The sequence below is a fragment of the Pseudomonas sp. HY2-MNA-CIBAN-0224 genome, assembly GCF_040310285.1.
GTDB classification, from domain to species: domain Bacteria; phylum Pseudomonadota; class Gammaproteobacteria; order Pseudomonadales; family Pseudomonadaceae; genus Aquipseudomonas; species Aquipseudomonas helleri.
On record NZ_JBEOPQ010000023.1, the window covers coordinates 1 to 57,671 of the forward strand.

46 protein-coding genes (1 of these 46 running past the window's edge) are annotated in these 57,671 nt (G+C 59.3%); 18 read left to right on the forward strand and 28 right to left on the reverse strand.

Features of this window, described 5'->3' with window-relative positions; translation table 11 throughout:
• Nucleotides 1-70: 70 nt before the first annotated feature.
• The 11 genes from AAEZ03_RS12665 to cbiE form a co-directional block, all read right to left on the reverse strand.
• A complete protein-coding gene (locus AAEZ03_RS12665) occupies nt 71-2,194 on the reverse strand; it encodes a TonB-dependent receptor (RefSeq protein WP_350579081.1) in 2,124 nt (707 codons plus the stop codon).
• Nucleotides 2,195-2,359: 165 nt separating this feature from the next.
• On the reverse strand, nt 2,360-3,736 hold the full coding sequence (locus AAEZ03_RS12670) for a PepSY-associated TM helix domain-containing protein (RefSeq protein WP_350579084.1): 1,377 nt from the start codon (nt 3,734-3,736) through the stop codon (nt 2,360-2,362).
• 155 nt (nt 3,737-3,891) lie between these two features.
• Nucleotides 3,892-5,982, reverse strand: a complete 2,091-nt coding sequence (locus AAEZ03_RS12675) for a TonB-dependent copper receptor (protein ID WP_350579087.1) — start codon at nt 5,980-5,982, stop codon at nt 3,892-3,894.
• A gap of 100 nt (nt 5,983-6,082) precedes the next feature.
• Nucleotides 6,083-6,490, reverse strand: a complete 408-nt coding sequence (locus tag AAEZ03_RS12680; RefSeq protein ID WP_350579090.1) for a DUF2946 domain-containing protein — start codon at nt 6,488-6,490, stop codon at nt 6,083-6,085.
• 21 nt (nt 6,491-6,511) lie between these two features.
• On the reverse strand, nt 6,512-7,006 hold the full coding sequence (locus AAEZ03_RS12685) for a copper chaperone PCu(A)C (RefSeq protein ID WP_350579092.1): 495 nt from the start codon (nt 7,004-7,006) through the stop codon (nt 6,512-6,514).
• 47 nt (nt 7,007-7,053) lie between these two features.
• Nucleotides 7,054-7,452, reverse strand: coding sequence for a DUF2946 domain-containing protein (locus AAEZ03_RS12690; protein WP_048366527.1), 399 nt, complete (start codon nt 7,450-7,452; stop codon nt 7,054-7,056).
• 110 nt (nt 7,453-7,562) lie between these two features.
• Entirely contained in the window at nt 7,563-7,853 is a 291-nt protein-coding gene (locus AAEZ03_RS12695) for an addiction module antidote protein (RefSeq protein ID WP_123751203.1), read from the reverse strand.
• Nucleotides 7,854-7,856: 3 nt separating this feature from the next.
• The gene (locus AAEZ03_RS12700) at nt 7,857-8,159 is read right to left on the reverse strand and encodes a type II toxin-antitoxin system RelE/ParE family toxin (RefSeq protein WP_262126350.1); all 303 of its coding nucleotides are present in this window, start codon (nt 8,157-8,159) and stop codon (nt 7,857-7,859) included.
• A gap of 48 nt (nt 8,160-8,207) precedes the next feature.
• Nucleotides 8,208-8,936 (reverse strand): cobalt-precorrin-6A reductase, encoded by a 729-nt coding sequence (locus AAEZ03_RS12705; RefSeq protein WP_350579097.1) that lies wholly within the window; start codon nt 8,934-8,936, stop codon nt 8,208-8,210.
• Complete coding sequence (locus tag AAEZ03_RS12710) at nt 8,933-10,030, reverse strand: cobalt-precorrin-5B (C(1))-methyltransferase (RefSeq protein ID WP_153338188.1); 1,098 nt, start codon at nt 10,028-10,030, stop codon at nt 8,933-8,935. The genes AAEZ03_RS12705 and AAEZ03_RS12710 overlap by 4 nt, the downstream gene beginning before the upstream one ends.
• Nucleotides 10,023-11,234 (reverse strand): precorrin-6y C5,15-methyltransferase (decarboxylating) subunit CbiE, encoded by a 1,212-nt coding sequence (gene cbiE, locus AAEZ03_RS12715; protein WP_350579100.1) that lies wholly within the window; start codon nt 11,232-11,234, stop codon nt 10,023-10,025. The genes AAEZ03_RS12710 and cbiE overlap by 8 nt, the downstream gene beginning before the upstream one ends.
• 168 nt (nt 11,235-11,402) lie before the next feature.
• On the opposite strand from cbiE, the gene AAEZ03_RS12720 reads away from it, so the two are divergent.
• The 8 genes from AAEZ03_RS12720 to AAEZ03_RS12755 all read left to right on the forward strand — a co-directional run bounded on the left by AAEZ03_RS12720 (nt 11,403) and on the right by AAEZ03_RS12755 (nt 23,810).
• Nucleotides 11,403-16,658, forward strand: coding sequence for a dermonecrotic toxin domain-containing protein (locus AAEZ03_RS12720; protein ID WP_350579102.1), 5,256 nt, complete (start codon nt 11,403-11,405; stop codon nt 16,656-16,658).
• A 171-nt stretch (nt 16,659-16,829) separates the two neighbouring features.
• A complete protein-coding gene (gene cobG / locus AAEZ03_RS12725; protein ID WP_502947926.1) occupies nt 16,830-18,080 on the forward strand; it encodes a precorrin-3B synthase in 1,251 nt (416 codons plus the stop codon).
• Nucleotides 18,073-18,699 (forward strand): precorrin-8X methylmutase, encoded by a 627-nt coding sequence (locus AAEZ03_RS12730; protein ID WP_123751209.1) that lies wholly within the window; start codon nt 18,073-18,075, stop codon nt 18,697-18,699. Before cobG ends, AAEZ03_RS12730 begins: the two co-directional genes overlap by 8 nt.
• On the forward strand, nt 18,699-19,430 hold the full coding sequence (locus AAEZ03_RS12735) for a precorrin-2 C(20)-methyltransferase (protein ID WP_153336804.1): 732 nt from the start codon (nt 18,699-18,701) through the stop codon (nt 19,428-19,430). Before AAEZ03_RS12730 ends, AAEZ03_RS12735 begins: the two co-directional genes overlap by 1 nt.
• Nucleotides 19,427-21,094, forward strand: a complete 1,668-nt coding sequence (cobJ, locus tag AAEZ03_RS12740; RefSeq protein WP_350579106.1) for a precorrin-3B C(17)-methyltransferase — start codon at nt 19,427-19,429, stop codon at nt 21,092-21,094. The genes AAEZ03_RS12735 and cobJ overlap by 4 nt, the downstream gene beginning before the upstream one ends.
• 318 nt (nt 21,095-21,412) lie before the next feature.
• Nucleotides 21,413-22,198 carry a hypothetical protein gene (locus AAEZ03_RS12745; protein WP_123751212.1) on the forward strand — a complete coding sequence of 262 codons (786 nt, stop codon included), beginning with the start codon at nt 21,413-21,415 and terminating at the stop codon, nt 22,196-22,198.
• A gap of 118 nt (nt 22,199-22,316) precedes the next feature.
• Nucleotides 22,317-23,036, forward strand: coding sequence for a hypothetical protein (locus AAEZ03_RS12750; RefSeq protein WP_350579109.1), 720 nt, complete (start codon nt 22,317-22,319; stop codon nt 23,034-23,036).
• A 120-nt stretch (nt 23,037-23,156) separates the two neighbouring features.
• Complete coding sequence (locus AAEZ03_RS12755) at nt 23,157-23,810, forward strand: hypothetical protein (protein WP_123751214.1); 654 nt, start codon at nt 23,157-23,159, stop codon at nt 23,808-23,810.
• A 28-nt stretch (nt 23,811-23,838) separates the two neighbouring features.
• On the opposite strand, the gene tspR is transcribed toward AAEZ03_RS12755, so the two are convergent.
• The 8 genes from tspR to prmA all read right to left on the reverse strand — a co-directional run bounded on the left by tspR (nt 23,839) and on the right by prmA (nt 34,381).
• Nucleotides 23,839-24,435, reverse strand: a complete 597-nt coding sequence (gene tspR, locus AAEZ03_RS12760) for a type III secretion system genes modulator TspR (protein ID WP_123751215.1) — start codon at nt 24,433-24,435, stop codon at nt 23,839-23,841.
• 177 nt (nt 24,436-24,612) lie between these two features.
• Nucleotides 24,613-27,390, reverse strand: a complete 2,778-nt coding sequence (locus tag AAEZ03_RS12765) for a hybrid sensor histidine kinase/response regulator (protein WP_350579113.1) — start codon at nt 27,388-27,390, stop codon at nt 24,613-24,615.
• Nucleotides 27,391-27,493: 103 nt separating this feature from the next.
• Entirely contained in the window at nt 27,494-28,789 is a 1,296-nt protein-coding gene (gene purD, locus AAEZ03_RS12770) for a phosphoribosylamine--glycine ligase (protein WP_278941701.1), read from the reverse strand.
• A 189-nt stretch (nt 28,790-28,978) separates the two neighbouring features.
• Nucleotides 28,979-30,586, reverse strand: coding sequence for a bifunctional phosphoribosylaminoimidazolecarboxamide formyltransferase/IMP cyclohydrolase (gene purH, locus AAEZ03_RS12775; protein WP_048366513.1), 1,608 nt, complete (start codon nt 30,584-30,586; stop codon nt 28,979-28,981).
• An 81-nt stretch (nt 30,587-30,667) separates the two neighbouring features.
• A complete protein-coding gene (gene fis, locus AAEZ03_RS12780; RefSeq protein WP_019408796.1) occupies nt 30,668-30,988 on the reverse strand; it encodes a DNA-binding transcriptional regulator Fis in 321 nt (106 codons plus the stop codon).
• Entirely contained in the window at nt 30,985-31,998 is a 1,014-nt protein-coding gene (gene dusB / locus AAEZ03_RS12785) for a tRNA dihydrouridine synthase DusB (RefSeq protein ID WP_048366512.1), read from the reverse strand. The genes fis and dusB overlap by 4 nt, the downstream gene beginning before the upstream one ends.
• Before the next feature lie 217 nt (nt 31,999-32,215).
• On the reverse strand, nt 32,216-33,472 hold the full coding sequence (locus AAEZ03_RS12790; protein WP_350579118.1) for a DUF3426 domain-containing protein: 1,257 nt from the start codon (nt 33,470-33,472) through the stop codon (nt 32,216-32,218).
• A 30-nt stretch (nt 33,473-33,502) separates the two neighbouring features.
• On the reverse strand, nt 33,503-34,381 hold the full coding sequence (gene prmA, locus AAEZ03_RS12795) for a 50S ribosomal protein L11 methyltransferase (protein WP_350579121.1): 879 nt from the start codon (nt 34,379-34,381) through the stop codon (nt 33,503-33,505).
• A gap of 295 nt (nt 34,382-34,676) precedes the next feature.
• Between prmA and AAEZ03_RS12800 the strand changes: the two genes are divergently transcribed.
• From AAEZ03_RS12800 to AAEZ03_RS12815, 4 genes are read left to right on the forward strand one after another with little or no spacing between them, the layout of a single operon-like run.
• Nucleotides 34,677-35,216: a PAAR domain-containing protein gene (locus AAEZ03_RS12800; protein WP_278942089.1), complete on the forward strand. Its 540-nt coding sequence runs from the start codon at nt 34,677-34,679 to the stop codon at nt 35,214-35,216.
• A gap of 5 nt (nt 35,217-35,221) precedes the next feature.
• Nucleotides 35,222-36,148 carry a DUF6402 family protein gene (locus AAEZ03_RS12805; RefSeq protein WP_350579123.1) on the forward strand — a complete coding sequence of 309 codons (927 nt, stop codon included), beginning with the start codon at nt 35,222-35,224 and terminating at the stop codon, nt 36,146-36,148.
• Complete coding sequence (locus AAEZ03_RS12810; RefSeq protein ID WP_350579126.1) at nt 36,145-36,588, forward strand: hypothetical protein; 444 nt, start codon at nt 36,145-36,147, stop codon at nt 36,586-36,588. Before AAEZ03_RS12805 ends, AAEZ03_RS12810 begins: the two co-directional genes overlap by 4 nt.
• On the forward strand, nt 36,585-37,028 hold the full coding sequence (locus AAEZ03_RS12815) for a hypothetical protein (RefSeq protein ID WP_350579129.1): 444 nt from the start codon (nt 36,585-36,587) through the stop codon (nt 37,026-37,028). The genes AAEZ03_RS12810 and AAEZ03_RS12815 overlap by 4 nt, the downstream gene beginning before the upstream one ends.
• Nucleotides 37,029-37,153: 125 nt before the next feature.
• On the opposite strand, the gene accC is transcribed toward AAEZ03_RS12815, so the two are convergent.
• From accC to AAEZ03_RS12850, 7 genes are all read right to left on the reverse strand, one after another.
• Nucleotides 37,154-38,512, reverse strand: a complete 1,359-nt coding sequence (accC, locus tag AAEZ03_RS12820) for an acetyl-CoA carboxylase biotin carboxylase subunit (protein WP_048390888.1) — start codon at nt 38,510-38,512, stop codon at nt 37,154-37,156.
• A gap of 17 nt (nt 38,513-38,529) precedes the next feature.
• Nucleotides 38,530-38,991, reverse strand: a complete 462-nt coding sequence (gene accB / locus AAEZ03_RS12825) for an acetyl-CoA carboxylase biotin carboxyl carrier protein (protein WP_048366506.1) — start codon at nt 38,989-38,991, stop codon at nt 38,530-38,532.
• Between the two features lie 25 nt (nt 38,992-39,016).
• Complete coding sequence (gene aroQ / locus AAEZ03_RS12830) at nt 39,017-39,472, reverse strand: type II 3-dehydroquinate dehydratase (protein WP_003439222.1); 456 nt, start codon at nt 39,470-39,472, stop codon at nt 39,017-39,019.
• Between the two features lie 130 nt (nt 39,473-39,602).
• Nucleotides 39,603-41,381, reverse strand: a complete 1,779-nt coding sequence (locus AAEZ03_RS12835; RefSeq protein WP_350579132.1) for a protein-disulfide reductase DsbD — start codon at nt 41,379-41,381, stop codon at nt 39,603-39,605.
• Between the two features lie 211 nt (nt 41,382-41,592).
• Nucleotides 41,593-42,114, reverse strand: a complete 522-nt coding sequence (locus AAEZ03_RS12840) for a hypothetical protein (RefSeq protein WP_350579135.1) — start codon at nt 42,112-42,114, stop codon at nt 41,593-41,595.
• A 129-nt stretch (nt 42,115-42,243) separates the two neighbouring features.
• Entirely contained in the window at nt 42,244-44,205 is a 1,962-nt protein-coding gene (locus tag AAEZ03_RS12845) for a methyl-accepting chemotaxis protein (protein WP_350579137.1), read from the reverse strand.
• Between the two features lie 107 nt (nt 44,206-44,312).
• Nucleotides 44,313-45,929 (reverse strand): GGDEF domain-containing response regulator, encoded by a 1,617-nt coding sequence (locus tag AAEZ03_RS12850; protein WP_350579140.1) that lies wholly within the window; start codon nt 45,927-45,929, stop codon nt 44,313-44,315.
• Nucleotides 45,930-46,326: 397 nt separating this feature from the next.
• Between AAEZ03_RS12850 and AAEZ03_RS12855 the strand changes: the two genes are divergently transcribed.
• From AAEZ03_RS12855 to speA, 4 genes are all read left to right on the forward strand, one after another.
• Nucleotides 46,327-47,286, forward strand: coding sequence for a DUF2333 family protein (locus tag AAEZ03_RS12855; RefSeq protein WP_502947927.1), 960 nt, complete (start codon nt 46,327-46,329; stop codon nt 47,284-47,286).
• Nucleotides 47,287-47,289: 3 nt separating this feature from the next.
• Nucleotides 47,290-47,832: an NUDIX hydrolase gene (locus tag AAEZ03_RS12860; protein ID WP_123751229.1), complete on the forward strand. Its 543-nt coding sequence runs from the start codon at nt 47,290-47,292 to the stop codon at nt 47,830-47,832.
• 298 nt (nt 47,833-48,130) lie between these two features.
• Nucleotides 48,131-48,502 carry a translation initiation factor Sui1 gene (locus AAEZ03_RS12865; RefSeq protein WP_123751230.1) on the forward strand — a complete coding sequence of 124 codons (372 nt, stop codon included), beginning with the start codon at nt 48,131-48,133 and terminating at the stop codon, nt 48,500-48,502.
• 217 nt (nt 48,503-48,719) lie between these two features.
• Nucleotides 48,720-50,633, forward strand: coding sequence for an arginine decarboxylase (gene speA / locus AAEZ03_RS12870; RefSeq protein WP_153336580.1), 1,914 nt, complete (start codon nt 48,720-48,722; stop codon nt 50,631-50,633).
• A gap of 87 nt (nt 50,634-50,720) precedes the next feature.
• Here the strand turns inward: speA and AAEZ03_RS12875 are convergent, their stop codons facing one another.
• Nucleotides 50,721-52,049 (reverse strand): MATE family efflux transporter, encoded by a 1,329-nt coding sequence (locus AAEZ03_RS12875; RefSeq protein WP_350579146.1) that lies wholly within the window; start codon nt 52,047-52,049, stop codon nt 50,721-50,723.
• Between the two features lie 268 nt (nt 52,050-52,317).
• Here AAEZ03_RS12875 and AAEZ03_RS12880 point away from each other — a divergent pair, with 268 nt between their 5' ends.
• The gene (locus AAEZ03_RS12880; protein ID WP_350579148.1) at nt 52,318-57,210 is read left to right on the forward strand and encodes an alpha-2-macroglobulin family protein; all 4,893 of its coding nucleotides are present in this window, start codon (nt 52,318-52,320) and stop codon (nt 57,208-57,210) included.
• Nucleotides 57,211-57,279: 69 nt separating this feature from the next.
• On the opposite strand, the gene AAEZ03_RS12885 is transcribed toward AAEZ03_RS12880, so the two are convergent.
• Nucleotides 57,280-57,573, reverse strand: coding sequence for a hypothetical protein (locus AAEZ03_RS12885; RefSeq protein ID WP_048366495.1), 294 nt, complete (start codon nt 57,571-57,573; stop codon nt 57,280-57,282).
• Nucleotides 57,574-57,658: 85 nt separating this feature from the next.
• On the opposite strand from AAEZ03_RS12885, the gene pbpC reads away from it, so the two are divergent.
• A protein-coding gene (gene pbpC / locus AAEZ03_RS12890; RefSeq protein WP_350579151.1) for a peptidoglycan glycosyltransferase PbpC crosses the window boundary here: on the forward strand, nt 57,659-57,671 show its beginning. It continues 2,315 nt past the right edge of the window; only the first 13 of its 2,328 coding nucleotides appear in the window; it begins with the start codon at nt 57,659-57,661; the stop codon falls past the right edge of the window.

A 57,671-nucleotide genomic window follows, 5' to 3' on the forward strand; every position in this document is an offset into this window, starting at 1 on the left:
AGCTTGCTCGCGATCTTTTGATCTTTAAAAGATCGCGAGCAAGCTCGCTCCTACAGGTCATGTGTTGTGCTTAGAAGGTGTAATCCGCCGTCACGAAGACCGAACGCGGTTCACCCATGATCCATTGTTGGCCGTCATTGTATTGGCTTAAGGCGTATTGGCGGTTGAACAAATTGTTTACGCGCAGCCCCAGGGTGGTTTTTGGCAGGGCTTTCCAGCTCACGGTGGCATCCACCACGGTGTAGCTCGGCAGCACGGCGGTGTTGGCCAGGTCTGCGTAACGCGCGTCGACATAGCGCACACCGGCGCCCGCGTTCACGTCGTCGGTCACGGCTTTGCTCAACCACAGGTTGGCGGTACGGCGCGGTACTTCGGCGGGGCGGTTGCCTTTGAACGACACGCCGCCCTGATCGAATTTGTCGTATTGCGCACGGACGATGGCGGCGTTGGCCTGGAGCTGCCAGCGGTGTGGCAGTTGCAGATCAAGGCTGGCTTCCAGGCCTTTGGAAGACTGTTCGCCGATTTGTCGAGTCAACTTAGTAACCGAGTCACGGCTCAGCAAATCCTTTTTAACGATGTGATACGCCGCCAGTGTCCACTCGCCGCGCTGGTCCCAGAACAGTTGCTTGAAGCCGACTTCAGTCTGGCGCGCATGGGCCAGGCCAAAGTTTTGCTGGTTCTGGTCCAGGCTGATCAAACCGCCCACACCATCGACGCTGGTGGCTTGTTGCGCGTAAACCGAGGTGTCCGGGGTCAGTTCGTACACCAGCCCGACTTTCCAGCTATTGGCCGACAGGCTGCGGTCCGAGCGGGTGGTGAGGTTGTCCACCGAGAAATCATCGCGGTCCAGGTGCACCATGTCGCGGCGCACACCGGTCACCAGCGACAGCTGATCGGTCAGCTCGGTGCGGTTTTCGGCAAACAGCGAAAACTGCTGCGTGGTGGTGGTGAACTGGTCGCGGTAAGGCGAAGCACTTTGCCATTGGCCGCGGTCCGGGTGGTACAGGTCGATCGGCTGGCCGTCTGCGTCCACGTCGTGATACGGCGAGTTGCTGTGCAAATTGAAGTGGATACGGTTGTAGTCCATGCCCACCAGGGTTTTGCTGTTGAGGCCGAACAGGTCATGGCTGAGCGCGAAGGTCTGGCGGTCGCCGACCTGTTCCTGCTCATGCTTGATGCTGAAATAGCCGCCGCGCAGCAGGGTTTGGCTGGCCTCGTCCCAAGCGTGGTTTTCGGCGTTCTGCCAACGGCGCTGGGCCTTGAGGTAATACAGTTCGTTGGTGGCGGTCAGGTTGTCGTTGATCCGCCATTCGCTGTTCAGGCGCGTCCACTGATCGTTGTAGTGCAACTTGGCGTCACTGACGTTGTAGTTCTTGTCGCGCAGGCCCTTGTGATAACGGCCATTGATCAACGGCACGCCAAAGTCGTTTTGCGGCTCCTGGTCGCCGTAGTCGTGGCTCAGGGTAAACGCCAGATCATCCGTGGCCTGCCAGCGCAGGGCCGCGCTGATAAAGGTGTTTTCAGAATCGCCGTGGTCGATCCAGCCATTGCTCTGGGTGTGGTTGATGTTCAACCGGTAGCTCAGGGTGTCGGTCAGCGAGCCGCCGCTGTCCAGTGCCTGCTGTTGGCGATCGTAAGAGCCGTAACCGACGCGGATGTGGTTTTCGATCTCACCGCTGAACGGTTTTTTCGGAATCACGTTGATTACCGCGCCGGTCGCGCCTTCGCCATACAACACCGACGCCGGGCCGCGCAGCACGTCGATGCGCTCAACCGACCAGTCATCCACCGGGAAGGTCACGGTGCCCGCGCCGCTGTACATGCGAGTGCCGTCGTACAGTTGCATGACCGAGCCTTCGCCGACAAAACCGCGCGCCGAGTACGCCGAACCGCCATTGCCCGGCGAGCCGGTGAAGCTGATGCCGGTGGTGCGGGTCACGGCGTCCTGCACGCTGCTGTCGCCACGGGCGCGGATCTGCGCGCCGGTCAGGCTTTCGACGCTGGCCGGGGTTTCGAGGCTGCTGAGGTTCAGGCGCGAACCGGCGGTGGTGGCGGTCTTGAGGTCGACGCTCTCGGCATCGATTTGCGGGGCGGTGATGGTGGCGGCAGGCAGCATCAGGGACGGCGCGGTGTCATCCGCGTGGGCGCTGTTAACCACCAGCAGGCAAAGGCTGGAAAGCAGGTACTTGTTCATTAGGGCAGTGAGTCGCTTTTTTCTGGAGGTGTGCCCGCTGCCTCCTGGCGGCGGGTGATCGAGCTTAAATTGTTTTGTTACACAGTAACAACAATTTCTCGCGTGATACTGGCGTGCCAGTATCCACATATCTCTGGATCGCGCATCTCGGATGTTTCATGCCCGCTATGAGGCACGCTCATGTTGAGGTTTTGAGCGCACGAGCAGGAGTAAGCGGTCCAGCAACCAGACGCCAATCAACGAGACACCGACCAAGGGGAACGCCACCGCCAGGGCGAGGATGATCACCACCCCGGTTTTCCAGGTCGGCAGGTCATGGCGCAGCGGTGGTACGCCCAGACCGCCTTTGGGGCGGCGTTTCCACCAGATCACCAGGCCGCTGGTCGAACTCAGCAGGATCATCAGGCAGATCAGCAGAATCGCGATCTGGTTCAGCGAACCGAACAATTTGCCTTCGTGCAGCATCACGCCCATTTCCGTGGCGCGGGCGACGTTGCTGTAATGCTGCCAACGCACATCGGCCAGGACCTCGCCGGTGTACTGATCTACATGCAGGGTGGCGTCGTTGCGCGGGTCGTCGGCGAACACGGCAATGGTAAACACGCCTTGCGCCGTGGTGGGCAAGGTGATGCTGTAGCCGGGTTCGACCTTGCGCGTGCTGGCGGTGTCGACCACCTCTTGCAAGGTGATGCCGGGCGCCGCCGGGCCAGACGTGTGGGCGCCGTGGGCCATGTGCTCGGCGTGCGCGCCGGACACCGGCATCGGTGTATTTTCCATGGCCCAGGGCACGGTCTGGCGGGCAGCGCTGTTGAGGGTGCGGGCCTCAACGTCTGATTGGGGCACGTTGTTCCACATGGCGGCGGGGAACTGGTTCCACAGGTCGGCGTATTGCTTGCCCCAAAAACCGGTCCAGGTCATACCGCTGATCAGCATGAACAACAGCAAGGCTGCGCCCCAGAACCCGGTGACGGCATGCAGGTCGCGCCACAAGACCCGGCCGCGACGGCTCAAGCGCGGCCACAAGATACCCGCCGCAGATTGCCCGCGCGGCCACCACAGGTACAAGCCGGACACCACCAGCACCACGCCCCAGCCAGCGGCGAGTTCCACCAGCCGGTCGCCGAGGGTGCCGATCATCAATTCGCCGTGCAGGGCACGGGCCACGGCTTGCAGGTTGAGCTTGGCGTCTTGCTCGCCCAGCACTTCGCCGCTGTACGGGTTGATAAACACATTGAGCTGGCGCCCGGCATTACTGAGCACAAATTGCGCGCTGCGCTCCGGGTTGATCGGCGGCAGGTACTGGCTGATATGACCCTGTGGATAAGTGGCTTGCACGCGCTGGAGCTGATCGTCGGCACTGAGTCGGTGGTGGCCGGGGCTGACGTTGATCAGGTGGTCGTAGAGCAATGGGTCGAGCTGGGGTTTGAACAGGTAAATAATCCCGGTCAGGGCCAGCAGAATCATGAACGGCGCGACAAACAGCCCGGCATAGAAATGCCAGCGCCAGGCCAGGTTGTAAAACGACGGTGTGGGTTGGCTCATCAGGAGCGGCTCCGCAAAGTTAACGATTTATTGTCGAATGCAAATCCCGTGGGAGCGGGCTTGCTCGCGATGCAGGCGACGCGGTGTTCAGTTGCCCCGCAGTGCTGCCATCGCGAGCAAGCCCGCTCCCACAAAGAGTTACAGCGCTCTGATTGTTAGAAGCTCACATCAACCTTGGTCCAGAGTGTGCGGCCTGGTTCGTTGATCGCGGTCGGGTCGTTTGACGGGTAGCCAAACCCGGCGTTGCCCGCCATGTTCAGGTGCTCGCTGTAGGTTTTATCCAGCAGGTTGTCGACCCCGGCGCTGACCTTGAGGTTTTTGTTGATGCGGTACGCACCGTTCAACGAGAACACGCCAAAGCCGGCGCTCTTGCCGTAGTCCTTGCCGACCACGTTGCCCGCGTTGCGGTCGATGCGGTCCTGGCGTGCAACCACACGCCACAGGGCGCCAGCGCTCCAGTCGTCTTCGCTGTAGGTCAGGCCGAGGCGGGTGTCCAGCGGCGGCATCTGCGGCAGGGCTTTACCGTCCGTGGTGTTTTTGCCCCAGGCGTAGGCCAGGGTCGCGTCGGCCTTCCAGTGTTCGGTCAGTTGATACGCGGCGCCTAGTTCGCCGCCCATGATGCGGGCGTTGATGTTTTGCGCCTGGGAGCTGGTTTGTGTGTAGTCGAACAGGATGTAGTCGTGAATCACCCCGGCATAGGCCGACACCCAGGCTTCGAGGTCCTGGGTTTTGTATTGCAGGCCAACGTCGAGCTGGGTGGTTTTCTCAGGCTTGATGGCGTCGAAGGCGTTCACTGAACCGGCCGGGCCGGAGTTGGGCGAAAACAGTTCCCAGTAGTCCGGGAAGCGCTGCACATGGCCCAAGCCTGCGTACACCGTGGTCGGGCTGTTGGCCATGTCATGTTCATAACGTACGAAGCCGCTGGGCAGCGTGTCGGCGCGGGTTTTGTCCTGGGTCGGGTTGGGTTTGCTCCTCATCCCCGAGCCCAGCCGGGCCCGGAAATCCTTGGCCGAGGCGCGGTCCAGACGGGCGCCGGTGATCACGCGATCACGCTCGGCGGCGTACCAGGTCAACTCGGCAAAGGCGCCGTAGTTGTGGAAGTCGGCGTCCTTGGTCCAGTTCTGCGCCTTGTAGGTGTCGATGCCCATGCCGGAGCGAGTGCGGTGTTCGTTGGTTTGCGCGTCGATGCCGCTGATCAACTGCACATCGGCCCAGCGCCAGGTGGCCTTGATGCGTGCGCCGAGGGTGCGCCGGTCAACGTTAACGCCCATGGGCCCGGCCATCATGCCGGTGCCGGACGGGGTGCGCAGGGTGTAGTTGTCCATCACGTGGTCGGCGTAGTTGTAGTAGACCTGCGCTTCGAGTTTGTCGAGCACGTCGCCGATGTTGGACTTTTCAAAGCGCAGGCCGAGGCTTTCGCGCTTGTACTGGCTGCCGTCCATGCCGCGTCCGGCCGAGCGGGCTTCGCCATCGCCCTTGCCAGCGGTGAGTTCGAGCAGGGTGTCGGCGTCCGGGGTCCAGCCAAGGGCGACGTCACCGTTCCATTTGTCGTAGCGCGACGGCACGGTATGGCCGTCACCGTCTTTGTAGTCGTCGGAGTGGGCGGTGTTACCGACGACCCGCAGGTAGCCCTGCGTGCCCCCGACGGCGGCATCGAGGGTCTTGTCGAAACGCCCGTTGGAACCTGCCAGTACGCTGGCGTTGATGCGCGACCCCAGCTCGCCAAAATGCTCGGGCTCGCGCTCAAACAGCACCGTACCTGCTGACGAACCCGGCCCCCACTGCACGCTTTGCGGGCCTTTGATGACGGTGAGTTTGTCGTAGGTTTCGGGGGCGATGTAGGAGGTTGGCGTGTCCATACGGCCGGGGCAGGCGCCGATCATCTGGCCGCCGTTGGTGAGGATGTTGAGCCGAGAACCGAACATGCCGCGCAAGATCGGCTCGCCGTTGGTGCCGCCATTACGGATCAGGGCAAAGCCCGGGATGGTCTTCAAATAATCCCCGCCATCGCTGGCGGGCACTGGCTGGCGCGGGTCTTTGGGGTTGGTGACGATGGTCAGCGGCGAGCTGGGGGCGATGGCGGTAATCACCAGCGGGCTGATTTCATTGGCGTGTGTGGCGTGCTCGTCAGGTGTCTCGGCGGCCAGGGCGGCGGGTGCCAGCAACGCGCAGCACAGTGTGCTCAAGGCAAAGGGCAGCACCGTGTGGGCGTGAGGCAAACGGGAGGCAGCAGTAAAGCGGGACATAGGCATTCCAGTATTCAAGCGAAAACAACACGGCCGACGTCCTGCGGCTGTCTAGAGCAGCGCCTGCAGGTCGGCCAGGTAGAGGATGTTGTGAACGTGCTTAAACGAATGCCGGAGGCGCCCGCGCGCGGGCGCCGGGGAAGATCGGTTGTTGCGCATGCCCCAGCCGTGTGGGCTGTGACAGATAACTTTTGGGGCGCAGCGAGTCGAACAGGGTGATGTCAGCGGTGTGCGGCAGGGCCGGGCAACTGAACAACAGCGTGCAGTAACCGCATTTTTCCCACAGTGCATGGTGCTCGGCAGACGGCGCGTGATGCCCGGCGTGTTCGCCGTGCGCCGACATGCCCATGCCCATCTCCATGGACATTGGCATCGACATGGAGCCGTGATGATTCATCGGCACCGCTTGGGAAATCAGCGGGCCGATAAAAATCATCAGCATGGCAAACAGGCTCAGCCAACTGCCGCGAATCTGCGACATGGAGTGCCTGGCGCGAGGGGCGCGCATGGAGCTCAAAACCCGGGGTCGTTAGTGAGCGTGCATGTGTTCCATGTTGTCTTCAGGGGGCTGTTTTTGCACCGAGACTTCAACCGGTATGTCACCGGCTTTCTCGAAATGCAGGGTCAGCGGGAAGCGTTTGCCGTCTTGCAGCAGGCTGCGATCTTTAATGTCGACCAGCATCACGTGGTACGCCATCGGCCCGAAGGTCACCGTGTCACCGGGGGCAACGACGACGTCCGTCACCGGTTGCATGCGCATCAGGTCGCCTTGCATCACGTGCTGGTGCAGCTCGGCGCCCACGGCAATCGGGGTGTCGGCGCTGAGCAGGCGGTCGGCGGTGCTGCCGGTGTTATGGATCACAAAGTACGCGGCCACGGTGGGCGCGTTGGGTGGCAGTTCTTGCGACCACGGATGAGTGATTTGCAGATCACCACTTTTGTATTCGTGGGCGTTGGCAAAACAGGCAGGCAACAACAAAGCCGCCGCAATAACGGCGTGCTTGAACAGTGACAGGTTCAACATGGTCATTCTCCGAAATGATTCAGGCGCAAAAAGGTTGCGAGGACGAATCAGACCAGAGGGGAAGCGCGGGGGTTAAGGCTCGGCCATTGCTGGCGCGGGGTGGGCCGTTTGAGGTGGTCGGGGACTTGGCTATGACCCCGTTCAATCGCGGCGAAATACAGCGTGGGGATATGCGCGGGCAGCGCCACCAGCGGCGCCGAGCCAGAGCAGCACCAGCAATGCTGCATGTTTGAGTGATCGTCTTTGTGGCTGTCGGCTGTGTCAAACTTGCCCAGCGACACGGCCACCATCTTGGTGCCCGTGGAGGTGCAGAAACTGCTCCACATCACCTGCTCGGCCGGCTCGCTACCAGTGGATGCCATGGCCCCGCCCATCGACATGGCGAGCATGTTGAACAGCACTGCGAAGCAGGCGATCCAGGCAAATGCAAACCGTTGTCGGGACATGACACATTCCATGAGTGAAGCGATCAAGGCGGCTATTTAGCCTGAATGGCCTGCGTAAGTAAAAAGGCCGTGTGTGTGACGAAATGTCGCGTTAATCAGCAGTGTTGGCATTACGCAGCAGTGGCGTGGAGTTTTAGCCCCAATGCTTTCATGACTTTGATGATAGTTGTGAACTCGGGGTTACCTGTGCTGCCCAGTGCTTTGTACAAGCTCTCTCGTCCAAGCCCTGAGTCGCGGGCAATCTGGCTCATGCCTTGGGCGCGGGCAATATCGTTGAGCGCTGCGCGTATCAAGCTACCGTCACCGGGATCTTCTTCAAAACAAGCATCCAGATAGGCTGCCATCTCTTCAGGGGTTTTAAGGTAGTCAGCAGTATCAAAGCGGGTATGTTGTTCGGTCATGGTTTAGTCCTCACTACCCAATGTATGCACTATTTGTTTTGCGCGCTTAATGTCTCGCGCTTGTGTCGTTTTATCGCCACCAATGAGTAACAGATAGATCACTTTACCTTTGCGAGTGTAGTAGACCCTATAGCCGGGCCCGCAATGTATGCGCATTTCGTAAATGCGATCACCCACGGGTTCACAGTCTGAAAAGTGCCCCAATTCGGCAGCCCTGAGACGTGCAAGGATGCGCGCTTGGCCAATTTTGTCTTTCAGTGAGCTTAACCACTGAGCGAACTCATGTGTTTTTTCGAAAGTAATCATGCTGTGAAACGTATCTCGAAGGATACATTACTGCCAGCGATTACACATTCACAAATATCTTTCTCTCTTTAGGGCCTCCAAAGCCTCATTAGCTGCCCAAAAAGCTCGATCAACTTCAGGCAGCACCGGCCGCTTGAGAATCAACACCGGCACCCCGCGTTCGCGGGCGACTTCGAGCTTGGGTTCGGTGGCGCTGCTGCCGCTGTTTTTGCTGATCAGGACGTCGATGCGCCGTTGCTCAAACAGTGCGCGTTCTTCTTCGATCCGGAAGGGGCCGCGGGCGCCGATGACGTCACAGCGCTCATTGCCGGGGTATTCGTCGAGGGCGCGTAAGGTCCAGAACTGCTGTTGCGGGATTTCGTCCAGATGTTCCAGTGGCTCGCGGCCCAGTGTGAACAGCGGGCGCTGGAAGGGTGTGAGGGCCTGAACCAGTTCGGCCCAATCCGCCACTTCGCGCCAGTCATCGCCTGCTTGTGGCGCCCACGCCGGGCGACGCAGCGCCCAGCACGGGACGCCGCTGAGGGCGGCTGCGCGGGCAGCGTTCTGGCTGATTTGCGCGGCGTAAGGGTGGGTGGCGTCCAGCAGCAGGTCGATGCCGTGCTCGCCCATGTAGTGGGCCAGCCCCTCAGCGCCGCCGTAGCCGCCCACCCGCACTTCGCAGCTCAGATCGGTAGGCACGCGGCCGACACCGGCCAGGCTGTAAACGTGTTGCGGGCCCAGGGTGCGGGCAATGGCCAGTGCTTCGGTGACGCCGCCGAGCAATAAAATACGTTTCATGCAAACTCTCCGGCATGGCCGACAACGGCGCCTTGGCGGTCAATGGCAAACACTTCTACCTGCACCGACGCCGGTACCACGCTGCGGGCGAAGTCCAGCGCGTGCTGGCACACCGCATCACCCAGAGCGATGCCTTGCGCGCTGCACATCGCCAGGGCTTGCTGGCTGGTGTTGGCCTGGCGGATGGCCTCTTGCAGCGTGGGGGCAGCGCCAACGGCAGCCGCCCATTCGGCCAGTTGCGGCAAGTCGATGCTGGAATGGCGGCTGTGCAAATCCATATGGCCTGCGGCCAGTTTGCTGATTTTTCCGAAACCGCCGCACAGGCTCAACTTATCCACAGGAACTTTGCGCAGGTGCTTGAGGACCGCGCCTACGAAGTCGCCCATTTCGATCAGCGCGATCTCCGGCAGGTTATACACGCGGCGCATGGTGTCTTCGCTGGCATTGCCGGTGCAGGCGGCGATGTGCAGGTAGCCGTTGGTCTTGGCCACGTCGATGCCCTGGTGGATCGAGGCGATGTACGCGGCACAGGAAAACGGCCGGACGATGCCGCTGGTGCCCAGAATCGACAGGCCGCCGAGAATGCCCAAGCGTGGGTTCATGGTCTTGAGGGCCAGCGATTCGCCGTCCTGGACGTTGACGGTCACTTCAAAGCCACCGTGATAGTGGTGCTCGGCGGCCAGTTGCTGCAGGTGATCGGTGATCATTTTGCGCGGCACCGGGTTGATCGCCGGTTCGCCCACGGGCAGCACCAGACCGGGACGGGTGACCGTGCCAACGCCCTGGCCTGCGACGAATACGATGCCTGCGTCAGGCAGCAGGCGAACGCGTGAGTACAGCAGCGCTCCGTGGGTCACGTCCGGGTCGTCGCCTGCGTCCTTGAGGGTGCCGGCTTCGGCACCATCGGCCTGCGTGCGGCAGAACTCCAGGCGCATGGTTACCACTTTGCCTTTGGGCAGGGTGATTTCCACGGCGTCATGGCTGACGCCGCTTAGCAGCAGGCGAGCGGCGGCCAGGCTGGTGGCCGTGGCGCAACTGCCGGTGGTCAGGCCGCTGCGCAGGGGCGCGGGTTGTTCGGCGGTTTCGTCACGCATCAAAGGGTTTGGTCATCTCTAGCAAGGTAATGGGCAGCGCTTGGCGCCACGTATCAAAGTCGCCCAGCGGTTGGGCCTGGGCGACGTGAACCCGCGTCAGTTCGCCGCCATGGCGTTCGCGCCAGCTCATCAGCAATGTTTCGCTTTGCAGGGTGACGGCATTGGCCACCAGTCGCCCGCCGGGCTTGAGCTGTTGCCAGCAGGTGTCGAGCACACCCTCTCGGGTGACACCGCCGCCGATAAAAATTGCGTCCGGACGCTCCAGGCCTTCCAGTGCTTGCGGAGCTTTGCCTCGAATTAGCTGCAGGCCCGGCACGCCCAGCGCGTCACGGTTGTGTTCGATCAGTTGCTGACGGCCGCTGTCTGCCTCGATGGCCAGGGCCCGGCAGTTCGAGTAGGTACGCATCCACTCAATACCAATCGAGCCGCTGCCTGCGCCCACGTCCCACAACAGTTGCCCCGGCAAGGGCGCGAGGCGGGCGAGGGTGATGGCGCGCACATCGCGCTTGGTCAGTTGGCCATCGTGCTGGAAGGCGCTGTCCGGCAAGCCGCCCACGCGGGACAACGGCTGCGCGTTGGCCGAGGCGATGCATTCAATGCCGATCAGGTTCAGGGCCGCGACGAGCGTGTCGTTCCAGTCGTCTGCGCTGGCGTCGACGCGCCGTTCGGCCGGGCCGCCCAGGTGCTCCAGAACACTGATGCGGCTTGGGCCAAAACCACGTTCGCGCAACAGCGCCGCAACGGTGGCCGGGCTGCTGCCGTCATTGCTCAGCACCAGCAGGCGTGCGCCGCTGTGCAAGTGAGCATTGAGCGCAGCCACCGGACGGGCGACCACTGACAATGTAGTCACGTCTTGCAAGGCCCAGCCCAAACGTGCAGCCGCCAGCGAGAAAGAGGAGGGTGAGGGCAGCACGTGCATCTCGGCGTTTTCAACCACGCGTGCCAGGCTGGCGCCTACGCCGAACAGCATCGGGTCACCACTGGCCAGCACACACACTGGCTGGCCGCGCAATGCCAGCACCGGCGCCAGTGAAAACGGGCTCGGCCACGTCAGGCGCTCGGCGCGGATGCACGCGGGCAGCAAGTCGAGCTGGCGCTGGCCACCAAACACTTGAGCAGCATTTAGCAAGGCCCGGCGCGCATTTTTGCCCAGACCGCTGAAGCCGTCTTCACCGATTCCCACAACTGTTAGCCAGGGCGACATGCCAATCCTCATTTCAAACAGCAGTTCGTTCATCCGGGATCAGGGCAAAAGGCCTGCGGATACAGGCCGCATGATAGCGCGCCTTGGCGCGCTAACTAAGTAGTGCCTTGCAACACTGTGGGCAGCGTAGCGTTCAGGGATAAGCCTATCCCTATTGCGAGCTGAACCATGAGCACCCCTTCCTTGCCTTTTTATGCCCCGCAAGCGCTGCACGACACCTATCTCAAAAGCCTCGACCTCGCCCAGACCAACGGCATTATCAATGCTGACGAAAAAGAGCGACTGGGTTCGCTGCTTCAAGACGATGCTGGCGCCAAAGCGGTTTATGCGTATTACCCGGTGTTGTCCCGCGACCATTACCGCCCGGTGCACTGGGTTGCCGGGCTGATCCTCAAGCTGGACCAGGCGCCGGCCTCGGCGGTGTTTTTATTCACCGCGCTCGGCAGGTTTGAGCGCTTCGCCACTAAAAGCGCGTTGCGAGCGGCCTTGCAACTGAAGTTGGACAGCACCCAAGAAAACGACGAGCTGCTGCGATTTTGTCCCGTCGATGTACGTCCCTATTTAACCCAAGCAGGCTATTTGTCGCTGGTTACACGGCAAGTGTCGGGACCTGTCATGACCGGTGTCAGCCAGGCCATAGAGAGCTTTTTGCGCAGTTGTCAGGAGCAAACGCTGCAAGCGCTTGTGGAGCTGCCGACACTTCGTTCGGTGCTTGATGGGCGCGTGTCTTACGCGGTGATGAATGAGTTTGCGGGGCCGTTTACGGATGTCTTGAAGCTTCAGGTGCGCAGCACTCGGTTGGGGGGCAGCGCACTGACTGAGGGCGATGTGAATACCGCGAGTCTGAGTGCGATAGCGCTGGATTACTACCTGCAAGGAGGCTTTGAGGCGCACTACCGTCGTGAATACCTGGGCCTGCCAGAGGCCGTGGCTTCACTCAGTCCCAGTGATATTGAGCGGCGCTTCGAGCGAGTGCTCAGACAAGCCAGCGAGGGCTTGGCAGACAGCATGCGAGGCGCGTTACGTAACGCCTGGTGGCCAGCGTCGCTGCCGCGACGTGCGCTGTATGACTATTGCGTTGCTCGCCAGGCCGATATGTTTTATCACCAGACGGTGCAAGCCCTGCATGAGCAGAAGGTGACGGCAGCGCAATTTGCTCAGTTGCAGCACGTTCTTTCAGGCACCTATAAGGACGTGCAGGCACAGGTTGCGCGGTTGGCCGTGTTTGACCCCGACAAGGGCGAGGTAGGCTTGTCCGGTGTGTTTTGCATCTTTTTTCCAGGGCTGAATTCACCCGTTTTTTTATTTGGCGGGGCTGAAGGCCTCCAGCAGTTTGAAACACGTGCCCGGCTTAAAGACGCCATATTGTCGCTGTTGAGAGCCCCCGCCTTGTACGACTCCATTGCCCGTCATGCAGCGCTGGACCAACACGCGTTGCTCGCAGATATGCGAGAACTGAGCCTGAGTGTCGAAAACATTGATACGGATGTGTTCAGCGATTGTGTGCAAGGCATTCACAAAAAACAGGCCAGTGACGTCGTATTTCTACTCAAAGAGTTCAGGGCCAGGCGTATTGCTTTGGCGGGGGTCGATCATGCGCTGGATGTCCGCGAGCTGATTGATCAGGGGCTCTTGGCGCTGAACCCCCCGGAGCGCTGGAGCAGCCGATTCATGCCTCACACACATGAGTTGACCCTTACCCCGCGCAGCCAAGGTGGTCAGGCCGATCTGTTGAGTGTGAAGCTGCCCAGACTAGAAGCCCAGGTGGATGAGCTGTTACGTGATTGGCCCACTGCGAAGACGACTGCAACGGCTCGCCTGCAAACGCTGCTGGTTTCCCACGGGCATGCCCCCTCGGATGTGCACCGGCTTGTGGTTCAAGTATTTGATCAAGCGCCGCAGCCGAGCGTTGTACCCGTTCGCTCACTGTCGCTGGTCGAGGCGCTGTTGGAGCGGGTGACAGGGTATCAGCCGTTGCCGCAGAACCCGGATCTGATTCAAGTCTTCATGCAGCCGTTAGCTAACGGAGAGCTCAAACCGACCCGGCTATTGGCCGCAACCAAGCTGCTGACGCTGCTGGAACAAGCGTCGCCGTCATTTGTGCAACTCATGGTGCAGCGCCAATGGGCTTTTTTTCACGCCCCGTATACAGCGCAGGGTCCTGATGCGCTGGTAGACAGGCTCAGCACCTTGAGAATGGTCATGTTGCGGGCAGAGTTGCGCCTGCTGAGTCTGGAAAACCATCTTCAAACCACTGATCGGGCTGTGCTTGACGTGGTATTGGGCTACCCGATCAGTGATCAGCGCCCGGCGCTGGATCAATTTGTGCCGGATGTGTTTGCGCCAGGCGTGTCTTTTAATGGTTCCGCAAGCCTGCTGGACATCACCAATTGCTTACTGTTTACCCAGCGTGGCGGCCTGGAGTCAGACAATGCAGGGCGTGCCGTGTTCTGGGGGCCGGCCTGGGGCTTTGAAAGTTTTGAATCGGTGGACGCGTGCAAGGCCATGCTCGAAGCCCGCCTGATGGACAAGGACTTGCGTTGGGGGCTACTGGCCCATGTGAATGCCTCAGAGCAGGCGCGGGTTGTCAGTTATCTGGAGGGCACATCACTGTGGCACCCGGCCGGGCAAAACGATTGGTTTTACTTCGAGCGCTTTGAGGAGGACTTCACTCGCCAGAGCCAGAATACCGTTATCAACCAGTTGCTGGCCGATACCCGGCATGTGTGCAGCCTTGCCGTGAAGACGCCATTTTCGGGTCAGGGCTTTGAGAACAGTTTCAAGAGTGTTGTGCTGGCCGGCAGGGCGGGCGTGCAAGTGGCGCGTGTCAGCGAAATGGCACGTCTGCAACTGTTCAAGGCTTCGCTGCCTGAGTGGTTGAAGTCTGCCAGCGCCGCCGATCAGAAGGCTTATGCCGATGTCTTGCAACGGTATCAGCGCAGCACAGAGGCCGTTCAAAGTTATCTGCACAACATCCCGCTATTGTCGGTGTATTCAAATGCGGTGCTGACGGCACGTCTGAATCTGGATTTTCCGGGAGTCAACCTCAATCCCGAAGACATTGAGGTCGTCATCGATACTTACCTTGCGGCCCCTGTACCGGTCGGCAGCACGCCGTCATTTCTGCCTGCTGCGACCACACACAGTGTGCAGTCCTTCACTCGGTTCGCCTTGAGCGGCCTGCATCTTATTAACGAGGGCGTGATGTTTGTGCGGTTGCGAGAGGGTGGCGCGCTACCCATTACTTTCAATGCGCTCTATGTGCGCCGATTGGTGCGGGAACTGGACCTTGGCACACATTATCAGGACCTTATAAAAACCATGCTGGCACCTGGCCGGGAGGGTGTTGCCCTGCGTCAGCAGCAGTTTGCCGAGCAACTGGCCGTGCAGATGCTGGAGCAGGCCATGCGGCAAAAACTGCAGGACCCGGAGTTTGAAACCGCCTACCGCTATATTTGCCATGTCGTCAGCATGCCTGACGGCGCGGCGCGCGAGTCTCTGGACCGGGTGTACATCACTGTGCGGCCCTTTGAATTGATAGAAGAGCCCGGCGCCGACCCGGATCCAGTCAGGGGCGTTTATATCATTGGCCCGGTGGAGCCAAAGTCAGGCCCACAAGTTCTCTGGATCACCTACAGCGAGCGCTTTACCTTCAAGGCCTACGCCAATGACGCGGCCTTGCTCGCTGATTTGGGCGTCAATACAGAGCTTCAAGCCGACATACTGCAACGCATCGCGCCCTATACCCGCAAAGTTTATGACCATGGCGGCTTTGTCGAGCCACATCTGGCGCGTTATGGGGATTCCTCGCTGAACTGGCTGCTGCTCAAGGCACTGCCACCGACCCTGGCCAGAACCCCGATTGCCGGCAATCTCTTCAGGGTGATGTACAAAGACAACTACGAAGCGTTGCTAAAAATGGCTGCGGCGCAAACTGAAACCACGGCGCAGGCCGATTGGGAGGCGTTCAAGTACTTGATGTCACTCGTCATCACCAGCGCCCTGATGTTCCTGCCCGCCAGGCTCAATATTCCGTTAGTGGTCTGGCAGTCACTGGGCTGGTTGACCCAAGGCGTCGAAGCCGCAAAAAAAGGCGATTGGGGTGAATCCGTGGCCGAGTTCGCAACGTTGCTCTCGCTGTGTGCCAGCGTTTATGGCGTGTCACGCCCGTCATTGGTCAGCCATGCGCCAGTTGAAACAATAGTCGAACCGGTTCGCCTGACAGCACAGCAACGCGTCGGGCTGGAACCCTTTCAGGTGCATGATGTGACGCTGCTGGATTTGCGCACAGAGCCGCAGACGCAGTTGTTCAGTCACCCGCAGACAAAGCTGCTCTATGTGCATCTGGATGGTTGCCTGTTTCGGGTACAGGCCTGGCGCAATCGCTGGCGTATTGATATTGGCGAGGGGCGTGATGGCCCGCTGATTAAACTCAATGCGCGCAAGCTCTGGGAGCTGGATCCCAATGAGCCGCTGCTGGGTGGCGGGCCGGTCATGTCGACCACGGCGGCGTTGGCTGATCGCATCACCCATGAGATCCAGGCGACGGGCATGGGCAGCATCCAGCGTCAGTTCCCGGATAAAGCCTTGGCCATTCGCGACGCCCACGCCCAAGCCGTCACTTATCTGGAGCGCTGCCAGAATGCCCTGCACACACTGAACGAACCTGGTGCCGACAATGCTGCGCATCGCGAGCTGATCAAGGATTTTTTTGATGTGCCCAGCCTTGAACCGCACGTGCTGGATCGGCTGAATCGAACCATTGAACCGATGTTGACGCGGTTTCTACACCCTGACTTGTCGCCACTGACCTCCAGCCACTATGTGGTGTGTCGCTCGCGTTTCAACGACAAGGCGGTGGCCTGGGTTCATCCCTGGGACACGCACAATCGCTTGTTTCTGAGTGAACGTTTTTTCACCACGCTGTTTGACACGCCTCAAGCCTTGAGCCAGCCGTACCTCAAACCCACAGACCCGCCTTTTGCCGTCAATACGCATTACCGCGCGTCTTTTCTGCTGCACGAAGTCAGTCATGGGGTGTTAAACACCGAAGATATCAACTACCTGAATCCCGGGTTTCCTTACGACGATCTGTTGGACGACACCACCGAGTTTGGCAATCAGCTCAGATCGTTTAATCAAATTATTCAGGAGTGCCACTCACCCCACTTGCAGCCTGAGTATCTGTTTCAGCAATTTGATGTCGAGAAGCACACCTGGGCGGATATTCCGAGCAATCCGGGCAAGGCCAAAGTCAAGGCGATTACCGGGGTACAGACCTTGGCCGAAGCCCGGTCGATCTTTACCGATGACCCGGTCAAACGGGTCGAATTGATGCTGGCCAATGCCGACACGGTGGTGCTGTTGATCACTCGATTGGGGCGTGTGCAGCCGGTTGTGCCTGAAGTGAGCAAGCCGGTCTAGGCATTCCGTCCGGCAAGCTTTTCATGCGGTTGCCCAAAGCAGGCATAATGCGCGACCTGCAATAGCGCATTGCCTGCTCTGGACCGACACGTGCCCCTGCCATCTGAACTCTCAGCGACGTCTCCTGTACGCCCGACCGGGTGCCCGGGGCTGTTGCGCATCGTCCAGGCGATGGACGGCGGGATTTGCCGGGTCAAGCTGGCGGGCGGCGTGATCACCGCGCAACAGGCGCACGCCGTGGCCGACGTGGCGCAGCGCTATGCCAGTGGCGTGATTGAAGCCACCAATCGCAGCAACCTGCAAATTCGCGGGGTCGGCACTGAACATGCCGCGCTGATTGAGCCCTTGCTGGCGGCGGGGCTTGGGCCTGCCAATGCGGCCAGTGACGATGTGCGTAACCTGATGCTCAGCCCGACGGCCGGGATCGACCCGCAGCAAACCATCGACACCTGGCCTTTGGCGCGACAGATTCTGGCCAGTCTTGAGAGCACCCCGCGTTTTGCCGAGTTGTCGGCCAAGTTTGCCGTGCAACTGGATGGCGCAGAAGCCTTGGCGATGCTGGAACATCACCATGATCTGTGGCTGTCGGCGTTCGTGTGCAACGGCCAAACCCTGCTGGCGTTTGGCCTGGCGGGCTGCCCGGCGCACGATGCGCCGCTGGGGGCGGTGCCTCTTGAGCACGGGCATGAGTTGGTGATGGCTGTACTCACGCTGTTTCTGGACGTGGCGCGTCCTGAGCAGACACGCATGCGTCATCTGTTTAAAGACCTCTCAGCGGCCGACTTTGTTGAGCAACTCGCGTTGCGCATGTCGGTACCCATTGCCGCGCTAACAAACTGGCGGCGTGACCGGCCGATGGTGCAAAGCCCGATCGGTACTTATCCACAGCGTGAGCACGCGCGTGTCCACGTGGGCGCCGCGCCGGTGTTGGGGCGACTGGATGCGACGATGCTCAACGGCCTGGCGCAATTGGCCAGCGAGTATGGCAATGGCACTTTGCGCTTTACCCCTTGGCAAAGCGTGTTGCTGCCTGATGTGCGGGCCGAGGACGCGGCGTTGCTCACGCAGTGCCTGAACGCATTGGGCCTGCTCTGCGAAGCGCAAGCCCCGCTGGGCCACCTGATTGCCTGTACCGGCTCCAGTGCCTGTGCCAAGGGGCTGGCGGACACCAAAGCGGATGCGCGTCACCTCGCGTCGCTGCTGTCACAGCCGCAGACGATTCACCTGACGGGCTGCCAGCGCGCTTGTGCAGCGGCCCATGTGGCGCCGGTCACCTTATTGGCCGTGGCGCCCGGTCATTACGACCTTTATTTACGCGCACCAGAGCACGCCGGTTTCGGTGTTCTGCGCGAACGCAATCTTACTATTGAAGCGGCGGGTGCTTGGCTTGAAGCCCGCCAACGGAGCAACACCGATGATTGATTACATCCGCGACGGTCAAGAGATCTATCGCAATTCGTTCGCCATTATTCGCGCCGAGGCCAACCTTGCGCACATCCCGGCGGACCTTGAAAAACTGGCCGTTCGGGTGATTCATGCATGCGGGATGGTCGATGCCGTCGAAGACCTGTGCTTCTCGCCGGGTGCCGGCAAGGCCGGGCGTGATGCGCTGGCCGCTGGCGCGCCGATTCTGTGTGATGCACGCATGGTGCTGGAAGGGGTGACGCGCACGCGTTTGCCGGCCAATAACGCAGTGATTTGCACCCTCAAAGAAGACGGCGTTGCCGAGATGGCCCGCGAGGCGGGCAACACCCGTTCTGCTGTCGCCCTGGAACTGTGGCGCCCGTACCTGGAAGGCAGTGTGGTGGTGATTGGCAATGCGCCGACCGCGCTGTTTTACCTGCTGGAAATGATCGATGCCGGGGCGCCGAAGCCTGCGCTGATCCTTGGTTTTCCGGTGGGGTTCGTCGGTGCCGCCGAATCCAAGGCCATGCTCGCCGCAGACAGCCGTGGCATACCGTTCGTGGTGATGCAGGGCCGTCGTGGCGGCAGTGCGATGGCCGCTGCTGCCGTTAACGCCTTGGCGACGGAGATCGAATAATGGCGCAACCAGGACGTTTGATCGGTTTGGGCGTGGGCCCGGGCGATCCAGAGTTGATTACGGTTAAAGCCTTGCGCCTGCTGCGCGAATCGCCGGTGGTGGCGTACTTTGTGGCCAAAGGCAAAAAAGGCAACGCGTTCGGCATCATCGAAGCCCACCTGCAAGCGGCACAAACGCAAATGCCGCTGGTGTACCCGGTGACCACTGAAGTGCTGCCCGAGCCGCTGTCATATGAGCAGATCATCAGCGACTTCTATGACCAGGCCGCCGAAGAAGTTGCTGCGCACCTGCAGGCTGGCCGTGACGTGGCAGTGATCTGCGAAGGTGACCCGTTTTTCTACGGCTCTTACATGTACCTGCATGATCGCCTGGCGGAACGCTTTGAAGCCCAGGTTGTGCCGGGTGTGTGCTCGATGCTCGGTGGCGCGTCGGTACTGGGCGTGCCATTGGTGTACCGCAACCAGAGTTTGTCGGTGTTGTCGGGCGTGCTGCCCCACGATGATCTCAAGCGTCGCCTGGCCGATGCCGATGCGGCGGTGATCATGAAGTTGGGTCGCAACTTTCATAAAGTGCGCGAAGTGCTGGCCGAACTGGGCCTGGCTGACCGTGCGCTGTACGTCGAGCGCGCGACCATGAGCAATCAGAAAATCGTCCCGCTCAATGACGTAGACCCGATGTCTTCGCCGTACTTCTCACTGATCATCGTGCCTGGCGAACGGTGGCAAGGATGAGTCGCCCAGCCCCGGCCATTGTGATTCTGGGCAATGGCAGCCTGGCCACGGCGCGACGCATCCAGCAGCTTTATCCACAGGCCGTGATCCATGGCCTGGTGGATCGCGTTGACGGTGCGGATCGTACTTACAGCGACTTCGGCGCCAACCTGCGTCAGTTGTATCAGCAGGACACGCCGATTATTGCGCTCTGCGCGGCAGGCATTGTGATCCGCACCCTTGCACCCTTGTTGCTGGAAAAAGGTGCCGAGCCGCCGGTGCTGGCGGTTGCCGAAGACGCCAGCGCAGTGGTACCGCTGCTGGGCGGGCTGGGTGGCGTGAATGACCTGGCACGTACACTCGCGGCGGGTTTGGGGGTGGCGCCTGCCATCACCACCAGCGGTGAGTTGCGGTTTGGCACCTGCTTGCTGAACCCGCCCAGCGGCTATGCCTTGGGCGATCTGGAATTGGGCAAGCGCTTTGTCTCGGATTTGCTTGCCGGTGAGCCGGTGCGCATTGAAGGTGAGGCGCCCTGGTTGGCGCAGGCGCAATTGCCCGAAGACCAGCAAGCGCGTCTGGCGATTCACGTTGGCCATGCCGAGCGCGAGCCGTCGGCCAACGAACTGCTGATCTACCCGCGCAGCGTCCTGCTTAAAGTCGTGCAGGAAGTGTCGGCTCAGGAACTGCGCGACGCGTTGCATGAGGCGCAACTGGCCTGGCAATCCCTGGCCTGTGTGGTGGCCGATGACAGCCTTATGGCCAGTGCCGGGCTGCGCGAGGCGGCCAGCGAACTGGCGGTGCCACTGCGTTTTGTCAGTGCGTATGAGCCCGTCGTGGCAGCCGCCTGGCGTGAACTTGCCAATGGCGTGAGCGTGGGCGTGGCGGATACGCCGCTGGACCCACTGCACATCGGGCGTGCACGCGGGCGTTTGGCCGTGATCGGCCTGGGCCCAGGAGCCGCCGAGTTGATGGTGCCCGCGGTGAAGGCCGAGCTGGCGCGGGCCAATGATGTGCTGGGGTACGAGACCTACGTGCGCATGGCCGGGCCGTTCCGGGCTGACCAAGTGCTGCACTGCACCGACAACCGTGAAGAAATGCAGCGTGCGCGTCACGCCTTTGAGTTGGCGGCGCAAGGTCGCTCAGTGGTGGTCGTGTCTTCGGGAGACCCTGGCGTGTTTGCCATGGCGGCTGCCGTGCTCGAGGCCCTGCATGAGTCTACTGACCCGCAATGGCACAGTGTGGATCTGGAGATCTTGCCTGGCGTCTCGGCGTCGCTGGCCACAGCGGCCCAGGCGGGTGCACCTTTGGGCCATGACTTCTGCGTGATGTCGCTGTCGGACAACCTCAAGCCCTGGAGCATCATCGAAAAGCGCCTCGACCTGGCTTCCCAGGCGGACCTGGCTCTGGCGTTCTACAACCCGATCTCCCGCTCCCGGCCCTGGCAATTGGGCGTGGCGCTGGAAATCGTCGCGCGGCATCGTACGCCGCAGACGCCGGTGGTACTGGGACGAGACATCGGGCGCCCCGGCCAGACGTTACGTGTCACCACCCTGGGGGAACTGACCCCGGAACAGGTCGATATGCGCACCATGGTCATTGTCGGGTCGTCCACCACCTGCACGTTCACGCGAGCCGATGGCCGCGAGTGGGTATATACACCGCGTTGGTATGGCGAAAAGCCTTAACTGCGACAGTGATCGACGTTGAACACAATGGCCCTGCGGGGCCATTGTTGTTTTTGTTGCGCGGTTAATGAGGGCGTTGTGAAATATTAAAAAGTTAAGTAGGAACATTCAGTTCGGAGTGTTCGTTTGGAAGTCTGAATAAAGCGTGTTTTCTGTGCGTTATATATTTATGGAGTGGATTGTTTGGGGTGCAGGCAGTGTTTTGCTGGCTGGTAATATTTGGTATGGGCTTGTGCTTTGCAAAGTAGTAAAGGGAGGGCTAAGTTTTGTTCACCCGGCGAGGAAAGTCCGGTATGAAATTAAATGGAGAGTGTCATTATGGATTTCGTTAAAGATCAATTGCCAAGCCAAGATGAAACAGAGCAGTTTTTTAAATCTCTTCCCGTTCAAATTCAACCCAGGTTCGCACGGCTTAAATCCGCACCGACGCCGATTAACCATAGCGCTGATGAAGATGCATTTATAGGCGCCAAGTCTCCCATCGTTGTGGCTTTTGCTGATGGTGTTTCCGCCGAAAATCGTAATGCGGTGATGTACAGCGTACAGTTTGCGGAAAAGTACGCAGATATGAAGGCTTCTCGTAAAACTGAGGCCATGAAGTGGTATCAGGCCTATGGGCTAGCCATCAGTCATTGCGGCTGGTTTTCCAACAGTTTTGTATTCGTTAATCACGATACCTCCAAAATCAATGTGACGATGGACAGTCTGGTGCTGGATATCATCGCGCAGGTGGCGGGTTTTAATGCGGCGGCGATTTTACCGTTGTTGGGTCGAGTACTCGAAACGATTAAAAATGATAATGCACTGATCACGTTATTTGACAATAACAGTAAGGGCGACAGTGTTGGCAGCTTTCAAATCGTGCCGTGCCTGGAGTCCAGTCAAGGGATTCCTGTTACCGTATTTGCCGGGCTCGAGTGCGAGTTTAAATCCAGGGAAGGTGGGGCCTGGTTCTGGAAGTGGAAAAGTTCCAACTTGAAAGTGCAAAAAGCAGCCACAATGATTAACTTGAATTACGACAGTTATAAACGTGTGGAGCCAAAAATTTTAGAGTTCTTGGGTCAAGAACAGGATGATTTTTTCATGTCTCTGAAAAAGTCGTAATTAATAAAATATTAAATCTGGCGATTGTTTTGATCGCTTGGATCACGACAGTGGTCCTGCGGGCGGCGTTCTTTGAGCGTCGCTTTCTGTCGGGTAAGTTAATGTTGGAGTGCGATAAATGATAATGGACTATGAGTTTAAGATCGTTTCTGGGCAGTTGATCCTTTTGCCCAAAGCTTTATCCGATCAACTTAAGCAGGACGTTCTTAATATTCAGTTGTATGCGCAGCTATATGCCAGCGTCAGGGCAAACAAGTTTTCTGATGCGGGGGTGTGGGACAAGCGACTGACCAGCGCGAGATCAGAGTTGAAGTGGTCCACCCACTTTTCGCTGGGCAGACGCCCAGAGCTTGCAAACGAAGCAAAAATCAATGTGACGTCGTTGATCATGGATCAGTTGGCCCATGCCCCGCACTATGATCCTTCGGTAATGGAAGATGCCATCCGTCGTGGCTTGAATGCATTGTCGTACTACTCGCCTGCGCAAACAGTATTTTTTGACTCGGTACTCAGGGTGACGAAGGCAGATTCATTGCTCAAGACCCCGTTGGTTTCAGACGTTTATTTAAACGTCAGTGTGATCAGCCCTAAAGCCCACATGATCGATGTTCAAGTCGGTTTTTCTGTGCACCAACTCTTGGATGAACACTTATTCGATCAATCTTTAAAAGGTAAGGATGTTATCGGGGCCATGTCGTTGTCAGTCTCCGAGTATGAGTTGGATGCGTCGGCGTTCAGCCGTATTCGTGACAGAGTTGTGGACGGCCTTGATGGGGCTGATGCCACCCAAATTGTGAACCTCGAACTGACCCCCGAGATTGTCATCACAGCCCCCTGAGGGATGCAGCACCTGGATGGCTGGGGATAAGCACAAGGAGTGCGATGTGAGCTACGAACTACTATTGAGTAACACCCATGTCCCTATTTCCAGTGGCCTGTGCCCCAAAGGGGCATCGTCATGAGTAACCGGGCAGTTATTGCGGGCAGCAGCGTGGTGTCGTTTGTGCCCGGTGTTGAGGCCCAAGATCAAACAGACATCATGAACAGTATTGCGTTGGCGCAACTGACTGCCGACAAGCGCTTTCATCGTGTGCAGCAAATGCAGGCTTGGTTCGAAGCCTTCGTCAACACGTTGGTTGAAGTTGGTTGGGCGCCCGATGACGAGATGCTGGACGCCACCGTTCCACACAAGCAGGTTTACGACGATCTGGAAGAGGCTGCGCTGCATAACTTGCAGGGTATAAAGCATGCTTCGCTGAGAAGGTCGGTCAAGGCATCCATCGAAGTTTTACGGTTGAACACCGTGGCTCAGGATATTTTTGAGTCGCGTAGCCGAAGCGGGGCTGTTGCTTACTATCAGTTTGTACCCTGCGAGTTCCGCCAGGCCTTGGGCAACTACATCTATGTGTCCGGAATGCACATCACGTCACGGCGTGATGTAAAAAACATATTGTTCGATGGACGCACTATCCGTAAAACCGATGTGCTCGATGTGGGCTTGGGCTGGTCAGCCTTTTATCTGGTTCGCAAAGACTACGACAGATACCGGGACGATGTTTTGAAGCAATTGGCCGGCTTGCAAGATAACTTTTTCAGATTGCTGAGCCATTGATACCTTGAGCGGGGCAGGGACTGACCGCTCAAGACACCAAGTAGCCTTTTATCCCGGTAAAGATAATTTGCGCCGCAAGCGCGCACACGAATAGTCCCATCAAACGGCTGATAATCTGCAAGCCCTGCTCGCCGACAATGCGTTCGATCCTGTTGGACAAATACAGCACCAACCCGACGGTGAGGCTGGCCATGACAATACTGGTGATTGCCATCAGCTTGTCATCCCAATGGGGCTGGCTAACGCCCATCACCAGCAACGCACCAATGGTGCCGGGGCCAACGGTGATCGGAATGGTCAGCGGCACAATGGTGACGTCTTGCTGAACATTGTCGCTTTGCACGGCAGACTTGCCTTGGGCCATACCCAGCGCCGAGATGAACAAGACACTGCCGGCGCCAATGCGGAAGGCATCGACAGTGATGCCGAAAACGCTAAAAATCATGCGCCCAAACAAGTAGAGCAGCACGCTGGAAATCACGGTTGCCAGCGCTACTTTCCACGCCAGGCGGCCACGCTCCTTGTTCGAGTAACCGCGTGTCAGGCTGATAAAACACGACAGTACGAAGAACGGGCTATAGAGCACCAGCATCTTCAAGTACACACTGAACAAAACATGCAGCATGGTCTGAGCTCACATCGCAGGAAGTCGTCGAAAGTCTATCAGGGGTTTGGCGGTCTGTCGGGCGGTGTTAAAAAGACCCTGCGGCCACAGCGGCACCCTCTGTAGGAGCGAGCTTGCCTCGCGATCTTTTAAACTTGAAAAGATCGCAGCCTTCGTACCTCGGCAGCTCCAACGACCCTACGACGGCTGCGCCTGAGACTGTCGCAGCTCGCGCTGCACCACCCAATACTCAACCAGTTCGCGCAGTTGCGACAGTTCGACAGGCTTGGCCATGTGGCCGTCCATGCCGGCCTGGCGTGCGCGCTCTTTGTGCTCAGTCAGAATATGCGCGGTCAAGGCAACCACCGGGGTGCGGACGCGCTGGTGGCTGACTTCCCAGGCGCGTAATTGCTCGGTGGCTGAGAAGCCGTCCAGGACCGGCATTTCGCAATCCATAAGCACCAGGTCGTAACGCTGCGCTTTCATGGCCTGCAGCGCTTCTTCGCCGTTGGAGGCGGTGTCCGGGTGCAAGTTGAGTTTGCTCAACATGCCACGAATCACCTTGGTCGAAATGTTGTTGTCTTCGGCCACCAGAATTCGGAAGTTGCCGGGCACGCTAAGGGGCGCTGACGGGCCGCTGCCCAAGGGCGGTGTGACGCCAAGGCCATTGTTGCGTTGGGTCAACTCGTCGGCCAAGGTGGTTTTCAGGGTATAGCCCGCCACCGGTTTGGCCAGGATGCGCTTGATGCCGCAGTTGCGCGCAATGATCTTGCTCGGCGCATTGCTGATGCCCGTGAGCATCACCAGCAAAATATCGTGGTTCAGGCTTGGGTCTTCTTTGATCTTGGCGGCCAGTTGCATGCCGGTCATACCCGGCATGTTCTGGTCCAGCAAAACAATGTCGAAGTAGTCGCGCAGGTGCGCCTTGGTGCGCAGCAAGGCCAGCGCCTCTTTGCCCGAGGCGGCGGCGCTGACATTCAGGCCCCACGCCGAACATTGCTGCACCAGTACTTTGCGGCAGGTGTCGTTGTCATCCACCACCAGCACGCGGGCGCCTTTGAGCGGGCTGTCCAGGTCCGAGGTGGGGTGCTCAAGCAACTGTGGGTCCAGCGGCAGGGTGAGCCAGAAGTTGGTGCCCTTGGTTTGCCCGGTTTTGATACCGAACTCGCCACCCATCAGGGTGATCAACTGACGGGCAATGACCAGCCCCAAATGGCCGCCCAGGCGGGTGGCGGCGAGGAAGTTTTTGCTGTGCAGTTCGGCGTGCAGCAGTGCCTCGCGCTCTTGCTCATCCATCGGTTGGCCCGAGTCTTGAACGGCGATGCGTAAGCGCGGGGCATCACTGCGCTCTTCTAGAGCAACCACGATGAGGATCTCGCCTTCGTCGGTTTTTTTCAGGGCGCTTTCCAGCAGGCTCAGCAGGGTTTGACGCAAGCGCGTAGGGTCGCCATTGATCACCCGAGGCACTTGCGGCTGGATAAAGCTGATGAGTTCGACGTTTTGCTGCTCGGCCTTGGTGCGGAAAATGCTCAGGCAGTCATCGATCAATGCATTCAGGTCGAACTGCACATCGTCCAGTTCGATCTGCCCCGACTCCAGTTTGGAGATGTCGAGGATTTCGTTGATCAGCGTGAGCAGTTCGTTGCCGGCGCTGTGGATAGTTTGTACGTAGTCACGTTGTTTGACGGACAGCGGCGTGCCGAGCAGCAGTTCTGTCATGCCCAGCACGCCGTTCATTGGCGTACGGATCTCATGGCTGATCTTGGACAGAAACTCGGCCTTGGCATTGATCTCGGCGTTGCTGGCGGCGAGGTCGCAACTCAGGTTGAGCTGGTCTTCGGTGATGCTCCGCGTTCGTTCACTCAGGGCGATGCCCATCAGCAGGCCGCTGAGGCACACCACCGCCATCAGGGCCAACACCAGCTCTTGCGGTGCGATCAGGGTCAACCCCAGCAGGGCGGGCAGGATCAGCAGGGTGCCGATATTGAAAATGATCATGGCCACGACAAACAAACGCGCCGGGCGGTAGCCCTGCTGCAAGTGGTAACTGGCCACCAGCAGAATGCTCAGGCTGGTCAGGGCGACCAGCATGTAGGTGGTCAGGTTCAGTGGCAGGCTGTTGAAGAACAGCAGTAACAAGCCACACAGGCCTACGATCAGGATGTCGATCAGCAGCAGTTTATGCAGGGGGTGCGGCCCACGGCTGGAGAAAAAGCTGTAGGTAAACATCAACCCGCACGGCGCGGTGAGTATCAGTGCCAGATAGGCGCCAGGGGTTTGCCAGCTGTGCCATTGCGGGAACCACGGGCTGAGCAAGTTTAAAAAGAGCGCCGAGCTGGCCAGCAGCAAGATCTCGCACAGAGAGAGCCACAGGCAACTGATGGTGCGCGAGAAGGCAAAACGAATCAGGTTGTGCAGTACCAGCATCGCGATGCCGCCCATCAGTAGCCCATAAAGCAGGGTGGTGCCCTGATCGGCAGCGAGGACAACGGCGGTACTGAGGGTAATGTGCGGGCGCAGTTGGTGTTCAGATTCCATGCGCAGGTAAACATCCAGAGGCTGATCGCTCTGGGGCAGCGGTAACAGGTAGTCGCTGCTGGACAGTGGTTTTTCGCTTTGTGGCAGGGTGTTGCCGGTGGTCACTTCGGTGATCAGTTTGTGATCATCGAGGACATACAAATCAAGGCGTGAGAGGTCGGGGGCGAACACCCGCAGGATCTGCTCATGCTGGTCGGGCTGTAAACGGAACTTCAGCCACAGGGCTTCGCCGGGCTCGGCAGCCACCATGTTCTCAAGTTCGATGGAGGTGAACTGGCTGTTCAATCGGGCTGAGCGCACATCGCTCAGTTGCAGGTCGCCTTGCGGGTCGGACAGCATGGACCAGCTGCCACCTGATGCGGCATGAGCCGGCATCAGGCAGAGCAGGGTTGTCAGCAGGCTGACAGTTATTCCTATGGCGATCCTAAGCCAGCGCACGGTGAAATCCCTTCGTCGATTGTTGCAAGTCGGTCACTATGCGCGGCGCTGGAAGAGTTAGGCAAGGCTGATCCATCCCTGTCTATCCATATGGATAGACTTGTTACTGAGACTCACCGCGTTCGCGTGCAATGGCTCGGTAACCGATGTCATGACGGTAGAAACAGCCGTCCCACTCGATAGCTTTGGCCAGGGCGTAGGCTTGCTTTTGCGCCGCCTCAACCGTGTCGCCCATCGCCGTAGCACACAGCACGCGACCACCTGAGGTGATCACTTCGCCAGCTGCATTGAGCGCGGTGCCCGCGTGGAATACTTTACCTTCCAGTTTCGCTGCAGCGTCCAGTCCGTGGATTACAGCGCCTTTAGTGTAGTCTGCCGGATAGCCGCCTGCCGCCAGCACAATGCCCAAACTTGGACGTGGATCCCATTGTGCTTCAACTTTATCCAGCGCTTGAGCCAAAGCGGCTTCAATCAGCAGCACCAGGCTCGATTGCAGACGCAGCATGACCGGTTGAGTCTCCGGGTCGCCGAAGCGGCAGTTGAACTCGATGACTTTCGGGTTGCCAGCTTTGTCGATCATCAGGCCGGCATACAGGAAGCCGGTGTAGACGTTGCCTTCTTCAGCCATGCCGCGCACGGTCGGCCAGATCACCTGGTCCATCACGCGCTGGTGAACCTCAGCGGTGACCACTGGAGCAGGCGAGTAAGCGCCCATGCCGCCGGTGTTCGGGCCGGTGTCGCCGTCGCCGACGCGTTTGTGGTCCTGGCTGGTGGCCATAGGCAAGACGTTCTTGCCGTCGACCATCACGATGAAGCTGGCTTCTTCGCCGTCGAGGAACTCTTCGATCACCACACGCGAACCGGCTTCGCCGAAAGCGTTGCCCGCGAGCATGTCGCGCACGGCGTCTTCGGCTTCAGCCAGGGTCATGGCGACGATCACGCCTTTGCCCGCAGCCAGGCCGTCAGCCTTGATCACGATAGGCGCGCCAACCTTTTGCAGGTAAGCCAGCGCTGGCTCGATCTCGGTGAAGTTCTGGTAATCGGCGGTCGGGATCTTGTGGCGAGCCAGGAAGTCCTTGGTGAACGCTTTCGAGCCTTCCAGCTGAGCGGCGCCAGCGGTCGGGCCAAAGCAATCCAGGCCACGGGAGCGGAACAGATCAACCACACCGGCTACCAACGGGACCTCTGGACCAACGATGGTCAGGGCAACGTTCTTCTCGGCAAAATCAGCCAGTTGCTCAAGGGCCAGCACGTCGATAGCAACGTTTTCGCACTTGGCTTCAATGGCGGTGCCAGCGTTGCCGGGGGCAACGAATACTTTAGCGACACGCGGGTCCTGCGCTACTTTCCAGGCCAGTGCGTGTTCACGGCCACCGCTGCCAATGATCAAAACATTCATTTCAAAAACCTCGGATGACGCTGAATTCTGTTTAGAACCTAAAGCGTTTAACGCTTCAGGAGGTTGTAATGAAGCCGGTAGATGCAAGGCGGAGTCGACCTCGATGAGCGGAGTTGCCTTTTGGCAATGAGCATCATCGAGGTCGGCTCCAACGCAGCAGATGCCGGGTTCAGTACGACCGTCGTCTGGTTAGTGACGGAAATGGCGCATGCCGGTGAATACCATGGCAATGCCCGCTTCGTCGGCGGCGGCGATCACTTCGTTGTCGCGCATCGAGCCACCTGGCTGGATCACTGCAGTGATACCGGCTTTGGCAGCATTGTCGATGCCGTCACGGAACGGGAAGAATGCGTCCGATGCCATCACCGCACCTTGTACCTGCAAGCCTGCGTGCTCAGCCTTGATGGCGGCAATGCGGGCCGAGTTTACGCGGCTCATCTGGCCTGCGCCTACACCGATGGTCTGACGGCCTTTGGCGTAAACGATGGCGTTGGATTTAACGTACTTGGCCACTTTCCAGGCGAAGATCAGGTCGTTGATCTCTTGCTCGGTCGGTGCGCGCTTGGTCACCACTTTGAGGTCTTCGCTGCCGATCATCTGGATGTCACGGCTTTGCACCAGCAGGCCGCCGTTGACGCGTTTGAAGTCCCAGGCCGGTGCGCGCTCTGCGCTCCACTCGCCGCAGGCCAGCAGGCGCACGTTGGCTTTGGCGGCCACGATGGCGCGGGCTTCTTCGCTCACCGACGGGGCGATGATCACTTCAACGAATTGGCGCTCAACAATGGCTTTGGCCGTTTCGGCGTCCAGCTCACGGTTGAAGGCGATGATGCCGCCGAACGCCGACTCGGTGTCCGTCGCGTAAGCCAGTTCGTAGGCCTGACGGATGCCGCCTTCGTTGTCCGGGCTGACCGCCACGCCACACGGGTTGGCGTGCTTGACGATCACGCAAGCCGGTTTTACGAAGCTCTTCACGCACTCCAGCGCAGCGTCGGTGTCAGCTACGTTGTTGAACGACAGCTCTTTACCTTGCAGTTGGGTCGCGGTAGCGATGCCGACTTCGGCAGGCTTGGCCTCAACGTAGAACGCCGCGCTCTGGTGCGGGTTCTCGCCGTAACGCATTTCTTGCGCCTTGATGAACTGGCTGTTGAAGGTGCGCGGGAACTGGCTGCGGCCTTCGGTGCTGAGGGTTTCAGCCGCCTGGTTCACGGTGCCCATGTAGTTGGCGATCATGCCGTCGTAGGCGGCGGTGTGTTCGAACGCCTTGAGCATCAGGTCGAAACGCTGTGCGTAGGTCAGGCCACCAGCCTTGAGGTTTTCAAGGACATTGGCGTAGTCGCTGGCATTTACCACGATGGCCACGTCTTTGTGGTTTTTGGCTGCGGAGCGAACCATGGTCGGGCCGCCGATATCGATGTTTTCGATTGCGGTCGGCAGGTCGCAGCCTGGCTTGTTGATGGTGGCTTCGAACGGGTAGAGGTTAACGGCCACCAGGTCGATCGGCTTGATGCCGTGCTCGTTCATGATGTCGTCGTCAATGCCGCGACGACCGAGGATACCGCCGTGGATTTTCGGGTGCAGGGTCTTCACCCGACCGTCCATCATTTCCGCAAAACCTGTGTAGTCCGCCACTTCAACAGCGGCAACACCGTTGTCTTGCAGCAGCTTGAACGTACCACCGGTGGAGAGGATCTCGACGCCGAGGGCTTCCAGTTCACGGGCGAAATCAAGGATTCCGGTTTTATCGGAAACGCTGATTAGAGCGCGGCGGATCGGCAGGCGGGTAGTCTGGTCGGTCATCTCGATTTCCATCAAAAGCAAAGGAGTCAGCAAAAAAGGCGGCCTGTTTTATCAGGACGCCTTTCAGGTTTGATTGAATGCTTACAGCAGATCGTACTGTTTGAGCTTTTTGCGCAGGGTGCCGCGATTGAGTCCCAGCATCTCGGAGGCTTTGGTCTGGTTGCCCTTGACGTAGTTCATGACGCACTCGAGCAAAGGGGCTTCGACTTCGGAAAGCACCAGGTTGTACACGTCCGTGACTTCAGCGCCCTCCAGGTGGGCGAAATAATTGTGCAGCGCCTTTTCGACACTCCCGCGAAGGGTCTGACCTTCTTCGCTCGGCGTATTGAGGTGCTGTTTCAAATTGACGTTGTCGCTCACGGGCGTTGTTCCACTCACTAATGTCTCGGTCATCATCGTCATGCGGCCACCCATCCTTCGTCCCCTGTCCCCAGGCTCTTATGTCGTTCGGCGAAAAACGCCTGAACGTTGGCGCATTGAGCTTCCGTATCTTCCAAACGATTGAAGTGGGCGCGAAACTCCTTGGCGCCCGGCAAGGTTGCGAGATACCAACCGACATGCTTGCGGGCAATACGTACCCCCAATACCTCCCCATAGAAGGTGTGCAGTGCGGCCAGATGCTCTAGCAGAATACGTTCCACTTCGGCCATTTCCGGTGCCGGCAACAGCTGGCCGGTACGCAGAAAGTGGTCCACTTCGCGGAAAATCCAGGGCCGCCCTTGAGCCGCCCTGCCTATTAACAGTCCATCGGCACCGGTGGCGTGCAGCACGTGCCGGGCTTTATGGGGTGAATCGATGTCGCCATTGGCAAACACCGGTATCGACACGGCCTGCTTGATCGCGGCAATGGTGTCGTACTCGGCCTCGCCGGTGTACAGGTCTGCACGGGTTCTGCCGTGCACGGCCAGCGCTTGAATCCCGGCCTGTTCGGCGATTTTTGCCACCGTGAGGCCGTTCTTGTTGTCGCGGTCCCAGCCGGTACGGATTTTCAGGGTGACCGGCACATCAACTGCGGCCACAACGGCCTGCAGGATCTCGTTCACCAATGCTTCGTCTTTCAGTAACGCGGACCCGGCGGCCTTGTTGCAGACCTTTTTTGCCGGGCAACCCATGTTGATGTCAATAATCTGTGCGCCCAGTTCCACATTGGCCCTGGCGGCGTCTGCCAGCATTTGCGCATCACCGCCGGCGATCTGCACCGAGCGGGGCTCGGGATCACCGTCGTGAATCATGCGCAGGCGCGATTTACGACTGTTCCAGAGACTCATGTCACTGGTCACCATTTCCGACACAACCAGGCCCGCGCCCATTCGTCGACAAAGCTGACGAAAGGGTTGGTCGGTGACACCCGCCATAGGAGCGAGAATCAAACCGTTTTGCAATGTGTATGGGCCGATGCGTACCGCCGACATAGGACTTCCCTGTTGTGGGGCCGGATCTGGGGAGTTCGAAAAAGGGTTGGCATGATACCCGCTCTCGATGACTGGATAAAGACGAAATTGGATGATTTTTGAACAATGGAGGCTGAAAGCCAGCTTCAAGCCTCAAGCTACAAGCTTAAAGCCGCAGCAGATTTGCTGCTGGCTTCTAACTTGCGGCTTGCCGCTTATCGCTAAAAGCGCAGCGCGCTCATTCCGGGGAATGAAAACTCAGGCTGTAATTCACCGCTTTCGGGCCCGGATCCAGGATGTCGAGGGCAATGTGGATAGGCGTTTGCGGCGGCATTTCGGCCTTGCCAGTCAGGTCGCCGCTCAGGTATTCGCCGGGTTTGAAACGGCGGCTGGCGATCATTTTGCCGTTCAGGTCGGCAAAACGCAGCTCCAGCAGCGGGTAGGGCTGGGAAAACGGCGCGCGGTTGTAGAGGATGGCGTCTACCACCAGCGCACCGGCGAATTCAGGATGGCTGCGCACCACCAGATTGCTGCTTTTTATACGGTCTATATCGACCTTGGAAGGCACGCTGCAGCCGATTTGCGGGCACAGTTGCTGGAAGAGCGGCCGGTATTGGTCCTGGCGAGCCAGTTCATCGAAGTGATACGCGATGTATTGCCCGGCCAGTGCAGCGGCGGCCAGCAGCACCAAGAGCGTCCAGAGCAGGCGCTTGCCCCACGGCGATCGGCGCTTTTGCCAGTCCAGGTGCAACGGGTCGTCTACCAGGTCCAGCAGCACGTCGTCGCGCACACCGGGCTCGCTGCGTGTGCGTTTGTCTTTGGTCGCCGAGGCAGGGGCCAGAGGCTCATCGTCCTCGTCGTCATCCACCGCAGACAAATGCTCGCCGCGCAGCTCCGGTTCATCGTCGTCATCTTTGCTGAGCCTGAGCGGCGGCGTGTCGTCGGGCTCGTCGATGTCCAGCGACAGCGATGGCTCGGTGCGCCCGGTTTCAGCCGGTTCGAGGTCGTCTTCGACGGCCTTGACCGCCAGTGCTGAGGTTTCGGCACGTTCTGCTGCGGATTCACTGAACAAGCTGCCTGACCATTGGCTTTCGTCGGCGTCGCTGGTGTCGCGGCGAGCGCTTAGCGCACTGGTTTTGGCTTTTTGCGACTGACCAAAGCTTTTGCTGGGCTGAATCTCCCGTTCTTCAAGCTTGGCTAGCTCTTCGTCCAGGTCCAGGTGCTCAAGGTCCAGCTCGGCCACTTCCCAGTGCGCCGGGCTGATGGCCTTGGGCGCAGCAGGCGGCTCAACGGCCACAGGTTCTGCAACAAGTGGCGCCACAGTTGTAGGCAACTGCTCTGTTTCGGTGCCTTTATTCAGCAGTTGCTGTGCGGCATTGAACACTTGCAGGCAGGAACCACAGCGCACCACGCCGCGGGCCATGCTCAATTGAGCATGGCTGACACGGAAGCTGGTTTGGCAATGTGGGCACTGTGTAACGAAGCTATCGCTCATGCGGCCATCCGGGTTAAGCAGGCTTGTATTCTAGCGTCGACGACCGCTGATGCGCACCCAGCCATCGCGGTTGGCGATAGGGTCCAGATCAAAGTCTTGAGCGTAGGCCGCGGCGACGTCTTCGCCTTGCTCGGCGAGGATGCCAGACAGCGCCAGGCGGCCACCGGGCTTGACCAGGCTGGACAGTTGTGGCGCCAGGGCAACCAGCGGGCCGGCCAGAATGTTGGCGACCAGCACGTCGGCCTGCACCTGCGGCAGGTCTTCAGGTAGGTACAGCGGGAACAGCTCTGGCGCTACGTTGTTGCGCCCGGCGTTGTCGCGCGAAGCTTCCAGCGCCTGCACGTCGATGTCGGTGCCGACGGCTTGCTTGGCGCCCAGCAACAGTGCAGCGATGGCCAAAATGCCCGAGCCGCAGCCGAAGTCCAGCACGTCGCAGTCTTTGAGGTCCTGGCCGTCGAGCCATTCCAGGCACAGCGCGGTGGTCGGGTGAGTGCCGGTACCAAACGCCAGGCCCGGATCCAGCAGCAAGTTCACGGCCTCAGGCTCGGGCGCAGCGTGCCAGCTTGGAACAATCCACAGGCGCTGACCAAAACGCATGGGTTCAAAATTGTCCATCCAGCTGCGTTCCCAGTCTTGGTCTTCGATGACTTCGGCATGGTGTTCTGGCAATGGCGAGCCGGTCAGCAGCTCCAGATGGGACAGAACCAGCTCGGCTTCGGTACCGCCTTCGAAAAGGGCCAGCAAATGGGTATGCGACCACAGCGGCGTGGTGTTGAGCTCAGGTTCAAAGATCGGCTGATCTTCGGCATCCATAAACGTTACCGAAACGGCACCGACTTCGAGGAACGCGTCTTCGTAGGTTTCGGCTTGATCTGGGCTGATGGCGAGGCGTACTTGCAGCCAAGGCATGGCGGGCACCTTTGAAAAATAGGAATGTGCAGCCGGAGGGGCTGCGAGAAACGCGCCAGTTTACGCGAGCGCAGGCCTCCCTGCTATGGCAGGCCATCTGTAGGGGCGTCCTAAGGTCATTCGCGCAAGCATTTGATATTGGGATGATGGCGTTTATGGAAGCGTCCTACATACCGTGAGCACCAATCTGGGCACTCTCTTCCTGATTACTGTGTGTGAGGTTCATTCATTCTATGACTGGGCTTCATGGTTCTCAGCCGTGCTCCCTGTAGGGGCTATGCAAAAGGAGAGGCTTATGGCCCGGGGCTATTTTATTGGTCTGGACGACAAAACGACCTGCGGTGGCAAGGTGCTGGAGTCAGACCCTGGCATTACGTGGAATGGCATTCAGCATGCCCTTGAAGGCCACTTGGTCAGCTGCGGGCAGGACGGTAAGGCCTACCCGATCTGTGGCGGTGTGGATGGTTTTATCAGCAATGGCCGGCGGGTGGCTGGCACGCTGGACAGCCGCAGCGGTTGCCCCTGTCAGGCCGAGCTGATTGCCTCTGTGACAGTGCATTCTTATGTCAGCGATTCAGCCCCGGCGTTTAAGGGCGGCGTGTTCGCCGCGCCGCAGCCCATGCCCGCCACCCTCAGCACAACGTGCGACGAGCGTTTCCAGTTGCTCAATCAACGTGGCTTGCCCCTTGGGCAACTGGGGTATGCCGTGCTGCAAAACGACCACTGTATGGGTTACGGCACACTCGATGCGCAAGGCCATACCTGCTCGTGCTCCAGCGACGGCCCCGAACAATTGGGTATCGCCATCAACGCCCCGTCACCGGTTATGGAGTAAGCAGCATGTCCTTGAATGATTTTCAGCGCACCAACGCCGCAGGGCCGGACGCCTTGTATCAACTGCCGCAGGCCAACTCGCATACCTACAGCCCCACCGATACACCGGCCAAAAAAGTGGTCGTCCAGAGCCTTGCCCTGAGCCGCTTGCCGGGCGCCATGCGCTCGATGGGCTGGCACACGGCAGCGGCCTTGATGCAGCGCTGGTTTGACAGCCCTGCGTGGGCGATGCCGGAGGCGTGGAAAGAGCGTAAAACCCAGCCTGACCCTCTCACTCTGAAACCGGCGCAGTGCGATGAGAGCATTGTAAAAATGGAGTGGGCCATGGGGTATGAGCGCTGTCGTAAAGCAGTTGAAGTGGCTGAGTCAAGATTGGCTTCGCCTAATGGTGTTAAACGTTTAAAAGATCTGCTAACTAAAGCCGGGTGGTCGGGAAAAGGTTCGCAACCATTAGGTCATTACCCCATGTCCGCTTTGCAGATGGATGTTATCTCTCAGGTCAACTTCGCAGTATTCGGCGGCACGTGGGATGTTCTGGATGACATGTATGGAGCTTTGGGTAATGCAACTTTGAAGGTTGGCGTTGTCGGCGAGGCTTTTACAGAACGAAATCCGGCGACTAATCAACTTCGTCATCTATTTCATGTGGAAAAGGTTGGTTTCTACATACGTGACCATTACGACTTCAATGGTCTGCAATATCTGGGCACTTGGACAGACGATCGTGTGCTGACCAAGGCAGAGACCGCTTTTACCTTGAGCCTTCATGGTCAAGTTGTATTGCGTCTAAAGGAAGGTCCTTTTGCTGCAGTCACCAATGGTGATTTTCGCGACTATCGTGACAAAACAGGCAAAGGCGGCGACTTCGTTATCTATTCAGATGTGCTGTGGAGAAACTCCGGACAAATCATTGATCTGGGTGTTTGGGCGTGAAGCCTGCATCAAGACGCATCGCCTTTTTCGTAGCCTATATCACCATTGCGGGCGGGTTATGGACTGCTTCGAACTGGTGGGAAAGAGGGTTGGCAACCAAGGATAGTGAGTCGAGTATCAGCCCTAATGGCTGTTACCGAATTGATAGTTTCAAACCCTATTGGGTGCTCCCTGATTTTTTGCATCCCATGCCCCATCCATTCGGGGACCTGCCGCCAAAATGGTTTGTTTGGTGGGGGAATCCAGCTTTTTTGCGTCTTTACGATCATCGAAATGGCGATCTGATCTCAGAAACTGAAATCTATGATGCGGAGTCAGATGGCGGGCAACTGCACTGGGGGGATGGATCAGGCAATGTGTGGATTGGGATGATCAGAATGGAGCTTAACCTTCCCGACTGCATAGGCGATATCCCCGGAAAAGTGAGGCGCGAACAATGAAGTCCAGCTCGCGACGCATCGCTTTTTTCGTAGCCTATATCACCATTGCGGGCGGGTTATGGACCGCTTCGAACTGGTGGGAAAGAGGATGGGCTACGCGACTGGCTACCGATAGTGTCAGCCCCGATGGCTGTTATCGAGTCCAGAGTTTCAAGCCCTATTGGGTTCTGCCAGATACCTTTCATAGGCGCTCAGACCCCAATGAAGATCAGCCGGCTGAGTGGTTTCCATGGTGGGGTTATCCAGGTTTTTATCGTCTTTTCGATAATCGCAGTGGCGAGTTGATTTCAGAAACCGACATCTATGATCTGGAGTCAGCGGGAGGCGGGCTCAGTTGGGGCGAGGGTTCTGGTTATGTGATGGCCGGTTTGATCATCATCGCCTCCAACCTCCCTGATTGCACAGGCGATAACCCCGGCAAAACCAGGCGCAAGCCATGACAGCCATGACGCCCCCCATCGCTTCTAGGCGGCCTGAATCAATTTTGTAGCCGGGCACCCAAAAAACTGGCACCCCAGACACAACAAAGCCGCTCGAAAGCGGCTTTGTTGAGCAGAACACAAACTTACTTGTTAGCCAGTTTGTGTTCCAGGTAGTGAATATTGACGCCGCCTTCGCAGAAGCCTTCGTCATTCACCAGGTCGCGGTGCAGCGGGATGTTGGTTTTGATCCCGTCGACCACGATTTCGTCCAGCGCGTTGCGCATGCGAGCCATGGCTTCGTCACGCGTCGCCCCCCAAGTGATCAGCTTGCCGATCAGGGAGTCGTAGTTGGCCGGAACCTTGTAGCCGCTGTACAGGTGCGAATCGACGCGAACGCCGTTGCCGCCCGGTGCGTGGAAGTGCTTGACCATGCCTGGGCTCGGCATGAACGTTGCCGGGTCTTCAGCGTTGATCCGGCATTCCAGCGAGTGACCGTGAATGTTCACGTCAGCCTGGGTGAAGGACAGCTTGTTGCCTGCCGCAATGCTCAACATCTCTTTAACGATGTCGATGCCGGTGACCATTTCGGACACCGGGTGCTCTACTTGCACACGAGTGTTCATCTCGATGAAGTAGAAACGACCATTTTCGTACAGGAACTCGAAAGTACCCGCACCACGGTAGTTGATGTCAACGCATGCCTGAACGCAGCGTGCCAGAACTTCCTGGCGAGCCTTCTCGTCGATGCCCGGTGCTGGCGCTTCTTCCAGAACCTTTTGGTGACGACGTTGCAGCGAGCAATCGCGGTCGCCCAGGTGGATCGCGTTACCCTGGCCGTCGGAAATAACCTGGACTTCCACGTGACGTGGGTTGGTCAGGTATTTTTCCAGGTAAACCATCGGGTTGCTGAACCAGGCGCCGGCTTCTTCGCGGGTCTGCTTGGCGGCTTCGATCAGGTCTTCTTCACGGTGCACAACGCGCATGCCACGACCACCACCGCCGCCAGCGGCTTTGATGATCACCGGGTAGCCGACTTCACGGCCAATGCGTAGTGCGGTTTCAGGGTCTTCCGGCAGCGGGCCGTCAGAGCCTGGAACAGTCGGTACGCCCGCCGCGATCATGGCGTGCTTGGCCGATACCTTGTCGCCCATCAGGCGAATGGTGTCAGCTTTCGGGCCGATGAAGGCAAAGCCGGATTTCTCGACTTGTTCGGCGAAATCGGCGTTTTCAGCCAAGAAGCCGTAGCCCGGGTGAATCGCCGTGGCGCCCGTCACTTCGGCTGCCGCGATGATCGCCGGGATGTGCAGATAAGACAGGTTGGCTGGTGCCGGACCAATGCAGACGGTTTCGTCTGCCAGACCCAGGTGCATCAGTTCCTTGTCGGCAGTGGAGTACACCGCGACGGTCTTGATGCCCAGTTCCTTGCACGCCCGCAGGATGCGCAAGGCGATCTCGCCGCGGTTGGCGATCAGGACTTTTTCCAGCTTCTGAGGCTTCAACATCGTTGGCTCCCCGTGGTTCAAACGATGGTGAACAGCGGTTGGTCGAACTCAACCGGCTGACCGTTTTCTACCAGGATGGATTCAATGACACCGGCTTTTTCAGCGGTGATGTGGTTCATCATTTTCATCGCTTCAACGATGCAAATGGTGTCGCCGACTTTAACGCTCTGGCCCACTTCTACGAAGGCTGGCGAAGTTGGCGCTGGCGTGCGGTAGAAGGTGCCGACCATTGGCGACTTGACCACAAAGCCGTTCAGTTTTGGAGCAGCAGGTGCTTCAGTCACGGTGGCAACCGGCGCAACAGCCACTGGCGCAGCAGCCGGAGCTTGTTGCATTGGTGCTGGTGCGTAGAACTGTTGAGCTGGGGTCTTACTGTGGCGGCTGATGCGTACGGACTCTTCGCCTTCTTTAATTTCCAGCTCGTCGATGCCGGACTCTTCCAGCAGTTCGATCAGTTTCTTGACTTTACGGATATCCATGAATCGTCAACTCCCAATGGGTGGGTCAGGGGCGTTTAGCTTGTAGTTCAAGCTGTTCCAGGGCGGCCTCCAAGGCCAGTCGATAACCGCTGGCGCCAAGGCCGCAGATCACACCTACCGCAACGTCGGAGAAGTAGGAGTGATGGCGGAAAGGTTCGCGTTTGTGCACGTTAGACAAATGCACTTCGATGAATGGGATGCTCACCGCCAGCAGCGCGTCACGTAATGCCACGCTGGTGTGGGTAAAAGCAGCCGGATTGATCAAGATGAAATCCACCCCTTCATCGCGGGCCGCATGAATCCGGTCGATCAATTCATACTCGGCATTACTTTGCAGGTAGAGCAAATGGTGACCGGCGTCGCGTGCCCGCTGCTCCAGATCCTGATTGATTTGCGCCAGGGTAGTCGCGCCGTAAACGCCCGGTTCGCGGGTGCCTAGCAGGTTCAGGTTGGGGCCGTGCAGAACCAGAAAAGTCGCCATCTGCTGTTCCTTGTCATGTGTGCGCAGTGATCAGTGCCGGGCGACTATGCCGAAAAGCTGAATCAGTGTCCAGTTGTGTACAAAAGCCAGCACGATGACCGATGTTCGCGAAAAGTTTGTGACCAAGGCTCTAGATCTGGTCATTCGCGTTCGCGACACGTTCGGCGAAGTCCGCTGCATTGATCTCGCCAATGACCCGTTGGTCACTTTTTTCCTGGCCATTTTTGCCGAAGAACATCAACGCCGGTGGGCCGAACAATTGGTAGTGATCGAGCAGGGCACGCTGCTCGGCATTGCTGGCGGTCATGTCGAAGCGCACCAGCCGGTAACCCTTGAGCAAGTCCAGCACACGCGGGTTGTTCAGCACTTCATGCTCAAGCACTTTGCAACTGATGCACCAGTCGGCATACCAGTCCAGCAACAGCGGCTGGCCAGCCGCCTTGGCCTCGGCCAGCACGCTGTCGAGTTGGGCTTTGGTGCTGATGGTTTGCCAGTCACCCGCAGCTTGCGGTGCGCCGGTGATACTGGCGTTGCTAGCGGTTGCAGGGCCCAGTGGGTTGAACGGATCACTGTGACCGCTTAATGCGCCGAACCAGCAGGCCAGCGCATACACCAGCAGAAACAGCCCGAGCAGTTGCGCCAAACGTTGGCGCGGGGCTTTGTAGATGAACTCGAGTGTGCCGAGAAACAGGCTCACCCCGGCCGCCAGTACACCGATCAACAGTAACGTCAGCGGGCCGGGCAGTACCCGGCTAAGCAAGCCTATCGCCAGACCCAGCAGCAGCACGCCGATGGCGTTTTTCACCGTGACCAGCCACGGCCCGCTTTTCGGCAGCCAGGCCGCGCCGCCAGTGGCCACCAACAACAGGGGGGCGCCCATGCCCAGGCCGAGAGCGAACAGCTTCAAGCCGCCGCCCAGTGCATCGCCGCTGGCGCTGATATACAGCAAGGCCCCGGCCAGCGGGGCAGAGACGCACGGCGACACCAGCAGGCTGGAGACCACGCCCAGCACCGCTGCGCCCCACAGCGAACCGCCCTTGGTGCGATTGGCGACGCGGTCCAGACGGTTGCTGATGGCCTGCGGTAACTTGAGTTCGAATACCCCAAACATCGCCAAGGCAAAAAACCCGAAGAACAGCGCAAAGGGCACCAGCACCCACACCGATTGCAGGCGGGCCTGCAAATTCAGTTGTGCGCCGAACATCCCCATCAAAGCGCCCAACAGCGCAAAACAGGCCGCCATCGGCAGCACGTAGGCCAGCGACAAACTAAAACCACGCAGCCCGCCAACCTGGCCGCGCAACACCACGCCCGACAGAATCGGCAGCATGGGCAGCACGCAAGGGGTAAAGGTCAGGCCTAGCCCAGCGAGGAAAAACAGCGCCAGATCGCGCCAGTTCCAGGACGTTGCGGGCGCATTCGTGCTTTCAGTGGCCGTTGGCCCCGGTGTGCCAGCGATGCTCAGGCGTTCGGTTTCAGGCGGGTAGCACAACCCCTTGTCGGCGCAGCCCTGGTAGCTGACCACCAGCGTGAACGGGCGTTGATCGTTGGTCGGGCGCGGGATATCGACATCGAGAATGCCGTGATAGACCTCCACGTCGCCAAAGTACTCATCGTGTTTTTGCTCGCCTGCGGGCAATTGCGGTGTGCCCAGCGCGATGTCAGCCGGCTCGGTCTTGAAGGCAAAGCGATGGCGGTAGAGGTAATACCCTTCGGTTGGCACAAAGCGCAGTTTGATCGTCTCGGGGCTGCTGTCGATCAGGTTCAGCTTGAAGGCTTCGCGCACTGGCAAAAAATCGGCACTGTTATTGATCGCCCCCAAGGTTGCGCTGGGGCGCGAGTCCAGCAGGCCCGTGGCCATGACCGGCAGGGTAAACAGCAGGCAGAGAACAAAGAGCAGGCGGCGCATAAGAATCTCGCTGATAAAACGTGCGGGCATGATAACGGAGTGGCCAGGAGCGTGCAGATCGGTAAATTTGTAGATCCTCTCCTCCAGAGAGCCGCGTAGCCAGCAGACTGCCGAAAATAGTCAGAACACCCCAATCGGTTCCCTCTCCTGCGGGAGAGGGCTAGGGTGAGGGGCAAAAGCCAGATCAAAAGATCGCGAGGTAAGCTCGCTCCTACAGGGGGCGGGGGTGGGGTTTGGCCGGGAGGTCTTTGATGATGAATTTCAAGTTAACGTCATTGCGTTTATAGACCCATGAAAGACGTCGGTCAGTGCCTTTTTCACAGGCTTTATCCATGACACCAACCAAAATGATGGTAATGCTGATGCCTTCTTCCATCGGTATTTCACATTTCACTTGTTCATACTTCAACGCCCCCAACGGCTGATAGGTGAAGTCACCGGTACTTTTAAAGACATGTTTTTTTAAATCACCAAGCGCCACGTTAGAAGTAGCCGGCAGTGAAATAAAACGCAGTACAGCGCTCAAGGCTTCAGCTTCAGGCAGTTCATACGAGGTGGCCGCAAGCGGCAGAATCAGGCACGGCCGCACGTTCTGGCGGTCCGGCGCGCAGGGGTAACCGGCAGGATAGTCAATAATGACGGCTATATAGCGCGACTGGTTTTCAATGTGCAGCGTTGCGCTTTCACTGAGCGGCAAATACAGAGCAAACACTAGAAGAATGGTTTGTCTCATGGCGCACCTGTTGATGTCGTACAGGAAACAGCCTGTTTAAGCGCTGCCTAATACAACATCAATTTAATATCACTCCTGACAGCAATAGATACTGTCAGAAGTAACAGGTACACCGGCTTTAGGGCTGATTCATACCCGAAAGGCTTGCACCGCGGTATTAAGTTCGCCCCCAAGTTGCAACAGTTGCTGGCTTTGATTGCGGGCAATACCGATGCGTTGCAAGTTGTCGTCGCCCAATAAATGGATGCGCTCACTGTGATCGCGGATCTCACTCACAGCGCCGCTTTGTTGCGCAGTGACGTCGGCGATACGCACCGACGTGTCGGAGATGGTGGTAATGGCGCCGACAATTTCATCTAGCGCGCCATCGGCGTCCTGGGCCTGTTGTGCGGTGGCTTTGGCATGCTCCACCTGCGCGCGCATCCCTTCAACCGATTGGCGTGCGGCCAGTTGCAGCCCGGCAATCAGGTTCTGGATTTCGTTGGTCGCGCCTGCGGTGCGCTGCGCCAGGGAGCGGACTTCTTCGGCGACCACGGCAAAGCCACGGCCCATCTCGCCCGCACGGGCAGCTTCAATGGCGGCGTTGAGTGCCAGCAGGTTGGTCTGGTCAGCGATAGAGCGAATCACTGTAAGAACGCCGCCAATGGTGGCTGACTCTTCGGCCAGGCGCTCGACTGTCTGCGCGTTGCCTTGCACTTCGCCCACCAGCGCATGAAGCCCGGTGAGGCTTTGCCCGATCACCAACTGCCCTTGCGCCACGGCGGCGCCTGCACTGCGGCTGGCGTCGGCGGCCTGGCTGGCATCGCCGGCCACTTGGGAAATGGTCGCCTCCAGCTCACCCAGGGCGTCGCGAATTTGCGCGGTGTCACCGGCCTGACGCTCGGCACCGCCGTGCAAATCGGTGCTCAGTTGCGCCAAGGTCTGGCTACTGCCCGCGACTTGCTCGGCGTTCAGGCGGATGGTGCCCACCAGGTTCACCAGATAAGCCCGCAGGCGATTCAGTGAAGCCTCGATGTCATGCAGTTCGCGGTTGGTTTTGCCCAATTGAATGTCGCGGCTGAAGTCGCCTTCGGCCCACGTCGAGAGCATTGGCGCCAGATAGGTCAGCACCCGTGCCAGCTTGCGTTGCAGGGTGTCGATCAACAGCGCAATCAGCAGGATCAGGCCAATCATCAGGCCTTGCATGAGCCGCACTTCGTCTTGAATCTGCCCGTGCTGGGCGCGGACCACCGGCTCCAGTTCGGCGATGGCGTGTTGCACGGCGTCGAGTTTGCGGTGCGTGGTGGTGCTCAACTGGGTGCGTTGTTCGATCTGCGTCTGGGTGCGTTTAAGCTCGGCCGGGTAGCGGCTCAGGAGGTTGTTCAGCTCACGCTTGAGGTTGACCCCGGCATCTTCGGTCTGAGTGCTCTGGTTGGCTTCGAGGCCCATCATTGCGGCGAAATCGTCATTGCCCGAAGTGCTTTTGCTGCTCACGCCAAGCAGGGGCAAGGCGTCGATTTGCTGCGCCTGGGCCTGGATGCTGGCCAGTTCGCGTTCTACATCACCGGCCAACTCACTGCGCCCGCTGCTGACCAGTTTGTCGCGGTTCAACGACAGCTTGGCCAAGTGCAGCGCGGCGGTCATCAGCGGCGGTAAATAGTGCGGCGCTTCTGGGGTATTGGCTTCGCTGGCGTATTGGCTGAGTTGTTCGAGGTTGGCGGCCAGTTCGCGCTCGGCTTGCAGCAACAAGGCTTGTGGGTCGCCGGCCAGTTTGCCCGCTGCCAGCAACTCGATATTGCTGAAGCTATTGAGGTTCTCAAGGCTGGGGCGCACGGTCTCGGCCAGCGCCGGTGGCAGCGGGGCAAGCTGACTTTGGAGTGTCTCCAGGGCGCTGTTGGCTTCGCTCAAACGCACCGCATCGCCACTGGCCAAGTAGTCTTCGATGTTGCGGGCGACCTGGTTTTGAAAATGCTGCGACAGGCTCAAATAGCGCTCCATCAACAGGTACGGGCGTTCCAGCGCCTGTTGCGACCACCATAAAGTAGCGCCCAGCGCGAGGCACACGGCGACCAGCAACAGGGTGTTGAGGTTGGTTAGCAGCTTCAGACGCATAAGAGATTCTGCCTACTACGCAGTGAGAAGCGGCTGAAGTTATTGCATTTAAGTTACAGCGATATGACGAGCCGGCCTGGCTCGGCACAAATAGTGGCGATTAGCCTTTATCGGGTGAAGCGTTGCACCTGATTGCGCCCATTGTTCTTTGCGAAGTACAGCGCCTCATCGGCTTGTGACGCCATTTTCAGGCTGTCGGACTCGCCGTGCAGTTGCACCACCCCTGCACTGAATGAGCACCACAGATCGTTGGGATGGGCCGGGTAATGGATTTCGCAGAAGCGCTGGCGAATCAGGTTGAGCACGTTGTAGGCCGACTCTTGATCGGTGTCGGGCATGACAATCGCAAACTCTTCACCGCCATAGCGGCCAATAAAGTCGGTCTTGCGCAGGCGCTGCTTGAGGTACAGCGCGAGGCTCTTGATGACGCGGTCGCCCATGGGGTGGCCGTAGCAGTCGTTGACCCGTTTGAAGTGGTCAAGGTCGAGCATCGCAAAACTCAAGGGGCGATTTTCACGGCGGGCGCGGAAGGTGCAGTCTTCGAGCAGTTGCAGGATGTGTGTGTGGTTAAACAGGCCGGTCAGGCTGTCGCGGACCATGCGCGCTTTTAAATGCCGGGCCCGGGCGGCGCGGTTGCGCACGGTGGTGATGAGGTGACGGGGCTGGATGGGCTTGGTCAAAAAATCATCACCGCCCTCGCTCATCGCATCGAGCTGTTTGTCCATGTCGTCTTCGGCTGACAGGTAAATGATCGGCACGCTGACGTAGCGATCATTGTGGCGAATGACTTTGGCCAGCTCGGTGCCGGTGCAGGTCGGCATGTACATGTCGAGGATGATCAGGTCGGGTTGAAAGTCCGCCAGCTCGGCCATGGTTTGAATTGGCTCGGTCAGCGTGCGGGTGATGATCCCGGCGCTGTTGAGCAGGCGTTCGGTGTGCAGCGCCTGCGCCCGCGAGTCGTCGATGATCAGCACTTTATACGGTTCGTACTGCGCCACGCAGGTCAGCACCTCGATCTTCTCCATCAGGCTGGAGACTTCGAGCGTGCCGGTCAAAAACGCTTGCCCACCGGCGCGCACGGCGGCCAGGCGGGTGGGGGTGTCGGTTTCATGCTGGCTGAAGAACAGCAGTGGCAGCTTTTGTTCAAGCCCGACCTGGACCTCTTCGGCCAACGCCAGGCCCTGGCTGGGGCCAGCGAAATCGACTTCCATCACGATGGCCGCCGGGTGGCGCTCGATCATGGCCTGACGAAAGGCGCCGGGGCTGTCAAAGGCCACGGCACTGAGTTCAAAAAACTCCAATTGCGTGCTCAGGCGCTGAGCGCGTTCATGGTCTTGCAGGAGGATGTAGATCGGTTTGCGCAGCGGCGGCAGGGCGGTGTGCCCGAGTTGATCGCCGTGGCGCAGGCCGGTGCGCGACAAGCGTTGCATCAGCCGGTTGAGTTCGGTGATCAGCGGGCTGCTCAGTCGGCCGCGATTGTCGGCCACCTGTTGCAGCACCGCGTCGGTGGCCTGTGACAGTTCGCGGTGCTCGGGCTGGTCGAAGCGCTCGGCAAAGCGCAACAGGCGCAGGTTGGCTTCGCTGAACTCAGCGAGGCCTGCGGGTGACCATTCCTGAGTCTGCATGCGCTGCCAAATTTCAAGAATCTGACGGGCTTGGTGCGTAACGCGCTGGGCGAAGTGGTACTTCAGGCGTTCGTGGCTGAGGTCTTCTTGCTCGGTCATATCCTGGCTGCTGGGTAAGGGGCATGCTGGGGTCGAGTAATGGCTCTATGCTAGCACCTAGTGTTGGCTTGAACCGGCCTTACCTTGAAATTAACTCGCCCACACCGATATTAGCCATTGACCGCCCTTGCGTAGGCGTGGCTGCATGCATGTTTTATAGTGCCGGGCCGACCAGGCCCTGCGGTGTCGGCACTTAGCCTAGCCGTGATTAAAAATCGTGCAACAAGGCACGATGAGGTAGGGTTGTGGTCGAACTGTTGAATCAAGCATCTGAAAGGACATAGCCATGCTGGACTGGAAAAAACGAGAGGGCGACAGCGCCCGCGAGTCGGTCAAGGATACCCAAGCAAAGCCGCGTGGCTATTTCAAAAGTATTCTGCTGAGCCGCTCGATTGCCATGCTGGTCGGCATTTATGTGGTGGTGTGCCTGGGCCTCGGCTGGTACTGGAGCCGCGAACCTGACCTGTTCCCGGTGCAGCAAAATGCACAGTTGGCGGCTGAAAAAAGCGGCCAGAAAATGGTTCCGGGCTCCACCACCGTAGAAACCCTGAAAACCGTAGCCGGGACCTTGCTTAACAAGCCGGGAGGCTACTTGTCCAACGACCGCTTCCCGCCGGGTGTCTTGCTGGACAACATTCCGAGCTGGGAATACGGCGTGCTGGTGCAGGTGCGTGACCTGACCCGTGCCCTGCGTAAAGACTTCGCCCGTTCGCAATCACAGTCTGCCGAAGACGCCGATCTGGCCAAGGCCGAGCCTCGTTTCAACTTCGACAACAAGAGCTGGATGCTGCCTTCCAGTGAGTCGGAGTACCAGGAAGGCATCAACTCCCTGAGCCGTTATCAGGCGCGCTTGTCTGACCCGGATCAGAAAAACGCCTTGTTCTATGCCCGTGCCGACAACCTCAACAACTGGTTGGGTGATGTGGGAACGCGTCTGGGTTCGCTGTCGCAGCGCCTGTCGGCCAGTGTTGGTCGGGTCAAACTGAACACCACGCTGAAAACCGAAAGCCTGCTGCCGGGCCAGGTGCCTGTGGTGGACGAAGAAATCGTTGAAACCCCATGGCTGCAAATCGACAACGTGTTCTACGAAGCCCGTGGTCAGGCGTGGGCCTTGTCCCACCTGCTGCGCGCCATCGAAGTTGATTTCGCCGATGTACTGGCTAAAAAGAACGCCACGGTCAGCGTACGGCAGATCATTCGTGAGCTGGAGGCCGCCCAAGAGCCGGTCTGGAGCCCGATGATTCTCAATGGCAGCGGCTTCGGTATTCTGGCTAACCACTCGCTGGTCATGGCCAACTACATCTCGCGGGCGAACGCGGCGGTCATGGACCTTCGTCAATTGCTGTCGCAGGGCTAAAAGATGGCAATCTCCACTTTAGAGGCCGCGCACCGTGCGGCCTCTGATGTCGAACAGGTGGTCTGGGTGGACCGCGACGACCACGTGCTGGGCGCTTTGCCCCGGTATGAATTGCGCGAGCGCAGCCTGATCGGGCGTGGCACGTTCATCCTGTTGTTCAATTCGGCGGGCGAGCTATGTGTGCATCAACGCACCCTCAGCAAGGCACTGTATCCGGGCTTTTGGGACGTGGCGGCGGGCGGCATGGTCGGCGCGAACGAGACCTACGAAGAGTCGGCCGCCCGTGAATTGGCCGAAGAATTGGGCGTGAGCGGCATTGAGCTGACGGCCCACGAACGCTTCTACTTTGAGGCTCCGCAAAACCACCTGTGGTGCGGGGTGTTTTCCGGGGTCTGGGACGGCCCTTTGCAGGTGCAGCCCGAAGAAGTCCAGCAAGCCTTGTTCATGCCGGTGGCCGAGGCTTTGCGCCTCAGTGAGCAGCAGCCCTTTTGCCCGGATTCGCTGGATGCCCTAAGGCGTTATCTGGCGCAACCGTCTTCTTTGTAGTCGCTGCCGAAGGCTGCGATTGGCTGCGCAGCGGCCCGCTTCTCATGATCGCGCGATAAGGTGCTTCGGCTCTTATCGCAGCCTTCGGCAGCGACTACAGGGGGAGTGTCAATTTTTACGCCAATTGGCTATTGGGCCTCGGCGAATTTGTCGTTACACTGCGCGACCTTTTCAGGCTCAGGTGCTTTTGCGCTTGAGTTGCGCTGCCCCTGCCAGAGTGGGGCTTCGCGGTCGGTACACCTTGGCGCAAGCGCGTCATGCACCGGCCAATTTTTTGTCCTCCATATGAGGATTGCCGGTGGCCAAAAAAGCCGCATCCTTCGCCGCCCTGGGTGGCCTGGTATTTTCCACCGACGCAGGTCGTCACTGTCCAGACTGTCGTCAGCCAGTAGACGCCTGTACCTGCAAACAAACCCTGATCCCTGCCGGTGATGGCATTGCCCGCGTGCGCCGCGAAAGCAAAGGCCGCGGCGGCAAGACGGTGACGACCATCACGGGCGTACCGTTAGCCGAAGACGCACTTAAGGAGCTGGCCACCACGTTGAAAAAACGCTGTGGCACAGGCGGTGCGTTGAAAGACGGCATCATCGAGATCCAGGGCGACCACGTTGAGCTGTTGATGGCCGAACTGGTCAAGCACGGTTTCAAAGCCAAGAAGTCCGGCGGCTAGCAGCCTCTGTCAAAACCACCGCGTCGTTGTCTTGCTGCCTGAAAAAGGCCCGGCAAGGGCGGCTGCCATGGTTTTCACAGAGCCTGTTATTGCGGGTTTCTAAACTCGGCGCTGTTGTCAGGGTCTACCCTGAGCAGACTAATCGTCATTTTTACTCATTAGACTGCGCCGACCTGGTCACAGGTTTGGCTACTTGACTTATATATAGGGGACTTCGATGTCCGTACGACGCACACGCAAAGACGATGGCAGCCAATGGACAGTTGCGGATAGCCGCAGTGTTTACGGGATTCGCCATTGGGGGGCCGGGTATTTCGCGATCAATGAAGCCGGTCGCGTAGAAGTCCGTCCGAACGGCCCGAACAGCTCGCCCATCGATCTGTACGAGCAAGTCGACGAACTGCGCCAAAGTGGCTTGTCCTTGCCATTGCTGGTGCGTTTTCCAGATATTTTGCAGGACCGTGTACGCCAGTTGACCGGTGCTTTTGATGCCAACATCGAGCGCCTGGAATACCAGAGCCAGTACACCGCGTTGTACCCGATCAAGGTGAACCAGCAAGAAGCTGTGATCGAGAACATCATCGCTACCCAAAACGTTTCGATTGGCCTTGAAGCCGGCTCCAAGCCAGAGCTGCTGGCCGTGCTGGCGCTGGCCCCGAAAGGCGGCACCATCGTCTGCAACGGTTACAAAGACCGTGAGTTCATTCGCCTGGCCTTGATGGGCCAGAAGCTCGGCCACAACGTGTTCATCGTGATCGAGAAAGAGTCCGAAGTGGACCTGGTGATCGAAGAAGCGGCCTCGCTCAAGGTCAAGCCACAGGTCGGCTTGCGCGTGCGTCTGTCGTCGCTGGCGTCGAGCAAATGGGCTGACACCGGTGGTGAAAAATCCAAATTCGGCTTGTCGGCTGCGCAGTTGCTGTCGGTGGTTGAACGGTTCCGTGGCGCCGGTCTGGACCAAGGCATTCGCCTGCTGCACTTCCATATGGGTTCGCAGATCGCCAACCTGGCCGACTACCAGCACGGCTTCAAAGAAGCGATCCGTTACTACGGCGAACTGCGCAACCTCGGCCTGCCGGTTGACCACATCGACGTGGGCGGCGGTCTGGGCGTTGACTACGACGGCACGCACTCGCGTAACGCCAGCTCGATCAACTACGACATGGACGACTACGCCGGTGTTGTGGTCGGCATGCTCAAAGAGTTCTGCGACGCACAAGGCCTGCCGCACCCGCACATCTTCTCTGAAAGCGGCCGTTCGCTGACGGCGCACCACGCCATGCTGGTGGTGCAAGTGACCGACGTTGAGAAGCACAACGACGACGTGCCAGAAATCGAAAACAAAGAAAGCCTGCCCGAGACCGTGCAGTGGCTGGTGGACCTGCTGGGCCCGACCGACATTGAAATGGTCACCGAAACCTACTGGCGCGCCACGCACTACATGAGCGACGTGGCCGCCCAGTACGCTGACGGCAAAATCACCTTGTCGGAAAAAGCCTTGGCCGAGCAGTGCTACTTTGCTGTGTGCCGTCGCCTGCACAACTCGTTGAAAGCGCGTCAGCGTTCGCACCGCCAGGTGCTCGACGAACTCAACGACAAGCTGGCCGACAAATACATCTGCAACTTCTCGGTGTTCCAGAGCCTGCCGGACACCTGGGCGATTGGCCAGGTCCTGCCGATTCTGCCGCTGCATCGCCTGGACGAAGAACCGCTGCGCCGCGCCGTGCTGCAAGACCTGACCTGCGACTCCGACGGCAAGATCAAGCAATACGTCGACGAGCAGAGCATCGAAACCAGCCTGCCGGTTCACGCGCTCAACGAAGGTGAAGACTACCTGCTGGGTATCTTCTTGGTGGGTGCTTACCAGGAAATCCTCGGCGACATGCACAACCTGTTCGGTGACACCGACTCGGTGAACATCTACCAGAAGGCCGATGGCAGCGTGTACCACGCCGGTATCGAGACCCACGACACCATCGAAGACATGCTGCGCTACGTGCACTTGTCGCCCGAGGAGTTGATGACTCACTACCGCGACAAAGTGGCCAGCGCCAAGATCAGCGTCAAAGAGCGCACCCAGTTCCTCGACGCCTTGCGTCTGGGCCTGACGCGTTCGTCTTACTTGTCTTCGTAAGACTCAACTGACCCGTAGGAGCGAGCTCGTCTCGCGATCTTTTGACCCTTTAAAAGATCGCGAGGCAAGCTCGCTCCTACAGGGATGTCACGGGGTAAACCAGCGGATTCGCGTGGCGTACAGCCCCAAAATCCCGCTGCGCAGCACCATAAACAGTAAGAAACTTATCCACAGCCCGTGGTTGCCATCGCCTTGCAAGGCCAAGGCAACGGGGAAGGCAATGGCCACGCTCAACAGCATCGCATTGCGCATTTCACGCGCGCGGGTAGCGCCGATAAACAGCCCGTCCAGCAAATAACTCCACACCGCAATCAGTGGCAAAACGGCCAGGTACGGCAAGTACTGGAAGGCGGTTTCGCGCACGCTGGCAATGTCGGTTTGCATCTCGACAAACCAGTGCCCGCCCAGCAAAAACAGCAGCGCAAACAGTGCGCTGGCGAGTAACGACCAACCACACGCAACCACCATCGACCGGCGTAACGCCGTGCGATCACGGGCGCCGATGGCATGCCCGCACAAGGCTTCGACCGCGTGGGCCAGGCCGTCCAGGGCGTGGGCCGTCAACAGCAAACCATTGAGCAGCAGCGCATTGGCCGCCACGGTGGCGTCACCCAAGCGGGCGCCTTGCACGGTGATGGCGAAAAACACCGATTGCAGCAGCAAACTGCGGATAAAAATATCGCGGTTAACCCCTAGCAGCGGTTTCCAGTTTTGCCAGACGCGCAGCGCGCCCCAGGCCATTTTGCCCGGATATGCCCGCAGTGCGCCGCGTGTGAGCCACAGGCCGAGCAGGGCGCCGCTCCATTCGGCAATCACTGAGGCCCGCGCTGAACCGACCACGCCCCAGTCCAGGCCGAGAACAAACCACAGGTTGAGGGCGATGTTCATCAGGTTGGTGGTGAGCAAAATCGCCAGCGGCGCCCGGGCGTTTTGTGCCCCCAAAAACCAGCCCACCAGCGCATAACTGGCCAAGGAGGCGGGTAGGCCAAACAGCCGGTTGTGAAAGAACGCCAGGGTCATGTCATGCAGCTCGGGCGAAGGCTGCATCACACTCAACGCCACGCGGCTGAACGGGAGTGCAATGGCCGCCAGAAACAGCGAAAGTCCCAGTCCCAGCAGCAACCCTTGCACAAGGATTTGCCGCAACGCGGTGCCATCCCCGCGCCCGGCCGCTTGTGCGGCAAAGCCCGTGGTGCCCATGCGCAGAAAGCCCATCATCCAGGCCAGATAGATATACAGGCTGGCGCCCACCGCCACCGCGCCCAATTGATGCGCATGGGGCAAATGGCCAATCACCGTGCTGTCGACCAGCGCCACCAGCGGCACAGAAATATTCGACAAAATCATCGGCGCAGCCAGCGCCCACACCCGGCGATGGGTCGGACGGTCGCGCCAGTCGGCTAACAGAAAAGACATGCAGGCTCCTTTGAGGACCGGCATTGTAGAGCGAATGTTTACTCGGGCGGGTTTTGATTCACAACCTGTGGGAGCCGGGCTTGCCCGCGATTGGGGCGACGAGGGGCGTCAGGCAGATCGAGTTGTTGGCATCGCGAGCAAGCCCGCTCCCACAGAGTGGGCGTCGCGAACCAATTTCGTATTCCCCGGTCAATCTGACCAGCGCGTCTGCCGTTCGCGTCACGCTGTTATATAGTCGCCCCTTCACTGCCACGACAATGAGTACACCATGCTTAACAAAGGACTGTTTCTGGCTTGCGCGCTGGCGCTGCTCAGTGCTTGCGATTCTTCTTCATCCGGCAAGCCCGAGACGCCCAAACCTGCCGCCGTCACGCAGGCCGCCAAGCCGGTGCAAGACCCCAAGGTGCTGGCCGAGCGCTTTGCCGGGCGTGAGTTAAACGTGGTGGATGTCTCTGAAGTGCAGCTGGACGGTGCCAGCACGCTGTCGGTGAGTTTCTCGGTGCCGCTGGATCCCAAGCAAAACTTCGCTGAAAAACTGCACCTGGTCGATGCCAGGACCGGCAAGGTCGATGGTGCCTGGGAGCTGTCGGATAACCTGATGGAACTGCACCTGCGCCATCTTGAGCCGCAGCGCAAATTGATCCTCACCGTCGACCCCGGTTTGCGTGCCGTCACCGAGGCGACGCTGGCCGCCGAGTACATCAGCCGTCTGGAAACCCGTGACCTGCAACCCACCGTCGGCTTTGCCAGCCGCGGTAACTTGCTGCCGACCCGACTGGCCGAAGGGTTGCCGGTGATCGCGCTGAATGTCGACAAGGTCGACGTTGAGTTCTTCCGCGTCAAACCCGAATCCCTGCCTGCCTTTCTCAGCCAATGGGGCCGCAACAGCAGCCTGCAAAGCTATGAAGCCAAAGACCTGTTGAGCATGGCCGATCTGGTCTACGGCGGGCGCTTTGACCTGAACCCGGCCCGCAACACTCGCGAAACCTTGATTTTGCCCACCTCGGGGATCAAGCCGTTGCAGCAGCCGGGCGTGTACCTGGCGGTGATGACCGCGTCCGGCAGCTACAACTATTCGACCCCGGCCACCTTGTTCACCCTCAGTGACATCGGCCTTTCCGTACACCGTTATCAGAAGCGTCTGGATGTGTTCACCCAAGCGCTGGAGGGCGGCAGTGCCTTGGCCAATGTGGATCTGGAGTTGCTCGACGGCAAAGGCAAAATGCTCGCCCAAGGCAAAACCGATAAACAAGGCCACGCCGAGCTGGCCTTGCCGCCCAAGGCCGAAGTGCTGCTGGCGCGTCAGGGCGATCAGACCAGCTTGCTGCGCTTGAATACGGCGGCGCTGGATTTGGCCGAGTTCGACATCGCTGGCCCGCAGGCGCACCCGCTGCAATTTTTTGTGTTTGGCCCGCGTGACCTGTACCGCCCCGGCGAAACCGTGCTGCTCAATGCTTTGCTGCGTGATCGCGACGGCAAGCCGGTCAAGCCGCAACCGGTCAGCGTAGAAGTACGTCGCCCGGACGAGCAAGTCAGCCGCAAGTTCGTCTGGGAGCCAGATGCCTCGGGCTTTTACCAGTATTCGCTGGCACTGGCAGGCGAGGCGCCGACCGGGCGCTGGCAGTTGGTGTTCGACCTGGGCGACGGCAAGCCGCAGTTGTATGAATTTTCGGTCGAAGACTTCTTGCCGGAGCGCATGGCGCTGGAGCTCAAAGGCAGTGACACGCCGCTACGTCCTGAGCAAAACCCTGAGATTCAGGTCACGGGGCGTTACCTGTATGGCGCCCCTGCAGCGGGCAACCGTTTGAGCGGCCAAGTGTACGTGCGGCCCCTGCGCGAGGCAGTCAGCGCATTGCCGGGTTATCAATTCGGCTCTGTCACCGAAAACGAGTTGACCCAGGACCTGGAGCTGGACGAAAGCGTGCTCAACGCTGATGGCAAAGAAACCCTCACCATTGATAGCCAGTGGAGCGAAGCCAAGTCGCCGTTGCAGGTGATTGTGCAGGCCAGCTTGCAAGAGTCCGGTGGCCGCCCGATCACCCGACGTCTGGTGCAGCCGGTCTGGCCAGCCGATCGCTTGCCGGGGCTTCGCGGGTTATTTGACGGGACTGAAACCGATGGCGATGGCCCGGCCGAATTCGAGCTGTTGGTAGCGGACACTCAGGGCAACAAGCTGGCGGCTGAAAACCTCAAGGTGCGCTTGGTGCGCGAGCGGCGTGACTACTACTGGAACTACTCGGACAGCGACGGCTGGAGCTATCACTACAACGAGAAGTTTCTGAACCTCAACGAAGAAACGGTCAGCGTAAAAGCCGGAGAAACCGCCAAGGTCAGCTTCCCGGTGGAGTGGGGCCCGTACCGTGTCGAGGTCGAAGACCCGCAAACCGGGTTGGTCAGCAGCGTGCGCTTCTGGGCCGGTTACCGTGCCCAGGACAACGCCGAAGGCGGCGCCGTGCGCCCGGATCAGGTCAAGCTGGCGCTGGACAAGGCCGCGTACCGCGATGGCGATACCGCCAAAGTCACGGTCACGCCGCCCGCTGCGGGCAAAGGTTATCTGCTGGTCGAAGGCAGTGACGGGCCGTTGTGGTGGGAAGAAATCGAAGTGCCGGCTGAAGGCAAAACCTTCGACATCAAACTCGACCCGACGTGGGCGCGCCACGATTTGTATGTCAGCGCGCTGGTGATTCGTCCCGGTGAGCGTAAAACCAATATCACCCCAAAACGTGCCGTGGGCGTGTTGCACCTGCCGCTTGACCGAACCCAGCGCAAGTTGGCGCTGACCCTCGATGCGCCTGAAAAAATGCGTCCCAAACAACCGCTGACGGTGAAAATTCAGGCTAAAAACGCCGACGGCAGTATTCCCCAGCAAGCCCATGTATTGCTGGCAGCGGTGGACGTCGGGGTGCTGAACATTACCGATTACCCGACTCCGGATCCGTACGCCAGCCTGTTTGGGCGTAAGGCCTATGGCGCCGACCAACTGGATATTTACGGGCAACTGATCGAAGCCGGGCAGGGCCGTCTGGCCAGCCTCGCATTTGGCGGGGACGCGGCCTTGGCCAAAGGCGGTAAACGCCCGGCCACCAGCGTGAATATCGTCGCGTTGCAAAGTGCACCTGTCACTCTGAATGCGCAGGGCGAAGGCGAAGTCAGCGTCAACATCCCGGACTTCAACGGCGAACTGCGCTTGATGGCGCAAGCCTGGACCGATGATCGCTACGGCATGGCCCAGGCCAAAACCGTGGTCGCTGCACCCTTGGTGGCCGAGTTGGCCGCACCGCGCTTTTTGGCCGGGGGTGACGAGACCCGCTTGGCGCTGGACCTGTCCAACCTGACCGACAAACCGCAAAAACTGAACGTCACCCTCAACGCTGACGGCCAGCTCAACCTGCTGGGTGAGGCCACGCAAAACGTCACGCTGAGCCCTGGCCAGCGCAGTACGTTGCAGATCCCGGTCAAGGCGCTGGGCGGTTTTGGTACGGGCGTAGTCAAGGTCACGGTGAGTGGTCTGGACCTGCCGGGTGAAACCCTGGCGCCGTTCAGCCGCGAATGGACGTTGGGCGTGCGCCCGGCGTACCCGGCGTTGCTCAAGCATTATCGGGCGGCGCTCACGGACCAACCGTGGAGCCTGCCAGAAGGTGAGTTGCAGGCCTTTGAACCGGCCGGGCGCGAAGCCTTGCTGAGCCTGTCGAGTCGCCCGCCGTTGAACCTGGGCGAACAGATTCGTGCGCTCAAGGCGTACCCGTATGGCTGCTCCGAGCAAACCACCAGCGGCTTGTACCCGGCGCTGTACGCTGACGCGGCGTTGCTCAAACGCCTGGGCTTGGAAGGTGAGCCGGACGCCGAGCGCACCCGCAAAATTGAGCTGGGGATCGAGCGCCTGCTGGGCATGCAGCGCTACAACGGCAGCTTTGGCCTGTGGGGCGCAGACGGGCAGGAAGAGTATTGGCTGACCGCTTACATCACCGACTTCCTGTTGCGCGCCCGTGATCAGGGCTACGCCGTACCGGCCGATGCGTTGAAAAAAGCCAACGAGCGGCTGCTGCGGTATGTGCAAGAGCGCAACCTGATCGAAGCCGACTACAGCGACAACCTCGACCACACCCGCTTTGCCGTGCAGGCCTATGCGGCGCTGGTTCTGGCCCGCAGCCAGCAGGCGCCGCTGGGCGCATTGCGCAGCATCTTCGAGCGCCGCAGCGATGCGCGTTCAGGCTTGCCGCTGGTGCAACTGTCGATTGCCTTGCAGAAGATGGGCGATCAGCCGCGTGCCGATCAGGCGTTGTTGGCCGGGCTGGCGGCCAAGCGCAAAGACAATCAATGGCTGGGCGATTACGGCAGCCCGCTGCGTGATCAGGCGCTGATTGTGGCGCTGCTGGAAGAGAACAACCTGATGAGCGGCCAACGTGAGCAGCGTGTGTTTGAGTTGTCAGATTCGTTAGCAGCCAGCCGTTGGTTGTCGACTCAGGAGCGTAACTCGCTGTTCCTGGCCGGGCGTGATCTGTTGAGTAAGCCAGAAGCCAAGTGGTCGGCGCAGCTCACCAGCGGCGAGCAAACCCGCGAGCTGAATAACCAGCAATCGGGCCTCAAGCTTGACGGGCTATTGCTGACGCAGCCGCTGACGTTGCGCAACGAAGGCAGCGACGCGGTGTATCAACAGCTGACGATTTCGGGTTATCCACAGCAGGCTCCGGCGGCGGGAGGCGAGAACATGAGCATTCGCCGCGATTACCTGGGCATGAATGGCGAGCCGCTGAACATCAAGGCCCTGAAGAGCGGTGATCTGGTGTTGGTGCACGTGGCGGTCACGGCCAAGCAGGCGGTGCCGGATGCGTTGGTCGTCGATTTGCTGCCTGCGGGGCTTGAACTGGAAAACCAGAACCTGGGGCAGAGTGCGGCCAGCCTTGAAAATGCCAGCACCGAGGTCAAGCAATGGCGCGACGCGATGCAATACGCCAGCGTGCAGCATCAGGAGTACCGCGATGACCGTTACGTCGCGGCGGTCAAACTGGACGGCTATGGCACCACGCACCTGCTGTATCTGGCGCGTGCCGTGACGCCGGGCACCTATCGCGTACCGCCGCCGCAAGTGGAGTCGATGTACCGGCCCAACTGGCAGGCCGTGGGCGAAAGCCCCGGCGAGATGGTGATCAAGGCCCGCTAATCCAACCCCCTGTAGGAGCGAGCTTGCCTCGCGATCTTTTGATGTTTAAAAGATCGCGAGGCCACGGCGTCAGTTAATAATCCAGCTCAACACCCACAGCCCCAGCAGCAGCCAGATTACGCCGCCGATAATTGAGGCGCGCATAAAGGCGCGCACGGCGTTGTACAAAAACAGCAGCCCGAGCACCAGCACGGCGATGCTGACGATGGAGGTGTCCATGCCCAAGGCGCGGGCCATGCCGTCGATAAAGTTGCTGCCCGCTTGAGTGATCATGGTGAACAGGCCGCTCAAGCTTTCGACGATCCAGCGAACGACAGTGCCCAACCACAGGCCCAGATTTCCAATAAAGCTTTCGACGTGCATGGGGATGTCCCGATCAATAAGATGGCCACTGTGCCAGAGATACCCCTTAGGCAACCAGACCAGGTGCAAAGTTGCGTAATGAGTAATGCTTAAAAAGA

Excerpts from the sequence above, each read along its gene's own strand:
- AAEZ03_RS12665 (WP_350579081.1), bottom strand. The coding sequence starts at position 2,194 with ATGAACAAGTACCTGCTTTCCAGCCTTTGCCTGCTGGTGGTTAACAGC.
- AAEZ03_RS12670 (WP_350579084.1), bottom strand. The coding sequence starts at position 3,736 with ATGAGCCAACCCACACCGTCGTTTTACAACCTGGCCTGGCGCTGGCAT.
- AAEZ03_RS12675 (WP_350579087.1), bottom strand. The coding sequence starts at position 5,982 with ATGTCCCGCTTTACTGCTGCCTCCCGTTTGCCTCACGCCCACACGGTG.
- AAEZ03_RS12680 (WP_350579090.1), bottom strand. The coding sequence starts at position 6,490 with ATGCGCGCCCCTCGCGCCAGGCACTCCATGTCGCAGATTCGCGGCAGT.
- AAEZ03_RS12685 (WP_350579092.1), bottom strand. The coding sequence starts at position 7,006 with ATGTTGAACCTGTCACTGTTCAAGCACGCCGTTATTGCGGCGGCTTTG.
- AAEZ03_RS12690 (WP_048366527.1), bottom strand. The coding sequence starts at position 7,452 with ATGTCCCGACAACGGTTTGCATTTGCCTGGATCGCCTGCTTCGCAGTG.
- AAEZ03_RS12695 (WP_123751203.1), bottom strand. The coding sequence starts at position 7,853 with ATGACCGAACAACATACCCGCTTTGATACTGCTGACTACCTTAAAACC.
- AAEZ03_RS12700 (WP_262126350.1), bottom strand. The coding sequence starts at position 8,159 with ATGATTACTTTCGAAAAAACACATGAGTTCGCTCAGTGGTTAAGCTCA.
- AAEZ03_RS12705 (WP_350579097.1), bottom strand. The coding sequence starts at position 8,936 with ATGAAACGTATTTTATTGCTCGGCGGCGTCACCGAAGCACTGGCCATT.
- AAEZ03_RS12710 (WP_153338188.1), bottom strand. The coding sequence starts at position 10,030 with ATGCGTGACGAAACCGCCGAACAACCCGCGCCCCTGCGCAGCGGCCTG.
- cbiE (WP_350579100.1), bottom strand. The coding sequence starts at position 11,234 with ATGTCGCCCTGGCTAACAGTTGTGGGAATCGGTGAAGACGGCTTCAGC.
- AAEZ03_RS12720 (WP_350579102.1), top strand. The coding sequence starts at position 11,403 with ATGAGCACCCCTTCCTTGCCTTTTTATGCCCCGCAAGCGCTGCACGAC.
- cobG (WP_502947926.1), top strand. The coding sequence starts at position 16,830 with ATGGACGGCGGGATTTGCCGGGTCAAGCTGGCGGGCGGCGTGATCACC.
- AAEZ03_RS12730 (WP_123751209.1), top strand. The coding sequence starts at position 18,073 with ATGATTGATTACATCCGCGACGGTCAAGAGATCTATCGCAATTCGTTC.
- AAEZ03_RS12735 (WP_153336804.1), top strand. The coding sequence starts at position 18,699 with ATGGCGCAACCAGGACGTTTGATCGGTTTGGGCGTGGGCCCGGGCGAT.
- cobJ (WP_350579106.1), top strand. The coding sequence starts at position 19,427 with ATGAGTCGCCCAGCCCCGGCCATTGTGATTCTGGGCAATGGCAGCCTG.
- AAEZ03_RS12745 (WP_123751212.1), top strand. The coding sequence starts at position 21,413 with ATGGATTTCGTTAAAGATCAATTGCCAAGCCAAGATGAAACAGAGCAG.
- AAEZ03_RS12750 (WP_350579109.1), top strand. The coding sequence starts at position 22,317 with ATGATAATGGACTATGAGTTTAAGATCGTTTCTGGGCAGTTGATCCTT.
- AAEZ03_RS12755 (WP_123751214.1), top strand. The coding sequence starts at position 23,157 with ATGAGTAACCGGGCAGTTATTGCGGGCAGCAGCGTGGTGTCGTTTGTG.
- tspR (WP_123751215.1), bottom strand. The coding sequence starts at position 24,435 with ATGCTGCATGTTTTGTTCAGTGTGTACTTGAAGATGCTGGTGCTCTAT.
- purD (WP_278941701.1), bottom strand. The coding sequence starts at position 28,789 with ATGAATGTTTTGATCATTGGCAGCGGTGGCCGTGAACACGCACTGGCC.
- purH (WP_048366513.1), bottom strand. The coding sequence starts at position 30,586 with ATGACCGACCAGACTACCCGCCTGCCGATCCGCCGCGCTCTAATCAGC.
- fis (WP_019408796.1), bottom strand. The coding sequence starts at position 30,988 with ATGACGATGATGACCGAGACATTAGTGAGTGGAACAACGCCCGTGAGC.
- dusB (WP_048366512.1), bottom strand. The coding sequence starts at position 31,998 with ATGTCGGCGGTACGCATCGGCCCATACACATTGCAAAACGGTTTGATT.
- AAEZ03_RS12790 (WP_350579118.1), bottom strand. The coding sequence starts at position 33,472 with ATGAGCGATAGCTTCGTTACACAGTGCCCACATTGCCAAACCAGCTTC.
- prmA (WP_350579121.1), bottom strand. The coding sequence starts at position 34,381 with ATGCCTTGGCTGCAAGTACGCCTCGCCATCAGCCCAGATCAAGCCGAA.
- AAEZ03_RS12800 (WP_278942089.1), top strand. The coding sequence starts at position 34,677 with ATGGCCCGGGGCTATTTTATTGGTCTGGACGACAAAACGACCTGCGGT.
- AAEZ03_RS12805 (WP_350579123.1), top strand. The coding sequence starts at position 35,222 with ATGTCCTTGAATGATTTTCAGCGCACCAACGCCGCAGGGCCGGACGCC.
- AAEZ03_RS12815 (WP_350579129.1), top strand. The coding sequence starts at position 36,585 with ATGAAGTCCAGCTCGCGACGCATCGCTTTTTTCGTAGCCTATATCACC.
- accC (WP_048390888.1), bottom strand. The coding sequence starts at position 38,512 with ATGTTGAAGCCTCAGAAGCTGGAAAAAGTCCTGATCGCCAACCGCGGC.
- accB (WP_048366506.1), bottom strand. The coding sequence starts at position 38,991 with ATGGATATCCGTAAAGTCAAGAAACTGATCGAACTGCTGGAAGAGTCC.
- aroQ (WP_003439222.1), bottom strand. The coding sequence starts at position 39,472 with ATGGCGACTTTTCTGGTTCTGCACGGCCCCAACCTGAACCTGCTAGGC.
- AAEZ03_RS12835 (WP_350579132.1), bottom strand. The coding sequence starts at position 41,381 with ATGCGCCGCCTGCTCTTTGTTCTCTGCCTGCTGTTTACCCTGCCGGTC.
- AAEZ03_RS12840 (WP_350579135.1), bottom strand. The coding sequence starts at position 42,114 with ATGAGACAAACCATTCTTCTAGTGTTTGCTCTGTATTTGCCGCTCAGT.
- AAEZ03_RS12845 (WP_350579137.1), bottom strand. The coding sequence starts at position 44,205 with ATGCGTCTGAAGCTGCTAACCAACCTCAACACCCTGTTGCTGGTCGCC.
- AAEZ03_RS12850 (WP_350579140.1), bottom strand. The coding sequence starts at position 45,929 with ATGACCGAGCAAGAAGACCTCAGCCACGAACGCCTGAAGTACCACTTC.
- AAEZ03_RS12855 (WP_502947927.1), top strand. The coding sequence starts at position 46,327 with ATGCTGGTCGGCATTTATGTGGTGGTGTGCCTGGGCCTCGGCTGGTAC.
- AAEZ03_RS12860 (WP_123751229.1), top strand. The coding sequence starts at position 47,290 with ATGGCAATCTCCACTTTAGAGGCCGCGCACCGTGCGGCCTCTGATGTC.
- speA (WP_153336580.1), top strand. The coding sequence starts at position 48,720 with ATGTCCGTACGACGCACACGCAAAGACGATGGCAGCCAATGGACAGTT.
- AAEZ03_RS12875 (WP_350579146.1), bottom strand. The coding sequence starts at position 52,049 with ATGTCTTTTCTGTTAGCCGACTGGCGCGACCGTCCGACCCATCGCCGG.
- AAEZ03_RS12880 (WP_350579148.1), top strand. The coding sequence starts at position 52,318 with ATGCTTAACAAAGGACTGTTTCTGGCTTGCGCGCTGGCGCTGCTCAGT.
- AAEZ03_RS12885 (WP_048366495.1), bottom strand. The coding sequence starts at position 57,573 with ATGCACGTCGAAAGCTTTATTGGAAATCTGGGCCTGTGGTTGGGCACT.